Genomic DNA, 55,746 nt, shown 5'->3' with positions numbered 1-55,746 from the left:
GCGGCCGTGGAGGCGGCCGGCCCGATCGACGTGCTGGTCAACAACGCCGGTTTCGGCGCAGCCTCGCCGGCCGAACTGGTGCCGCTCGACACGGTGCGCAGCGTGTTCGAGACCAACGCCGTGGGCACCATCGCGCTGACGCAGGCGGTGTTGCCGCAGTTCCGCGCGCGCCGGGCCGGGGTGGTGGTGAACGTCACGTCGAGCGTGACGATCAAGCCGCTGCCGCTGATCAGTGCCTATCGCGCGAGCAAGGCGGCCGTGAACGCGTACACCGAATCGCTGGCGCTCGAAGTCGAACCGCTCGGCGTGCGCGTGCGGCTGGTGCTGCCGGGGCGCTCGCCCGAAACGCGCTTCGGTGATAACGCGCGCGCGAACATCACCGGCTTCGATCATCCGGCCTATGCCGAGCTGGTCAACACGGTGCTGGCCAGGATGGCCGACACCTCGGGGCCGCTGACGTATTCGATCGACGTGGCCGAGGCCGTGTGGCGCGCTGCCACCGATCCGGCCACGCCGCTGAAGATCCCGGCCGGCAAGGATGCCGAGGCATGGGCCGCCGAGTTGGCCGCGGCGCGCTGATTCCGGCCCGATTAAGGGCAGCGGGATTCGCACGCTGTTTAGTACCCCTGCCGATCCCGCCAAAACCGATATTCAGGAGAACTCATGCAGGACCAACGCATTGCACTCGTGACCGGCGCCAATCAAGGCATTGGCCTTCAGATCGCCAAGGACCTGGTTGCACGCGGTTGTTTCGTGCTGATCGGCTCGCGCCGGCTCGACCGCGGCGAGGCGGCTGCGCAGGAAGTGGGCGAAGGCTCGCGCGCGCTGCAGCTCGACGTGACCGACCAAGCCTCGATCGACGCGGCGGCGCGGCTGATCCGCGAATCGTATGGCCGGCTCGATCTGCTGATCAACAACGCGGCGATCTCCAACACCGGCTTGCGCGACGGCCAGACCATCGAGGAGTACTCGAAAACCACGCGCCCGAGCAACGTCTCGATCGACGAGATGCGCGCGGTGTGGGACACCAACGTGTTCGGCGTGCTGGCCGTGTATCAGGCGATGCTGCCGCTGCTGCGGCTGGCTCCGGCGGCGCGCATCGTCAACGTGTCGAGCGGCGTCGGCTCGCTGACCACCAACTCCGATCCGGCGTTCCCGTATCGCGCGATCTTCGGCCCCGTGTATCCGGCCTCGAAGACGGCGCTCAATGCCATCACGCTGGCGATGGCGCTCGAACTGGAGCCGGAAGGGATCAAGGTCAACGCGGTGTCGCCGGGCTATACGCGCACCAATCTCAACAATTATTCGGGCACCGAAACGTTGGAGGAAGGCGCGCGCGAGGCGGTGCGGGTGGCCCTGCAGGGGCCGGACGCGCCGACCGGCACGTTCACGCGCTGGGAAAACCAGACGATTCCCTGGTAAGCCGTACGTCGGGGCATCAGTCCGCCGATCGGCTGCGGCACACGGCGAGCACGCGCTGCCGCAGCCAGCGGTGGACGGGGTCGGCGTCCAGCCGCGGGTGCCACATCTGCGAGACGGTGATCACGCCGGTGTCCACCGGCAACGCGAACGCGTGGGCGCTGTCGCCGGCCTGCGCATCGAAGAACGAAGCCGGCACCAGCGCGATCAGGTCCGAATGGCGGGCCACGGCCAGCGCGGCCGGAAAGCCCGGCACGGCCGCGGCGATGATGCGCTCCAGCCCGAGCGCGGCCAACGCGGTGTCCACCGGGCCGCGCGGGTTGTCCTTGCGCGCGGCCACCACATGACCGAACGCCACGTAGCGCCGGGCGCTGACGCGTCGCTCGCGTTCGAGCGGATGGCCGCGCCGCACCACACCGACGAAGCGGTCGCGGAACAGCGCCTGGATGCGCACCTCCGGCCCCATCTCGCCGAGCACCCCGATTTCGAGATCCACCGTGCCTTCGCGCAACGGCGCCGCGCTCTTGGCGGGCTTGGCGGCAAAGCGCAGGAACACGTGCGGCGCGTCGGCCGTGACGGCCGCGATCAACTGCGCGCCGAACGCTTCCACGAAGCCCTCGTTGGCGCGGATCGTCAAGGTCTGGCGCAGCGTGGCCAGATCGAGATCGGCGCCGGCCGGCCGCAGCACCGCCAGCGTTTCGTGCAGCGCCGCGCGGGTGCGCTCGCGGATCGCCTGCGCATGCGGGGTCGGCACCATGCCGCGCCCGGCGCGCACCAGCAGCGGATCGCCGGTGGCCGCGCGCAGCCGCGCCAGCGTGCGGCTCATCGCCGATTCGCTGAGGCCGAGCCGCCGCGCGGCGCCGGCCACGCTGCCTTCGGCGAGCAGGGCGTCGAGCGCGACGAGCAGGTTGAGGTCGGAATCGGGCATGCGCGGATGCTAGCACGCACGCGTTCGAGACATGGCGTTCCGTGCAGGTTATTGCTGCAAGCCATGCGTCTTCCGCCATGTGCGGCGCGCCGCTACAGTGCGTTCATCGGCTGGCGATCGCGCCGGCCACTCGATGAGGGCACGCCACATGACAGCAAACCATCAGCACACCGTATTGATCGTCGGCGCATCGCGCGGCCTCGGCCTCGCGATGGTCGACGGCTACCTGAAACGCGGCTGGCGCGTGATCGCCACCGGCCGCCGCCATTCCACCGCGCCGCTCGAACAGCGCTCGCGCGACGCGGGCGGCGCGCTCGAAGTCGAAACGCTCGACATCACCGTGCCCGACGAACTGGCCGCGTTGCGCGAGCGCCTGGCGGGCCGCCGGCTCGACGTGCTGTTCGTCAACGCGGGCGTCAAGAACGACGATCGCGAAACGGTGGCCGACGTCTCGACCGACGAATTCGTGCGCGTGATGGTCACCAACGCACTGAGCCCGATGCGGGTGATCGAGGCGCTCGAAGCGCGGGTGCCGCCGGGCGGCACGATCGGCGTGATGTCGTCGGGGCAGGGCAGCGTGACCAACAACCTGAACGGCCGTTACGAGGTGTATCGCGCCAGCAAGGCCGCGCTGAACATGTTCATGCGCAGCTTCGCGGCGCGCCACGCCGACGACCCGCGCACGCTGCTGCTGATGGCGCCGGGCTGGGTGCGCACCGAGATGGGCGGCCCGCAGGCGCGGCTCGGCATCGACGACAGCATTCCGAAGCTGCTCGACACCATGGCGGCGCAGGCCGGCCGCGCGGGGCTGCAGTACCTCGACTACCAGGGGCTGACGGTGCCGTGGTGAGCCCGGGCGGCCGCACATTCACATTCGCAACATCTGGCTCGCGTTGATGATGGCGTTGGCGATCTGCTCGATCGGCGTGCGGTCGGTCATCGATTTCGTGCGCAACAGTTCGTAGGCCTTGTCTTCCGAAATGCCGTTGCTTTCGCTGAGGATCGCGGTGGCGCGCTGGATCTGGCGGCGCTCGGTGGCCTTCTCGTCGTTGCGCTTGACGCGCCGCTCCAATTGCTGGCGATTGCGGTGCTGGAACATCGTCACCGAAATCGCCGTCAGGACCCCGAACGAACGCACCGGCGACGGAATCACGCAATGCGCATCGAGCTGCATGACGGCCTCGATGATGATCGGGTTCTCGTAGGTCACCACCGGAATCACCGGCGGCGCGTCGCGCCGGTCGCGCCAGGTCAGTTCGACCGCGAGCGACTCGGGGCGCACCGCCAGGAACACCAGGTCGACGTTGTCGGGCAGCTCGGCGGCGTGCGGCCAGAACGTGCAGACGCGGCAGCCGATCCGGCTCAGTTGCGCGATCAGTTCGGCGCGATCGTCGTCGTCGGGGTGGATCACGGCGACATGCAGCGAACGGATCGCACGCAGGACTTCCGGCGTGCGGGCGGTATGAAACGGCTTCATTCGCGCCCCCCGTCGGCCATTTCGAGCGCGGCGGTGCCGGTGTCGTCGCCGAACGCGATCACGAACGGATCGGGGCGCACCCAGTCGGGCGCTTCGTGCAGGATGTCGAACTGGGCGTGCGCATTGAGCCGGCCGATGCGCGGGCGCAGGTAGGTGTGGTGATTCTGCTCGTCGATCTTGACGCGCCCCTGCGGCGCATCGAATTCGAGGCCGGGCAGCGTGCGCAGCAGCGCATCGGGCTCGTCGCCGCCGGTGCGCCGCATCGCGTCGGCCAGCAGATGCATCTGGAAATAGGCCGCCTCCCAGCACATGTCGGTCACCATGTCCTCGCCGAAGCGGCGGCGAAAGCGTGCGAGCACGTCGCGGTTGGCCGGCGTGTCGACCGACTGGAAATACGGCGACGACGTGATGTGGCCTTCGCCTATTTCGGCGCCCATCGCCGTGAATTCGGTTTCGGTGGTGGACAGCGTGGCGATCGGGCAGCGCGCCGGATCGAGGCCGGCTTCGGCATACGCGCGGTAGATATGCGCCATGCCGATGCCCACCACCGTCGAATAGATGAAATCGGGTGCGGCCGCAACGATCTTCTTCATCGCGTCGCGATACGCGTCGTAGCCCGCGTTGAGCGGCAGGTAGATCTCGCCCGCCTTCTCGCCGCCGTTCTCGAACACGAGATCGCTCATCACGCGATTCGCTTCGTACGGATAGATGTAATCGGAGCCGATCATGAACACGCGCTTGCCGTGATTGCGCAGCATGTAGTCGGCCAGCGGGAAGCTGTTCTGGTTCGGCGCCGCGCCGGTGTAGATCACGTTGCGGCTGCATTCGAAGCCTTCGTACAGCGTCGGATACAGCAGCAGCGCGTTGTGGCGTTCGAGCACCGGCAGCACGGCCTTGCGCGTGCTCGACATGTAGCAGCCCACCACCACGCGAATCCGCTCGTTGGCGATCATGCCGGTCAGCAGCTCGGCGTAGCGCGCGGGGCGCGAGGCGGGGTCGCACAGCACCAGTTCGACCTCGCGGCCGTCGATGCCGCCGGCATCGTTGATCTCCTCGGTCGCGAAGCGCGTGGCGCGCTGCTGGGACCGTTCGATCGGGGCGGTCACGCCGGTTTCGGAAAGCAGGACGCCGATCCGGATCGGGTCGCGGTGCGATGAAGTCATGAGAGGGACGAAGCAACGGTAAGAGGAATCGAGGCCGCACGGGCCGCGCTCGGGCGGGCGCGGAGCGTCGCGTTTCGCGGCGTGTCGACGAGACCATAACCGATTCGCGGGCAGGAAAACAAACCCGGATCGGCCCGCATGGCGGGCGCGGGGCGGCGCGCGCGGCCCCGAAAATTTCCGCTTGCCACGGATTTTTCACTGCGATATGTTTCGCCCATGCCAAGGAGAAATTGCACCTTGCCACGGAGTACTCACTGATTGCGCGGTGTCGGACAAAGGCGTCCGACATCGCAACGGCCACGGAAGCCCGACGTCCAGCACACGCTGGTCGTCGGGCTTTTTTTTTCTTCATTTTTTCGAAGGTAGCGATGACAGCCAATCGACGTACGTTCATCAAGAGTGCCCTCGCGTCCGTCGCGGCGGGTGCGTTTCCCGCGGTCGCGACGCTGGCGAGCCGTTCCGCCCTGGCCGCGGCGGACCCGATCAAGGTCGGCATCCTGCACTCGCTGACCGGCACGATGGCGATCGCCGAAGCGCACATCGTCGATGCCGAGAAGATGGCGATCGACGAGCTGAACGCCAACGGCGGCGTGCTCGGCCGGCCGGTGCAGACGGTGGTGGAGGATGGCGCGAGCGATTGGCCGACCTTCGCCGAGAAGGCCCAGAAGCTGCTCGAAAGCGACAAGGTGTCGGTGATCTTCGGCTGCCATACGTCGGCGTCGCGCAAGGCGGTGCTGCCCGTGATGGAGCGCTACAACGGGCTGCTGTACTACCCGTGCTACTACGAAGGCCTCGAGATGTCGAAGAACATCATGTACACGGGGCAGGAAGCCACGCAGTCGGTGATTCCGGCGATCGACTGGCTCGCGAAGAACAAGGGCAAGAAGTTCTTCCTGATCGGTTCGGACTACGTGTGGCCGCGCACCATCAACCGGATCGCGCATCCGGTGGTGGCGAAGGCGGGCGGCACGGTGGTCGGTGAGGACTACTTCCCGCTCGGTGCGGTGGAGTTCTCGTCGGTGATCGCCAAGATCAAGGCCGCCAAGCCCGACGTGATTCTGTCGACCATCGTGGGCGGCTCGAACGTCGCGCTGTTCAAGCAGCTCAATTCCGCCGGCATCAACGGCCGCAACCAGGCCATCATGGCGCTGGCCGTCAGCGAGGAAGAGGCCTACGGCATCGGCAACGACAACCTGGTCGGCGTGTTGAGCTGCATGGGCTACTTCCAGAGCATCAAGACGCCCGCGAACCAGGCGTTCGTCGGCGCGTTCAAGAAGCGCTACGGCCAGAACCGCGTGCTCGGCGACACCATGGAGGCGAGCTACACCTCGGTGCACCTGTGGAAGCTCGCGGCCGAGAAGGCGAAATCGCTGCAGGTCGAGAAGGTGGTGGCCGCCTCGTCGGGCCTGGAATGGGACGCGCCGGAAGGCAAGGTGCGCTTCCACGCGACCAACCATCACCTGTGGAAGCACGCGCGGATCGGCGCGTTCCGGGCCGACGGCCAGGTCGACATCCTGTACGAATCGCCGCTGATCGAGCCGAACCCGTTCCCGAAGCTGTAAGCGAGCGGGCGTCCGCTTCCGGCGTGGCCGTCCCCGGCCACGCGCTTTCCCGGTGATCGACCATGACTCTCGATATGTTGCTTACGCAGGTCTTCAACGGCCTGTCGATGTTCACCGTGCTCGCGCTGATGGCGCTCGGCCTCGCGATCGTGTTCGGCCTGATGGGCGTGATCAACATGGCGCACGGCGAGCTGATGGCGCTCGGCGCGTACATGACCTACCTGTGCGCGCAGATCTTCCAGCGCTGGCTGCCGTCGCTGATGGGCGCGTACTTTCTCGTGGGCATTCTGGTGGCGTTCGCCACCACGTTCGCGGTGGGCGTGCTGCTGGAGCGCGTGATGATCCGGCGCCTCTACAAGCGCCCGCTCGACACCATGCTCGCCACCTGGGGCCTGTCGCTGGTGCTGCAACAGGTGTTCCGCCAGTTGTTCGGGCCGGTGGATGTGAGCGTGCCGACCGTGAGCTGGCTGCAGGGCGCGTGGACGCTCGGCAACACCGCCATCCCGTTGAGCCGGCTGTTCATCATCGGCCTGACCGGCTGCGTCGCGCTCGCGGTGTTCCTGTTCCTGTTTCGCAGCCGCTGGGGCCTGCGGATTCGCTGCGTGATGCAGAACCGCGCGATGGCCAGCGCGGCCGGCATCGACGCGCAGCGGGTGGATGCGGTCACGTTCGGGCTCGGCTGCGGGCTGGCCGGCATCGCCGGCAGCGCGCTGACGCTGCTCGCCTCCACCGGCCCGGTCACCGGCCAGCAATACATCGTCGACACGTTCGTGGTGGTGGTGTTCGGCGGCGTCGACAGCCTGATCGGCACGTTCCTCTCGGCCTTCTCGATCGGGCAGATGCAGTCGCTGTTCGAGATGGTGCTGAGCGGCTCGATGGCGAAGGCCGTGATCCTGCTGCTCGTGATCGTCGCGCTGTATTTCCGGCCCAACGGCCTGTTCGCGCTCAAACTTCGGCGGTAAACCATGAAAGATCTTTCGTCCGCATCCGTCGCGCCCGGCGCGCGCTCCGTCGGCACGCCGGCCGGCGGCAGCCTCGCCGCGTTCGCGAACCGCTACAGCGTGGTGGGCCTCGCGATCGTGCTGCTCGTGGCCATTCCTTTGCTGTGCGACACGTTTCGCCTGGGCCTGTTCGCGAAGTACCTGACGTTCGCGTTCTGCGCGGCCGGCCTGGTGCTCGCGTGGGGCTACGGCGGCATCCTGAGCCTGGGCCAGGGCATCTTCTTCGGGCTGGGCAGCTATTTCATGGCGATGAACATGAAGCTGGAGGCCACCGCCGCCGACCCGGCCGCCGCCGTGTTCGGCGGCAGCGACGGCGGCCCGCCGGTGCCCGACTTCATGACCTGGAACGGCATCACCGAGCTGCCGTTCTGGTGGAAGCCGTTCGCGCACGTCGGCTTCGTGATCCCGGCGATCCTGCTGATTCCGGCCGCGCTCGCGTTCCTGCTGGCGTACGCGAACTTCCGCAAGCGCGTGGGCGGCGTGTACTTCTCGATCGTCACGCTCGCGCTGGCCTCGATCCTGTCGATCGTGATCATCGGCCAGCAGGGCTACACGGGCGGCGTGAACGGCATCACCAACCTGCCGACCTTCATGGGCTACAACGTGCAGAGCAACGGCGCGGTGCGCGTGCTGTATTACGTCGGCGCGGTGCTGCTGCTCGCCGTCGTGCTGCTCGGCCGCTTCATCGTGCGCAGCCGGCTCGGCAAGGTGCTGGTGGCGATCCGCGATCGGGAAGACCGGATTCGCTTCTCGGGCTACGACCCGGCCATGTTCAAGGCGTTCGTGTTCGCGGCCGCCGCGATGTGCTCAGCGATCGGCGGCGCGCTGTTCACGCTGCAGGTGGGGTTCGCGTCGCCGTCGATCTGCGGGATCGTGCCGTCGGTCGAGATGGTGATCTACGCGGCGGTGGGCGGGCGGCTGTCGCTGGTCGGCGCGGTGTACGGTGCGCTGGTGGTGGGCGCGGCAAAAAGTTACCTGTCCGAACATTTCGTCGGCTTCTGGATGTACCTGATCGGCGCGCTGTTCATCGTGGTGCCGATGTACCTGCCGAAGGGGCTGGCCGGGTTGCTGCAATCGTTCACGTCGGATCGGGAGGGCGCGCAATGAACGACGTCGTGTTGTCGGTCGAGAACCTGACCGTGTCGTTCGATGGCTTCAAGGCGATCGACGATCTGAACTTCTACGTGGACGCGAACGAGCTGCATGTCGTGATCGGCCCGAACGGCGCGGGCAAGACCACGCTGCTCGACATGATCTGCGGCAAGACCAGGCCTACCGCGGGCACCATCCGCTTCAACGGCCACCACCTCGAGCGGATGCTCGAATACCAGATCACGCGCGCCGGCGTCGGCCGCAAGTTCCAGAACCCGATGGTGTACGAGGAATTGACGGTCGAGGAGAACCTGGAAATTTCCTACCCGCGCAAGCGCGACGTGTTCGGCTCGCTGTTCTTCCGGCGCGACGCGGCGCTGCGCGAAGCGATCGACGAGATCGCTGCGAAGGTGTTCCTCGCCGATCAGCTCGGCCGCCGCGCGGGGCTGCTGTCGCACGGGCAGAAGCAGTGGCTGGAGATCGGCATGCTGCTGATGCAGGAGCCGGCGCTGCTGATGCTCGACGAGCCGGTGGCCGGCATGAGCGCGAAGGAGCGCGAGCTGACCGCCGACTTGCTGCGCGAGATCGCGCGCGGCCGCTCGGTGATCGTGATCGAGCACGACATGGAATTCGTCAAGTCGATCGCGCACAAGGTCACGGTGCTGCATCAGGGCAGGAAGCTCGTCGAAGGGCCGATGAGCGCGGTGCAGCAGGACCCGCGCGTGGTCGAGGTCTACCTGGGACACTGAACATGCTGAATGTCGAGAACCTGAACGTGTATTACGGCGAAAGTCATGTGCTGCACGACCTGAATTTCACGCTCGCGGCCGGCGAGACGCTCGCGGTGATGGGCCGCAACGGCATGGGCAAAACCACGCTGCTGAAGGCGATGATCGGCATGATCCCGTCGCGCGGCGGCCGGATCGCGCTGAACGGTTGCGATCTCGCGCAGGCGCGCAGCGATCGCCGCGTGGCCGCCGGCTTCGGTTTCGTGCCGCAGGGGCGGATGATTTTTCCGAACGTGTCGGTCGAGGAAAACATCCTGAGCGGCATGGACCGGGTGCGCCGCCCGAGCATTCCCGAGTACATCTACGAAGCATTCCCCGTGTTGTGGGAAATGCGGCGGCGGCGCGGCGGCAATCTTTCCGGCGGCCAGCAGCAACAGCTGGCGATTGCGCGGGCGCTGGTGTCGGACCCGAAGGTGCTGATCCTCGACGAGCCGACCGAAGGCATCCAGCCGTCGATCATCAAGGACATCGCGCGCACGCTGAACCGGCTGAAGGCGGAGCGCGGCTTTGCGCTGCTGGTGTCCGAGCAGGTGCTGTCGTTCACGCTGGAGATCGCCGACCGCTTCCTGATCATCGAACGCGGCCGCTTCGTGCACGACGCGGCGCGCGACGGCATCGACGCCGACAAGATCATGACGTTCCTGACGGTCTGAGCGGGCTCGGGCGCGATTCGCGCCCGGCCAGGCCCAGGCCACGAGACGCCCGCGCCGCGCGCGCGGGCGATGTTTGACCCCTGAATCCGGAAGACACCATGACGCAAACCCAAGACATCACGCCGATCGATCTCGATACGCTGAGCGTCGAGCGCGTGCAGGCAGGCTTCGCCGCCGGCACGTTCACCGCCGAATCGCTGGCGCGCGCGTGCTTCGCGCGCATCGATGCGCTCAATGCTCAGTACAACGCAATGATCTTCCTGAACCATGCCGCGCTCGACGACGCGCGCGAGATCGACCGCCGCCGCGCGGCCGGCGAGGCGCTCGGGCCGCTGGCCGGCGTGCCGGTGGTGATCAAGGACCCGATGGACATGGTCGGCTTTCCGACCACCGCCGGCTGGTCGCTGCTGTACGGCAAGACGGGCGGCGTCGACCTGATGCCCGCCACCGATTCGCCGGTGGTCGCGCGGATGCGCGCGGCCGGCGCGATCCTGCTCGGCAAGACCAACGTGCCGGTGTTGAGCCACTCGGGCACGCATGCCGACGATAGCTGGGCCGGCCCCACGCGCAACGTCGTGATGCCGGACCGCGTGCCCGGTGCGAGCAGCGCGGGCACGGCAGCGGCGGTGGCGTCGGCGATGGCTGTGCTCGGCCTCGCGGAAGAAACCGGCGGCTCGATCCAGAACCCGGCGTCGTCGCAGGATCTGGTCGGCATCAAGCCGACCATCGGCCTGGTGCCGAACGCGGGCGTGGTGCCGCTGTCGGGCAACCGCGACGTGGTCGGGCCGATCGCGCGCACCGTGCGCGACGCCGCGCTGTGCCTCGACGTGCTGGCCGGCTACACGGCCGAGGACCCGAAGACGCTGGCCTCGGTTGGCCACCAGCCCGAGGGCGGCTACGCGGCGGGCCTGAGCGCCGACGCGCTGAAGGGCAAGCGGATCGGCCTGTATGGCGCGGGCTGGCGCACCCAGCCGCTGTCGGACGAGGCCGCGCGCCTGTACGAGCGCGCCAAGCAGGAATTGCGCGATGCCGGGGCGACGCTGATCGACGATCCGTTCGCGGGCAGCGGCTTTGCCGCGCTGCGCGAGCCGACGGGGCCGCTCGCCAATTTCGACGCGCGCGGGATGGAGTCGATTCCGTACGATCTCGAACAGTATCTGAAGCGTCTCGGGCCGGACGCCGCGCTGAAGACGTTCGCCGAATTCGCCGCGGCCACCGCGAAGCAGGACGTGTTCGCGGCGGGCGGGATTCTCGGCTACCTGAACAGCCTCGCCGATTTCCGGGCCGCGCTCGCGAACCCGTCGCGGCCGCCCGAGATGCCCGAGTTCATCGCGCTGAAGGCCGCGTATCTGAAGATCTTCGATGCGGTGATGCGCGAGCACCGGCTCGATGCGCTGGCGTTCCCGCAAATGCGCAGCGAACTGCCGCCGTTCATGGGCGAGGAGACGATCCAGGAAACCACGGTGGGCGAGCTGAACATCGCCGGGCTGCCGGGCGTGACGGTGCCGGCCGGGTATTACGCGTCGGGTTCGCCGTTCGGGATCATCTTCGTCGGGCGGCAGTGGAGCGAGGCGGGCTTGATCGCGATCGCCCATGCGTTCGAGCAGGCCACGCAGCACCGCAAGGCGCCGAAGCTGGGGTAAGCGGCGGCGGGGCGGCACGGCGACGGATGTAGCCCGATTCCGGCGCCGGCCCGCCACAGCGGTAAGATGCCGGTTTCCTGTTTCCCGGATTCCCCCATGCAAGTGCTGGTCGACGCAGACGCCTGCCCGGTCGTCGTCAAGGACATGCTGTTTCGCGCGGCGCGACGCGTCGAAGTGTGCGTCACGCTGGTCGCGAACCAGTATCTGCGCGTGCCGCCGTCGCGCTTCGTGAAATCCGTGCAGGTGCCGGCCACGCCCGACGCCGCCGATCAGCGCATCGTCGAGCTGGCCGAGGCGGGCGACCTGGTGATCACGTCCGACATTCCGCTGGCCGCCGCCGCGCTCGACAAGGGCGCGTTCGTGCTCGATACGCGCGGCGGCTGGTTCAGCCGCGAGAACATCCGCGAGCGGCTGGCGATGCGCGAGATGCTCGACCAGTTGCGCGGCTCGGGTGTCGATACCGGCGGCCCCGCGCCGTATTCGCCGCAGGACGGCAAGGCGTTCGCCTCGCAACTCGATCGCTTTCTCGCGCGCCATGCCGCGCCGCGCGATCCGGCGGTTTGACCGAAGCGCGCGGTTCACGGCAAACGCTCGCACTCCGAAGCATTTCCATTCCGCCGCACGGCAGGCGCGCCGCGTTCAACCCGTGTGCGCCAGCCCCGCCAGCGCCACCATCATCACGGGCATGGCCACCATCGCCACCAGCGTCTGCACGGCCGTGATGCCGGCCATCAGCGGCGCATCGCCGCCCAACTGCCGCGCCATGATGTACGACGAGGACGAGGTCGGCAGCGCCTGGAACAGCAGCGCCACCGTCATCACTGCATCGCCGAGGCCGAGCGCGCGCCCGGCCGCCACGGTGGCGAGCGGCATCGCCAGGAACTTGAACGACGACGCGACCAGCATCGGATGCAGCCACACGCGCGTGCCGCCGAAGCGCAGCGCCGCGCCCACGCACAGCAGCCCGAGCGGCATCGACGCCGCGCCGAGCGCCCGCACGGCCGGTTCGATCGGCGCGGGCACGGCGATCCCGCTCGCCTGCATGACGCCGCCGATCGCGCAGCCCACCACCAGCGGGTTGGTCACGATCTGGCGCAGCGCCGCGGCCGGCCCGAGCTTCACCGCGCCGTAGCGCGCGAACACCAGCACGCAGAACAGGTTGACGGTCGGCACGATGGCCGCCACGCATACGGCCGACAGCGCGATGCCCTGCTGGCCGAGCAGGCCGGCCGCCACCGAGGTGCCCACGTAGTTGTTGAAGCGCACCGCGCCCTGGAACACCGAGGTGAAGCCGGCGCCGTCCACGCGCACCCAGCGCCGCACCAGCAGCACCGCCAGCGCGACGATCAGCGTCGAGCCGACCAGCGCCCCCGCGAGCGGCCCGACCGGCAGCGTGTCGAGCCGCGCGGTGGCCAGGCCGTGCGCGAACAGCGCCGGCAGCAGCACGTAGTAGCAGAGCCGTTCGGCGGGCGGCCAGAACGCGTCGGCGATGAAGCCGGTGCGCTTGAGTAGATAGCCCAGCGCCACCAGCAGCGCCACGGGCACCAGCGCCAGGACGATCGCGCCGCTCATGGGCGGGCCGCCCGGCGCGCGCGTCGGCGCGAATCATTCAGGGAAACGAAGCAAGACATGAGGGCCTGCGCAAGATTGACGATTCAGTCAAAGTAGCACGCAGACCCACGAGAAATGATGGTGATTTATCGGGTGATCAATGAGAAAACCTCATTGATGACGCGATCAGTTCGGCGGCCAGCGCCTCGGCGAAACGTTGCGCGGGCCGCGAGCGATGCTCGATCAGCACCACCGCGCTGCGCAATTGCGGCTGCCCGAACGGCAGCCGCACCACCGGCGGCAGGCGCGCCAGCACCGAATCGTGCAGCGCCACCACGCCCGCGCCGAGGCCGCGCGAGGCCATGTGCACGATGGTTTCGGTGCTGTCGAGCACCATCTCCTCGCGCACGCGAATGCTCATGCGCCGCAGTTCGGCGGCAATCTCGCGGCCGGCCCAGGCCTGCGCGTCGAAGCGGATGAACGGCAGTTCCTCCAGCAGCGCACGCACGCTCCAGCCCTCGTAGCGCGGCGGCGCGACCAGCCAGTAGCGATGCTCGTAGAGCGTGCGCCAGACCAGCCCGGCCGGGTGCGGGCGCACCGGGTGGGTGGTGACGGCCGCGTCGAGTTCGCCGCCCGCCACGCGCTGCGCGAGCGCCGACGACAGGCCCGCCGCCACATGCACGCGCAGGGCCGGGTGCGCGAGACGCAGCGCCAGCAAGGCGTCCGGCATCGGCCCGGCCAGCGCCGTCTGGATCGCGCCCACGCGCAGCCGGCCGACCAGTTGTTTCTCGTCGCTCAGTGCATCGGGAATCGCATCGACCATCGCGAGGATCTGCTCGGCCTGCGCGAGCACGATGCGGCCGGCTTCGGTGAATGCGGGCTGGCGGCGCGAGCGGTCGAACAGCAGCACGTTGAATTCGGCTTCGAGCGATTTGACGTGCAGGCTGACGGCCGATTGCGTGAGGCCGATCGCGTCGCCGGCGCGCGCGAACGTGCCGTGACGGGCGATCGCGACGAGGGTGCGGAAGGCGCGTATCGACATGGGCGGGAAGGGGCGCGAGGCGGGTTCGAGGGGCGCGGCCCGCAAGGCGGGGCCGCGCCGGTTTCGACCGATGATGCCTGCGCGTGACGGCGGCGGCAAGCTGGCCGCCACCGCGAGGCGGTTCGAGCCTTACTTCTCGGCTTCGAGCGAGCGCATGGTGCGCAGCGCCGGGAACAGCCGCATCCACAGCAGCGCGATGGCGATCGTGCCGAGCCCGCCGACCAGCACGGCCGGGCGCGCGCCCCACCAGCCGGCCGTGATCCCCGATTCGAATTCGCCGAGCTGGTTCGAGGTGCCGATGAACAGCGCGTTGACGGCGCTCACGCGGCCGAGCATTTCGTCAGGCGTGCGAAGCTGCACGAGCGAGGAGCGCACCACCACGCTGATCACGTCGGCCGCGCCGAGCGTGGCGAGCGACAGCAGCGACAGCGGCAGCCAGGTCGAGACGCCGAACACCAGCGTGGCGATGCCGAACACGATCACGCCGCCGAACATCGCCATGCCGGGCCGCTTGCGCATCGGAAATCGCGCGAACCACAGCGTACCGGCCAGCGCGCCGATGGCGGGCGCCGAGCGCAGCAGGCCGAGGCCCCACGGGCCGGTTTGCAGGTAGTCATGCGCGTAGATCGGCAGCAGCGAAACCGCGCCGCCGAACAGCACCGCGAACAGGTCGAGCGACAGCGCGCCGAGGATCGCCGGCTCGCGGCGGATGAAGGCGATGCCCGAGAACACCGATTCGAGCGTGACGGGTGCGCGCGCAACCGGTTTGCTGGTCAGTTGCAGCGAGCCCATCAGGCAGGCCGCGCAGCCGAACATCGCCACGCCGAGCACGTACACCACGCTGGGTCCCAGGCCGTACAGCACGCCGCCCGCGGCCGGGCCGATGATCATTGCCGTCTGCGTGGCCGAGGTGGACAAGGCGGTCGCGCGCGGCAGCTCGGCGCGCGGCACCACGGCCGGCAGCAGCGAGGCCACGGTGGGGTTCTCGAAGGCGCGCGCCGCGCCGAGGCAGGCCGCGAGCGCGTAGATGGCCGGCGCGTTGAGCCAGCCGCCGAGCGTGCCGGCCAGGAACACCACCGAGGCCATCGCCAGCAGGCTCTGGCACACGGCGACGATGCGGCGCCGGTCGTAGCGGTCCGCCACGTGCCCCACCACCAGCGTCAGCACGAACATCGGCAGGAACTGCGCGAGGCCGACCAGGCCGAGCGCGTAGGCGCTCTTGGTCAGCGCATAGATGTGCCAGCCGATCGCGACCGACAGCATCTGAAACGAGATCGAGGACAGCACACGCGCGCTCCAGAAGCGCTGGAACGTGGTGAGGCCAAGCAGGTTGGCCGGGCGGCCGGGCAAGTCGGAAGGCGCGGGCATGAGCGGTAGGCGATGGGTGTGGGACGCCGCGGCCGGTGCGGCCGCACGTCGCAGAATCGAGAAAACGGCAAGTGTAGATGAGTTCGCGCGCGCTTGCGGAATGTCCCGCGCGGGCCGGCGGGATCGCGCCGGGTGCGATGCGGCGGCAGAAATGACAATGGACGGCGAAGCGAAAGCGCGTTCGAGAGAAGCGCGGCGCTTGCCGTCCATGTCGGATGCGTTGGTAGGCTCGATTGGATTCGAACCAACGACCCCCACCATGTCAAGGTGGTGCTCTAACCAACTGAGCTACGAGCCTAGGGTGCCTGGCGCGATGCGCGGGCGGTACTGCGAATGCGTTGGTAGGCTCGATTGGATTCGAACCAACGACCCCCACCATGTCAAGGTGGTGCTCTAACCAACTGAGCTACGAGCCTGAGGTGCCTTGCGCGATGCGCGGGCGGTGCTGCCTGAAACCGTGCTGCAAATGCCGCAAAAACCAGCCGCCGAAAAAGACAATGGACGGGAAGCGTGTTCCGCGTTCGAGAGGAGCGCGGCGCCTGCCGTCCATTCCGAATTCGTTGGTAGGCTCGATTGGATTCGAACCAACGACCCCCACCATGTCAAGGTGGTGCTCTAACCAACTGAGCTACGAGCCTGCGAGGCGCGAATTATAGAGAGGCTCGCTCGATGTTGCAAGCACCCCCGCGCGTTTCATGACGATTTCGTATGCGTGGCGGTATGCGCATCGATGTGCGTGCAAGCAGGTGCGTTCGATGCCTTGCCGCAGCGGTCGCTACGCAGCGGGCAATGGCGCGGCATCGAGCGCCGTGACGAGCCGCTCCTCCAGAAACGCGAGCAGCGCACGGATCGCCGTCGACCCTTGCCGATGCTGCGGATACACGGCGCTCAGGCGCAACGACGGCGTGGCATGCGTGGCGAGGATCGGCACCAGCGTGCCGCTCGCGATCGCCGGCCCGACGATGAACTGCGGCAGCAGCGCGACGCCCAGCCCAGCGATGGCCGCGTCGCGCACCACGTCGCCGTTGTTCGCGATCAGCGGCCCCTGCACGTCGTAGGCGCGTCGCCCGTGCTCGGTTTCGAATTCCCAGCCGTCTCGGCTTTCCTGCCCGTAGAGCAGGCAGGCATGCTGATGCAATTCGGCCGGCGTGGCCGGCTCGCCGTGTTGCGCGCGATAGCGCGGGCTGCAGCACGCGATCATGCGCAGCGTGCCGAGCGTGCGCGCGACCAGCGTCGAATCGGCCAGCGCGCCGATCCGCAGCGCAAGGTCGAAGCCCTCGCCGATCAGGTCCACGCGCCGGTCGCTCAATTCCACGTCGAGCCGCACGGCCGGATGCGCGGCCAGGAATTCGGCGAGCAGCGGCGACAGGTGGCTCATGCCGAACGACATCGGTGCGCTGATCTTCAGCGAGCCGTGCAGCTCGGTGCGGCGCGTCGACATCGCTTCCTCGGCCTGCGCGACCTCGGCCAGAATCCGCTGCGCATGGCGATAGAACGCCTGCCCCGATTCGGTCACGGCCAGCTTGCGCGTGTTGCGGTTCAGCAGCCGCACGTGCAGCGCCGCTTCCAGCGCCGCCATGCGCCGGCTGACGAATTGCTTGGACAGCGAGAGCTTGTCGGCGGCGGCCGTGAAGCTGCCGGCCTCCACGGTCGAGATGAAGATGCGCAGGTCGTCGAGTTGCATGGGCGGCTGATTGTCCACCAAAATGGGACGATGATTATCTCACATGCGATTTATCTGTCACTTCGGTTGACTTAAGATTCATCTCATCCGATCGACGCCGCACCACAGGGGCGCAGCGCGATCCACCGGAGAATCAACATGATCGAAGTCCGTAACGCCAACGCCCGCGGCCGTGCCGAACATGGCTGGCTCAACTCCCGCCACACCTTTTCGTTCGCGAACTACTACGATCCGCAACAAGTCGGCTTCTCGGATCTGCTGGTGATCAACGACGATCGCGTCGCCCCGGCCCGCGGCTTCGGCACCCACCCGCACCGCGACATGGAAATCCTGTCGTACGTGCTCGAAGGCGCGCTCGAACACAAGGATTCGATGGGCACCGGCTCGGTGATCGTGCCCGGCGACGTGCAACTGATGAGCGCCGGCACCGGCGTGGCGCACAGCGAGTTCAACCACTCGAAGGACCAGCCGGTGCACTTCCTGCAGATCTGGGTGGGGCCGTCGGAAAAGGGCGCGCAACCGCGCTATCAGCAGGCCAACGTGCCGGCCGCCGACAAGCGCGGCCAACTGCGCCTGGTGGTGTCGCCGGACGGCGCGAACGGCGCGCTGGCGATTCGCCAGGACACGCGGATCTACGCCGGCCTGTTCGACGGCGACGAAGCCGCGAGCCTGGCGGTACCGGCCGGCCGCTTCGTGTATGTGCATGTGGCGCGCGGCAGCCTGGCGGTCAACGGCGTCGCGCTCGGAGAAGGCGATGGCGCGCGGATTCGCGGCGAGGACGTACTGAACTTCAGCAATGGTCAGGATGCCGAAGTGCTGGTGTTCGACCTGCGTCCGGTCGAAGTGACGGCCGACTGGGCCTGAGCGGCGTCAGCGGCAACCGCGCGCTTGCGGCGCGCGGCTGCTTTCGATGGGGCAGCGTTCACCGCTATTGCTTTGCAAGACTAATCATTCGATGATGGCTCCGAGCGCCGGAAACACGGGGCCGGCGTGGCCTTCATCGATACCGGAACATCAGGTTTGAAAAAGGATTCGACCATGCGTTATCTCTCTCTCGAAGGTCAAAAGGACGGCGTGCTGCTGGTGGCGCGCGTGTTGATGATGGTGCTGTTCGTGATGTTCGGCTGGCAGAAGCTGACCGGCTTTTCGGGCACCGTCGCCTACATGGGTTCGACCGGCGTGCCCGCGCCGATGCTGGCGGCGGCCGTGGCGGTGGTGATGGAATTCGTGGCCGGGGTGCTGATCGTGCTCGGCTTCTGGACCCGCCCGGTGGCGCTGCTGCTGGCGCTCTACACGCTCGGCACCGCGTTCATCGGCCACCACTACTGGACCATGAGCGGCATGGAGCAGTACGCCAATATGATCAACTTCTACAAGAACGTCAGCATCGTCGGCGGCCTGCTGGTGCTGGCCGTCGCCGGCCCGGGGCGGTTCTCGATCGACCGCCGCTGAGGAGGCATCGCCGCGCCCCATGCAAAACGCCCGCTCGAATCGAGCGGGCGTTTTGCGTTGGCAAGCCTGCGCGGCGTAACTAGCGCGTCGCGGCCGGCCCTGTCACCGGCGCCTTGCGGACCTCGGACAGATAGATGAGGATCAGCGACACCCAGACGATCCCGTACAGCAGCATGAAGCAGGTGGTGCGCACGCGCAGCAGGTCCAGCAGCACGCCGAACAGGATCGGCAGCAGGAAGCCGCCGAGCCCGCCCGCGAGGCCGACGATGCCGGTCACGACGCCCATGTTGTCGGGGAAATCGTCGGCGACATACTTGAACGTCGAGGCCATGCCGAGCGCGAACACGGCGCCCAGCGCGAACGTCAGCACGACGAAGCCGGCCAGCGGCATGGCGATCTTCAGCGCGGCGGTGCCGTCGATCGTGTGGATCACGAAATCGGTGGCCGGATACGACAGCACGAACAGGCAGACCCACGCGACCCACAGCCCCCACCAGGTCACGGAATGCGCGCCGAAGCGGTCCGACAGCGCGCCGCCCAATGCGCGCAGCAGCGAGCCGGGCAGCGAGAAGCCGGCCGCGAACGCCGCGGCCACCACCAGCGTCATGCCGTATTCGTGGGTCAGGTATTGCGGAATCCAGAGCGACAGCGCGGTAAAGCCGCCGAACGTGATCGAGTAGTACTGGCACAGCCGCCAGACGCGCCGGTCGCGCAGCACGCGGAACGAATCGAGCAGCGAGCCGCCGCGTTTTCCCGCACCCGGATCGGGCGCCGAGGCGAGCCAGAAGATCAGCGCCGTGACGAGCAGGGCGACCGCGTAAATGCGCGGCACCGCGCGCCAGCCGTAGGCCACTTGCAGCGACGGCGTGACGAACAGGTTGACGGCCGCGCCGCAGGTGCCGGCCCCGAACACGCCCATCGCGAAGCCGCGCCGCTTCGGCGGAAAGAAGCGCGCGACATAGGGCGTGCCCACCGCGAACGACGCCCCCACGCAACCGAGGAACAGGCCGATCAGCAGGAACTGCCAGAGCTGCGTCGCATAACTGACGATATAAACCGGCACCGCGCACAGCACCAGCAACACCGTCATGACGATGCGGCCGCCGAAGCGGTCGGTCCAGATGCCGAGCGGCAGCCGCATGACCGCGCCGGTCAGCACCGGCGTGGCGGTCAGCAGGCCGAACTCGGTGCTGTTCAGGCCGAGGTCGGCGCGCAACTGCACGCCGAGCACGCCGAACATCATCCAGACCACGAAGCAGACCAGAAAGGCGAGCGTGCTTGCGGCCAGCACCGACCAGGCGCGCAGGCCGACTTCGGGCGGGGAGGGGGACGCCGTGGCGTCATGCAGGGGAGTCATGGAAAATCCTTTGCTGGGTTCATTGAACGAGCGAGCCGTTCGCGCCGTCGAGCGTCACGCCCGCGATGCGCGCGCCACCGGCGAGGATCGCCACGTACTGGCGCATCGCGTCGCGGCGCACGCGTTCGGTCAGATAGCTGGCGATCTGCTCGCGCGCCAGCGCGAACGGGAGGGTGTCGCCCACCACTCGCCGATCGATCCGTACGATGTGGAAGCCATAGCGCGTGTTGACGATGCGCGGCAGCACGCCGAACGTGTCGCCGTCGAACAGGGCCGCCTCGAACTCGGGCACGGTGTCGCCGCGCAGCAGTTGCCCGAGGTTGCCGCCGACCTCGGCCGACGGGCAGTTCGACGATTCGCGCGCGGCGGCTTCGAAGCCGGCCGGCGCGGCCAGCACGGACGCGAGCGTGTCCTCGGCGCGGGCACGCAGCGGCGCGATCGGCACGCGCGACGTGACGGCGAACAGGATGTGGCTGGCGTGGACGATGTCGCCATGCCGGAACTGCGCCGGATGCTGCGCGTGGAAGCGCTCGCAATCGGCGTCGGTCGGCACCGGCAGGTGGGTCAGTTCGCGCGCGAGCAGGGCATCGAGCGCGGCGTCGTCGAGTGCGGCATCGGTGTCGATCAGCGCGAGCGCCACGGCGCGCTGACGCAGCAATTCGCCGATCGCGAGCGTGCGCCGGGCGGCATCGAGCGCGGCGGCCGCATTATCGTGCAGCGCCGCTTCGGCTTCGAATTCGGCGGCGATCGTCGCGCTGTCGATCTCGATGCCGTTGACCGTCAACGGGGCGGCCGACAGGAGGGCCTCGTGTTGTGACATGGCGGCTCCTCAGCGCTTGCGAACCAGTTGATACGGGCGGATCAGATAGGCCAGCGAGGCGATGCCGCTCCAGATATGCACCATCCGCGTGAACGGCGACACCAGGAAGATCGTGAAGCCGAGCAGGATGTGCAGGCGGTAGGTCAGCGGCACGCCCGCGAGCAGCGCCGCCACGCCGGGCTGGAACGTGACGATGCCCTTCACGTAATCGGTCAGTTGCTCGAACATCGCGCCGTCCATGTGCCGCGTCGACAGCACCACGGTGCCCAGCCCGAGCGCGAGCTGCACCCACAGCATCAGCACGATCAGGATGTCGGACCGCCGGCTGTGGCGGCGAATGCGCGTGCTGCCGAGGCGGCGCGCGATCAGGATCGTCAGGCCGAGGATCGATGCAGCACCGGCCGCGCCGCCCGCCACCATCGCCATGAGCTGGTGCGCCGAGGCCGACATGAACGACGAGACGAGCCAGTGCGGCACGAGAAAGCCGCCGAAGTGACCGAGCACCACGACCAGCACGCCCCAATGGAACAGGTTGCTGCCGAGCCGCAGCGCGCCGCGATGCAGCAGTTGCGACGAATCGCTTTTCCACGAGTACTGCTCGCGGTCGAAGCGGATCAGGCTGCCGACCAGCAGCACCGCGAGACAGATATACGGATAGACGCCGAACAGAAAGGGATGCAGGTAAGCGTTCATGACTTTTTCCCGTCGAATCGATTGGGCATGAGGGATGAGGCCTCAGCCGTGGCGCGCGGGGCGCCGCGCATGGAACTGAACCGGTTGCTCGCTCGGCAGGCTGGCGCCGACGAAGCGCACGGCCGGTTCGCCATAGCTCATGTCGAGTGCGCGGTAGTCGGCGGCGGCGGGGCGGCGGTGCGCATCGTCGTCGTCGGGCTGACCGGTGGCATCGGGCGTGTGGCGCGGCTCGGCGTGGCCCACGCCCGCGAGCGGCAGCAGCGCGCCGAACACGAAGCCGTAATGGCTGTTGCGCGCGGCCAGCCGTTCGGCCAGCGCGCCGAGGATCTCGCCGGTTTCGGCCAGCAGTGAGCGCGCCTCGTCGGCCGGCAGGCGCGACAGGTATTCGAGGAACACCGGCAGGTAGTCGGGCAGCTCGCCGGGCTTCAGTTGCAGGCCCTTCTGCGCATACATCTGCATCAGGTCGACCATCGCCTGGCCGCGGTCGCGCGATTCGCCGTGCACGTGCTCGAACAGATGCAGCGAGGTTTCGCGGCCGCGGTCGAACAGCGCGACGTAGTTTTCCTGCAGCGTCAGCAGGTCGCGTTCGCGCAGATAGGCATAGAAGCGCGCCAGCCCCGCACGCGCGGCTTTCGGCATGCGCGGGTGCGCATCGAGGGTCGCCTCGATCGAGGCGAGCGAATCGAGCAGCGCGGCCTCGGGATAGTCGAGCAGGATCGACAGCGCGGCGTACACGGCGTCGCCGGGGTGCGCTGCATCGTGAGCGGTGGTCATGAGGTCTCCCGGATCGGAATGGTTTTCGCGCCGCGCTTCATGCCGAACAGGCTGCCGTCGGTGCGGCCGTCCGAGCAGCCGTTGCCGAACGAGAAGCCGCAGGCGGCGCGCAGGCCGAAGGTGTCCTCGGCGTATTCGCGGTGCGTGGTGGGGATCACGAAGCGGTCTTCGTAGTTGGCGATCGCCAGATAGCGATACATCTCCTCGACCTGCGCGAGCGACAGCCCGACCTGATCGAGCACGCCGAGCGCCTCGACACCGTCCACGTGGCGCGCGCGCATGAAGCCGCGCATCGCCAGCAGCCGTTCGAGCGCGAGCTTCACGGGGGCTTCGTCGCCGGCCGTCAGCAGGTTCGCGAGGTAGCGCAGCGGAATGCGCAGCGAATCGACGTCGGGCAGGTAGCCGTTCATGCCGAGCGCGCCGCTGTTCGCGGCGGCGTTGATCGGCGAGAGCGGCGGCACGTACCAGACCATCGGCAGCGTGCGGTATTCGGGATGCAGCGGGAACGCGATCTTCCAGTCGATCGCCATCTTGTAGGCCGGCGAGCGCCGTGCCGCGTCGAGCCAGGCGGCCGGCACGCCGTCGCGCGCGGCCTGCGCCAGCACCTCGGGATCGTGCGGATCGAGGAATACCGACAACTGCGCCTCGTACAGATCGGTTTCGTTTTCAACGGCCGCGGCCTCGGCGATGCGGTCGGCGTCGTACAGCAGCACGCCGAGATAGCGGATGCGGCCCACGCAGGTTTCCGAGCAGACGGTCGGCTCGCCCGACTCGATGCGCGGGTAGCAGAAGATGCACTTCTCGGCCTTGCCGCTCTGCCAGTTGTAGTAGATCTTCTTGTACGGGCAACCCGACACGCACATGCGCCAGCCGCGGCACTTGTCCTGATCGATCAGCACGATGCCGTCCTCCTCGCGCTTGTAGATCGAGCCGGACGGGCACGAGGCCACGCAGGCCGGGTTCAGGCAGTGCTCGCACAGGCGCGGCAGATACATCATGAAGGTGTTCTCGAACTGCCCGTAGATATCCTTCTGCACGGCCTCGAAGTTGGCGTCCTGCGAGCGCTTCTCGAATTCGCCGCCGAGGATTTCCTCCCAGTTCGGCCCCCATTCGATCTTCTCCATGCGCTGCCCGCTGATCAGCGAGCGCGGCCGTGCCACCGGCATCGCCTGCGTGTCGCCGGCCTGATGCAGGTGCGCATAGTCGAACGTGAACGGCTCGTAGTAATCATCGATCTCGGGCAGGTGCGGGTTCGCGAAAAGCTGCGCGAGCAGCCGCCACTTGCCGCCCTGGCGCGGTTCGAGCTTGCCGTCGGCGCGCCGTTTCCAGCCGCCGCGCCAGCGCTGCTGGTTCTCCCAATCCTTCGGGTAGCCGATGCCCGGCTTGCTCTCGACGTTGTTGAACCAGGCGTATTCCATGCCCTCGCGGCTGGTCCAGACGTTCTTGCAGGTCACCGAACAGGTGTGGCAACCGATGCATTTGTCGAGGTTCAGGATCATCGCGATCTGTGCGCGTACTTTCATTCGGGTTCTCCCACGTTGGCGCCCGTGGCTTCGCCATCGAGCCAGTCGATCCGGTTCATCTTGCGCACGATCAGGAATTCGTCGCGATTCGAACCGACCGTGCCGTAGTAGTTGAAGCCATACGACAGTTGCGCATAGCCGCCGATCATGTGGGTGGGCTTCAGCGCGATGCGCGTGACCGAGTTGTGGATGCCGCCGCGCGTGCCGGTGATTTCCGAGCCGGGCACGTTCGTGAGCTTTTCCTGCGCGTGGTACATCATCACCATCCCGAGCGGCACACGCTGGCTGACCACGGCGCGGGCGCACAGCGCGCCGTTGGCGTTGTAGCACTCGATCCAGTCGTTGTCGGCCACGCCGATCGCGCGCGCGTCGTCTTCCGACATCCAGACGATCGGGCCGCCGCGCGACAGCGTCAGCATCAGCAGGTTGTCGGTGTAGGTGCTGTGGATGCCCCATTTCTGGTGCGGCGTCAGGAAATTCAGCACGCGTTCGGGGTTGCCGTTCGAGCGCGTGCCGAGCATGTGCGCGTAGCTGCCGGTATCGATCGGGGGCTTGTAGGCGCACAGCGCCTCGCCGAACGCGCGCATCCACGGATGATCCTGATAGAGCTGCTGGCGGCCGGTGAGCGTGCGCCAGGGGATCAGCTCATGCACGTTCGTATAGCCGGCGTTGTACGACACGTGTTCCGATTCGATGCCGCTCCAGGTGGGCGACGAGATGATCTTGCGCGGCTGCGATTGCAGATCGCGGAAGCGGATTTTTTCGTCCTCGCGTGAGGCGGCCAGATGCGCGTGTTCGAGGCCGGTGATCGACGACAGCGCATGCCAGGCCTTCACCGCCACCGCGCCGTTGGTTTCGGGTGCGAGCGTGAGGATGGTTTCGGCCGCGTCGAGCGCGGTGTCGAGGCGCGGGCGGCCGTCGGGCTCGGTCAGGCGGTTCAGCGCGCCGAGCAGTTCGACTTCCTCGCGGGTGTCCCACGCGATGCCCTTGCCGCCGTTGCCGAGCGTGTCGAGCAACGGCCCGAGCGAGGTGAAGCGGCGGTAGGTATCGGGGTAATGCCGCTCGACCACGCTGACGGCCGGCATCGTGCGGCCCGGCACCGGCTCGCATTCGCCGCGCTTCCAGTCCTGCACGTCGAATGGCTGGGCCAGTTCGCCGGGCGTGTCGTGGGCGATCGGCGCGAGCACCACGTCGTGCTCGATGCCGAGATGGCCGTCGCACAGCTCGGAGAAGCGCCGCGCGATGCCCTTGAAGATTTCCCAGTCGCTGCGCGATTCCCAGGCGGGATCGACGGCGGCCGACAGCGGATGGATGAACGGATGCATGTCCGACGTGTTCATGTCGTCCTTCTCGTACCACGTGGCCGTGGGCAGCACGACGTCGGAATACATGCAGGTGGTCGACATCCGGAAATCGAGCGTGACGAGCAGGTCGAGCTTGCCGCGCGGTGCTTCCTCATGCCAGCGCACTTCCTCGGGGCGGGCCGCGCCGCTCGCGCCGATATCCTCGCCCTGCACGCCGTGGGTGGTGCCGAGCAGGTGCTTGAGGAAATATTCGTGGCCCTTGCCCGACGAGCCGAGCAGGTTCGAACGCCAGACGAACAGGTTGCGCGGAAAGTTGGCGGGCGCGTCGGGGTCCTCGCTGGCCATCGCGAGCGAGCCGGCGGCGAGGCGCTGCGCGACCTGCCGGGCCGCTTCCGCGCCGGTTTCACCGGCCAGGCTCGCGCCGACGCGCAGCGGGTTCTCGCCGAGTTGCGGTGCCGACGGCAGCCAGCCCATGCGCTCGGCGCGCACGTTGTAGTCGATCGCCGTGCCGGCGAAGCCGGCCGGATCGGCCAGCGGCGAGAGCAGCGTGCGCGGGTCCATCGCGTCGTAGCGCCATTGATCGGTGTGCGCGTAGAAGAACGACGTGGCGTTCATCTGGCGCGGCGGACGCTGCCAGTCCAGCCCGAAGGCCAGCGGTTGCCAGCCGGTTTGCGGCCGCAGTTTTTCCTGGCCCACGTAATGCGACCAGCCGCCGCCCGATTGGCCCACGCAGCCGCACATGACCAGCATGTTGATGATCGCGCGGTACGACATGTCCATATGGAACCAGTGGTTGATCCCCGCGCCGATGATCACCATCGATTTGCCGCGCGTTTTCAGCGCGTTGTCGGCGAACTGCCGGGCCACGGCGATCGCGTCGGCGCGCTTGACGCCCGTGATCGCTTCCTGCCACGCCGGCGTGTAGGGCAGGTCGTCGTCGTAGGATGCGGCCACGTCCTGGCCGCCGAGGCCTTGATCGAGGCCGTAGTTGGCGATGAACAGATCGTAGACGGTCGCCACCAGCATCTCGCCGTCGCGCGTGGCGATGCGGCGTGCGCCGATCTTGCGCGTCAGCGTCGAGCCGTGCTTCGTGGACGCGAAATGCGCGTGCGGCTGGTTGCCGAAATACGGGAACAGCACGTCGACGGCCGTGTCGTGATCGGCCACCAGCGAAAGGCGCGGCGTGAACTGCGTGCCGTCGGCAGCCTGGTCGCGCAGGTTCCATTTGCCGCGGTCGGCTGCGCCCGATTCGGCCCAGCGGAAGCCGATCGAACCGACCGGCACGACGCAGGCGCCGCTCGCGTCGTCGATCATCACGCTCTTCCATTCGGTGCGATCGGTTTCGCCGAGCGCGTCGTCGAAATCGGAGGCGCGCACCACGCGCTCGGGCACGTAGCCGCCGTCGCGATGCGGCACGAGCCGCACGAGGCAGGGCATGTCGGTGTAGCGCCGGCAGTAGTCGATGAAGTAATCGGCGCGGCCGGCCAGATGGAATTCTTTGAGGATCACGTGGCCCATCGCCAGCGCGAGCGCGGCATCGGTGCCCTGCTTCGGGTGCAGCCAGAGGTCGCCGAACTTCGCGCCCTCGGCGTAATCGGGAAACACCGAGACGACCTTGGTGCCGCGATAGCGCGCTTCCACCAGGAAGTGCGCGTCGGGCGTGCGCGTTTGCGGGACGTTGGAGCCCCACATCATGATGAACGTGGAGTTGTACCAGTCGGCCGATTCCGGCACGTCGGTCTGCTCGCCCCAGGTTTGCGGCGAGGCGGGCGGCAGGTCGCAGTACCAGTCGTAGAAGCTCAGGCTGACGCCGCCGATCAGCGCCAGGTAACGCGAGCCCGCCGCATAGGACACCATCGACATCGCCGGGATCGGCGAGAAGCCCGCCACGCGATCCGGCCCATGCCGGCTGATGGTGTGGACATTCGCGGCGGCGATGATTTCGTTGACTTCGTCCCAGCTCGACCGCACGAAGCCGCCGAGGCCGCGGCGGCTCTGGTAGCTGCGGCGCGCCTTGTCGTCGTCGACGATCGCGCGCCAGGCCTCGACCGGTGCCAGCGTGCGGCGCTTGTCGCGCCACAGGCGCACGAGTGCGCTGCGCACCATGGGATGCTTGAGGCGGTTCGCGCTGTACAGATACCAGGAGTACGACGCGCCGCGTGCACAGCCGCGCGGTTCGTGGTTCGGCATGTCGGGGCGGGTGCGCGGGTAGTCGGTCTGCTGGGTTTCCCAGGTGACGATGCCGCCCTTCACATAGACCTTCCAGGAGCAGGAACCGGTGCAGTTCACGCCGTGTGTGGAGCGGACGATCTTGTCGTGCTGCCAGCGTTGCCGGTAGCCGTCCTCCCATTTGCGGTCTTCGTCGGTGACGGTGCCGTGACCGTCGGAAAAGGGTTGCCGGGCCGCGGTGAAATACCGTAGCCGGTCGAGGAAGTGACTCATCGAAACCTCGCGTTGGGGGCGTTTGGCCGAACTGTCGTGCTTGTCGTTCTGACATGTCGGGATTGCGGCGGAACGCTTGGCGCGCCCGCGGCTCGATCGCGCCGGAGGCCGGGCGATCGAGCGAGGCCATCTTAGCGACGGCCTTCGTGGTGCGATGCGACCTGCATCAAGTGTTCAACGGCTTGTATCCATCGAGCGGGAACGCGGCTTCCGGGGTTTCCGAGAATTTTCAAATGCGTCCGAGGCGCGCCGGAGTGCGTTTCGCGAAGCCGGGCGTGTTTGCCGTATTTCGATGGATATTTCGATTGGGGCCGAACGGCAGAGGGGCAGGTGGCACACCGGTTGGTGCTGGTGCCGCGCGCAGAGGCTTGGTGCGGAAGGCTGACGAGGTGGACGTTCGCGATGCCGCGTTGCCGCATGCATGGCAACGCGGCAATGGGCTTCGGCCGATCGAGGGGGATGCGGCGTCCGAATGAAAAACTCCGGACTGTGAATGTTTTAGGCGCCGGCGGCGTGATTGCGCGACGAACTGTCGCGATCGATTCCGGGCGATACGTGCGGCCTCGGTCTCACCCGAACCACTTGCGCACCCGCGCGAGCATTCCGTGCTGCGCGATCCATTCCGCATAGGCCCGATAGTCCGGATCGCGCATCAGATGCCGCTCCTCGGTCTTCGCGCGCAGGAAGTAGATGCCGTTCACGGCGAGCAGCCCCGCGCAATGCGCGATCGCGACCTGCCAGCCGAGCGCCGGCACGAACGGCACGGACACGAGCCAGTACGACAGGTTCTTGGTCAGGTAGGCCGGGTGCTTGGTGAAGCGGTACGGGCCGGACGTGATGATGCCGCGGTTCGTGAGGTTCGAGAAACGCAGCCCGAACGAGATCGTCGACAGCGCGTAGCCGATCACCAGCGCGATGATCGCCAGGCCCCACACGAACTGGATCGCGGGCACGTGCGTGAGCCAGTTGTCCCAGAACAGCGTGCCTTCGTAGCGGATGTAGCGCTCCGAGATCAGCGACCAGAACGGCTGGTAGCAGATCAGCGCGGCGATCCAGCCGAGCGCGGTCGGCTCGACCGTGCGCACATGGCTGTCGAGCACGCGGAACGTGCACAGGTAGCCGACCGAACCGAACAGCAGGTCCATCGTGAACGCCAGCTCGTAGAAGAAGCGGAACGTGGCGAGCGAGTAAGGGGCGCCGGACATCGCACCCAGCGACGCGGTCAGATGGTCGGCGTTGGTCGACACGTAGACGAACATCAGCGGCAGGAAGAACGCCTTCACGGCCCAGCCGCCGAGCATCTCGCGCAGCGGCGCCCATTGCGCCGGCCGCTGGCCGCGCAGCAGCAGGTGCGCGAGGATCAGGTAGGCGTCGTTCTCGTCGCGCTGACGGGTATCCATCCACGCGAAATAGAGCGGCGCGCCCACCGCGAAATACGGCGCGAGCAGCGCGCACAGGCTCCAGAACGGCTTGTAGAAATCGCCGTGATATTCGGGCAGCAGCCAGTAGATCAGCGCGATGCCGGCGTAGATCGCACCGAGCGCCGCGAGCCGCATCGCCACGCGCGCGAAGCGGAGGGGGCGCACCGCGTTGGCCATCAGGCCGGCGCTCGGGCGCAGGTAGGCGCGCGCGACGAACAGTTCGTAGGCGCCGACCACCACGATGATCGCGAGGCAGGCGGCGAAGCCGCGCTCGGCGCCGCTCAGCAGCGTGCCGTCGCGCGAGAACCAGAGCGTGGCGAGCGCGGCGGCGATGCCGGCGAGACCGACGCTGAAGGGCGTGGCGGAGCGGGGCGGCCGGGCCCGGGCCGTGGAGACGGTGTCGAAAGTCGAATTCATGTCATGCCTCGTAAAAGACATCTGGCGATTCGGCGCCGGGCTGTCGAATGATCGGTGCCCGGCTGCCGTTCATGCCGCACCGGTTGCCGCGCGAACGGCGGCCGGTGCGGCATGTTTGCTTCGTCTTGCTGGTTGCTTACTTCTTGCCGCCGAGCAGTCCGCCCACCAGGTTGGTGACCGGCGCCAGCAGGCCCGCCGTGCTGCCCGAGGCGGTGCTCGAACCGGTCAGCGCGCCGGTGGCGCCGTTGACCGCGCCGTTGGCGGTGGTGCCGACCGAGCCGACCGAGCTGACCACCGAGCCGGTCGTGCCGGCCGCGGCGCCCGTCGTGCCGCCCGACAGCGCGCCGGTCACGGCGCCGGTGACGTTGCCGAGCGAGCCGGCCGCGCCGGACACGGTGCCGTTCAGGCCGGCCGCCGCGCCGCCGCTGCCGACCGAGCCTTGCAGCCCGCCCGTCAGCGAGCCGACCAGGTTCGTGACCGGCGAGAGCAGGCCGCCGGCCGACGCGGCGCCGCCCGCCGTGCCGGTCGCGCTGCCCGACAGGCCGCCGAGCAGGTTGGTGACCGGCGTGAGCAGCGCGGAGAGGCCGGCCGCCGGCGTCGCGCCCGAGGTGCCGGAGGTGCCCGACGACGTCGAGCCGGACGAGCTGCTGCCCGAGCTGCCGCCGACCGAGGCGCCGAGGCCGAGGTTCAGGCCGAGCGAGCCGGTCAGGTTCAGCAGCGGGCCGAGCGGGTTGGTGCCGCTTGATCCGCTCGAGCCGTTGAGCGCGCCGCCGGTGGCCGTCACCGTGTTGCCGAGCGTGGTGACGACGTTGCCGAGGTCCTTGCCGATCTGGTTGCCCGTCGCACTGGAGATCGCCGAGCCGGCGCTGCCGAGGCCGGAGCCGAGCGTGCCGAGCAGCGTGTTGACGGGGGCGCCGAGGCCGGTGGCCGCACCGATCGTCTGCGTGGCGTTGGTCAGGCCGTTGGTGATCGGGTTGATCAGCGTGGCGACCTGCGTTTCGATCTGCTGGACCGGTGCGCTGCCAAGCACGGTGCCGAGGCCCGTGCCGACGTTGCCCACCACGCCGCCGAGCGTGCCGACCGTCGAGCCGAGCGCCTGCGTGACCGGAGCCAGCGGCGCGAGCGGGCCGCCGCCGAGGGCGCTCACCGCGCTGCCGAGCGACTGGACGGCGTTCGACGCGTTCGAGACGAGCGTGGCGGTCGAGGCGAGCGTTGGTCCGAGCGGGTTGGCCGAGGTGCCGATCTGGCCGAGGCCGTTGGCGAGGCCCTGACCGACCGAGACGATGCCGTTGCCGAGGCTGTTGACCGCGACGCCCACGCCGGCCGTGGTGCCGCCGGCCAGTGCGGGGTTGACCACGGCGACCTGGGTGCCGGTGTCGGCGACGGTCGTGCCGGTGGCGGTGACGACGTTGCCGAGCTGCTGGATGATCGTGCCGAGGGGGCTGGAGCTGGTGCCTGAGGTGCCTGACGTACCGGAGGTGCCCGATGTGCCGGAAGTACCCGAGGTGCCTGACGTACCCGAGGTGCCGGAAGTACCGGAAGTGCCGGAGGTACCGGAAGTGCCGGACGTACCGGAAGTGCCCGACGTACCCGAAGTGCCTGACGTACCGGAAGTACCCGAGGTGCCGGAAGTACCCGAGGTGCCGGAAGTACCCGAGGTGCCGGAAGTACCCGAGGTGCCGGAAGTGCCCGAGGTGCCGGAAGTACCCGACGTGCCGGAAGTGCCCGACGTGCCGGAGGTACCCGAGGTGCCGGAAGTGCCCGAGGTGCCGGAAGTACCCGAGGTGCCGGATGTGCCCGAGGTACCGGAAGTACCCGACGTGCCGGAGGTACCCGAGGTACCGGAAGTACCCGACGTGCCGGAAGTACCCGACGTGCCGGAGGTACCCGAGGTACCGGAAGTACCCGACGTGCCGGAAGTGCCCGAGGTACCAGAAGTGCCTGAGGTACCGGAAGTACCCGAGGTACCAGAACTTCCCGACGTACCAGAAGTACCCGAACTCCCCGACGACCCACCAGACGACCCGCCCGACGTCCCCGACGTGCTCTGAATCCCGAGGCCGCCACCCGCAGGCGTATACAACCCGTCCGAACCGCCGCAGCCCTGCAACGCGAGCAGCGACGAAGCGCCGATGGCGATCGCGGTCTTCTTGAATAGCGTGCGCATGATGTCCTCACAGAAAAAGTAATGTTCTGTAAGGGCAGGTTGCAAATTCCGGGCCACGCAGGCTGATTCACAAAAATCGTGAATTTGGAGATAGATCGATCGAGAAAAAGTGATTCATTCGCTTTAAACGCGACGATTCCGGAAAATCGTCAACGCCAAAATCCGAATGTTCCGGCGTGCTACGTTACGCCCCCCGCACGACCGCGTAACGGTACGCGGGGCGCAGGGGGCACAAGGAAGGGGGCACCGACGCCCGCCCGCGCAACCGTCAGACCAGCCCGGCCGGCCGTCGCGTCGGCGGAATCGGCGCATCGTCGAGCGCACCGAGGAAACCGGCCGTCCACCAGTGCACGTCGTACTTGCGGATCTCGGCGAGCAGCGCCGTGTGCCGCTCCACGCGTTCTTCCAGCGGCATCGTCAGCGCAGTGTGGATCGCGCGCGCCGTGCCCTGGATGTCGTACGGGTTCACCAGCAGCGCGTCGGTCAACTGCTCGGCCGCGCCCGCGAAACGCGACAGCACGAGCACGCCCGGATCCCTGGCGTCCTGCGCCGCGATGAACTCCTTGGCGACCAGGTTCATGCCGTCGCGCAGCGGCGTGACGAGCGCCACGCGGCTCGCGCGGTAGAGGCCGGGCAGCGAGGTGCGATCGAGGCTGCGGTGGATGTAGCGCACCGGCATCCAGTCGAGCTCGCCGTAGTCGCCGTTGACCGAGCCGCACAGCGAATCCATTTCCTGGCGCAGATGATCGTAGGCGTCCACGTCCTCGCGGCTCGGCGCGGCGATCTGGATCAGCGTCGCGCTCTTGCGCATCTCGGGGTAGCGGTCGAGCATCTCGCGGAACGCCTGCACGCGTTGCGGCAACCCCTTCGAATAGTCGAGCCGGTCCACGCCGAGCAACAGCTTGCGGCGCGAGTATTCGTCGCGCATCTGTTCGTATACGTTCAGGCCGTCGTCGTCGGTGGCCATCTGCGAGAAGCCGTCCACGTCGATGCCGATCGGGAATGCGCCCACTCGGACGTTGCGGCCGAACGCGCGCAGGTATTCGCCGTCCACGAACTCGGCGTTGGCCTCGGCTTCGGCGTAGCGCACGAAATGCGTGACGTCGGTATGCGCCTGGAAGCCCACCAGGTCGTACGCGCACAGCGAGCGCATCAGCCATTCGTGTTCGGGGATCGCGGCCATCACGAGCGGCGGCGGCACCGGAATATGCAGGAAGAAACCGATCCGGTTGCGGCAGCCTTGCGCGCGCAGCTCGGTGGCGAGCGGGATCAGGTGATAGTCGTGCACCCAGATCACGTCGTCGGGCTTCAGCAGCGGCATCAGCTTCTGCGCGAACAGGCGGTTCACGCGGCGGTAGGCGTCGCCGAACTGCACGTCGAAGTTGGCCAGATCGAGCCGGTAGTGGAACACCGGCCACAGCACGTTGTTCGCGTAGCCGAGGTAGTAGTTGTCGTAGTCGCGCTGCGACAGATCGATGGTCGCGAGCTTCATGTTGCCGGCGTCGCGGATCTGCACGTCCTGGGTGGACGGGTCGGCTTCGGTGAGCTTGCCGCTCCAGCCGAACCAGATGCCGCCGCGCTGCTGCAGGCTTTCGTTGAGCGCGACGGCCAGGCCGCCGGGTGCTTCGTTGTCCGGATCGGCTGTCCGGTTCGATACCACGATGAGACGGCTCACGAAACTCTCCTGATGAACGGTGATGGAAGGCGCGATCCGCCTCGCGACGCCGCTGCGCCGGCGGGCCGGGCAGCGGTCGGGCAGGCATCGGTCAGCGCGCCTGGCGGAGCGAGGGGGGCGCTGGCCGATATGAACCCGGCGCAGGAGGATCGGACAGGACGGTGACGCGGTTCGGCGTGGGCCGCATCTCGCGCGGGCACGCGGCGAGACGGGATACCGGGCACGGCGTGAAGCACGCCGAGGCAAGGCCGCACGGCGGCGCTGCCGGGCGTCGTGCGTGGCGCTGGGCCGGACGACGAACGAGCCCAGCGTACACCATCAATAAGGCGTGTGTTCAGGATGCTCGTTGGCGCAAGCTGCCTAATGTCGCATTCGGCACGGTCGACAGCAGCGTATGAATCGCGAAGCCGACATCCGCGCGCGCGAGGTCGAACCACACCGCCATCCGCTCGCGATGCGCGTCGATATGCGAGACATAGACGCCGAGCGGCGAGCGCAGCAGCGCGCGGCGTTGCGCGCACAGATAATCGGCGGCGCCTTCGAGCGTGATCGGCAGCAGCACGCGGGGGCTGTCCTCGCGATCGGCCGGCGCGGTGCGGCGGGCGGGTTGGCGTGCCGCGCGCACCGGGCCGATCGAGGCGACCGGGCGAAGCTGGCGGGAGATCGGCGTGACGGACGTTGCACTGCGGGAGACGGGCATGATGTCGGCGGCGGGCCGCGGTAACGAACATGGCCTCACGTTACGCCGGGGCGTGTAAACGTCTCGCAAAAATATTGGCGTGCGCGGCAAAGAAGCGGCAAGCGACCGGCGGGGCGGTGCGCGCGGGCCGATATGGCCGGTGCGCCCGGTTGCGATGACGGAGCAAATGGCGGAGGGGGCGAAGCGTGGCGGGCGGCGCAATCGGCGAGAACCACCGCGCTGTCGGCCTGCGAATTCGATGCAGTGCAGCAATCGGCGTGCCTGAAATAAACCCAAAAAGGGCCGGTTCGGCCGTGGATCAGGGCCGAGCGCGCCGCATCACGCGTCGTAGCCCGGTTCGGCCGCCGTGGCGCCGGCCGCGTCGCCGCGCTGGCGGTTCGCCACGAAATCGTTGACCAGCACGATCGCCGCGCGGCAGGCGTCGAGATCGAGGGCGTGGATCGTGTTGGCCGGATCGAGGCCGAGCCGGGTGGCGAGCCAACGGATGCCCTTGGCGCGCGCCTCGAACGCGTTGCAGCCGTCGCGGCGCATCTTGGCGGCCACCAGCGGTTCGAGCGCCGCGTGCAGATCCGATTTCGCCTGCCGCAACTCGGCGTTGGCGAGCCGGCCGAGCGGCACGTGGCGGCGGCTGCGCGGAAACACGCCGATCCAGGCATCGCACGGCGGGCAGACCCACAGCTCGCCGTGCTCGTCGCGATACGGGTAGGCGGCATCGCCGAAACGCGCAAGCTGCGCCTTCTCGCCGCAATAGTCGCAGACGGGTTGAGGCAGGGCGGGAACGGGGCGGCCAACGCGCATGACGGGAGGATCGGCGACGGGATCGAAGTGGAATCAGCGCACAGTATAAGGATCTCGCCGCGCCGCCTGCCATCCCGGCGTGCCGGCGCGGCAGCGCGCCGCGCCCGCCGCGTCAGGCCAGCACCACGCCCTGCGGATCGCAGATCCGGTTGCGGCCGGCCGTTTTCGCGTGATAGAGCGCGGTGTCGGCCAGGTTGACGAACGCGGCATCGCTGGCGGCGGATGCCTCGCGCGTGGTGACGATGCCGATGCTGACCGTCACGCGCCCATAGGCGCTGGTCGCGTGCGGCAGCGCCAGGTCGTAGATCGAGCGCCGCACCTGTTCGCCGAACCGGGCCGCGCCCTGCGCATCGGTATCGGGCAGCGTCACGACGAACTCCTCGCCGCCGTAGCGCGCCATGCTGTCGGTCGCGCGGCGCGCACACAGGGCCAGCACGCGGCCGACCTCGCGCAGCACCTCGTCGCCGGCCGGGTGCCCGTAGTGATCGTTGTAAGCCTTGAACTGGTCGATATCGACGAACAGCAGCGCCAGCGGCCGGCCGGTTCGTTGTGCGCGCAACCACTCGCCATGCAGCGTGGCGTCGAACGCGCGCCGGTTGCCGAGGCCCGTCAGCGCATCGGTGCGGGTCAGCCGGTAAAGCTGCTGCTCGACCTGCTGGCGCAGCCGCAGCTCGTGCGCGAGCAGCATCGAGCCGGCCGCCACCACCAGCGAGAACACCGCCACGATCGCGCCGAGCCGTTCCGCGCGATGCCGCCATTCGAGGTAGATGTCGCTCTCCGCCGGCGCCACGTCGACGATGATCGGCAGCGCCGGCAGCCGCTTGTACACATACAGCCGCCGCGTGCCGTCGAGCGAGGCCAGGCCGGACACGGCGCCTTCGGGCTGGCGCATCGCATCGAGATACACGGTGGAGCGGCTCACGTCGCGGCCCACCATGCTGGTGTCGAACGGCAGCCGGGTGATCAGCGCGCCGTTGGTGCCGAGCACGGCGGCCGAGCCGTGCGGGCCGACCGACAGGCCGTCGAGCAGCGAGCGGAAATAGTCGACGCTGAGCGCGCCCACCACCACGCCGCCGAATGAACCGTCGGCGTTGTCGATGCGGCGCGACAGCGTCAGCATCGCCTGCCCGCCGTGCAGCGGCGACGCGTAAGGCTTGCTGATGTAAAGGCCGATCTCGGGATGGCTGCGGTGGATCGCGATGTCTTCGCGATCCAGCAGGTTGGCCACCGGCGGTGCGTCGGAGCGCGAATCGAGCACGATGTTGCCGCCGGGGTCGACCACGTAGATCGTGCCGAGGTAGCGCCCGGTGGTGGCGCGGTCGAACAGCACGAGGTTGCGCAGCTTCGGCGGCAGCGCCATCACCTGCGGCTGGCGCATGCCATCCACCACGGCCTGCAACGACAGATCGTATTGTTCGACGCTGCGGGCGATGTCGCGTTCGAGCACGAGCACCAGGTTGCGGGCATTGCCGGCTGCGCGCTGGTAGGCATCCGAGCGCGACTGGAACAGCACCAGCGCGCTGAGCGCCCAGAAGAACACCAGCAGCACGCCGCCCGCCAGCAGAACGCCGGCCGGGGTCAGCAGGCGTGAGGCGGCCAGCTTCCACGAGCGGGGCGTCGGATCGGGCAGGCGGTCGGCGGGCATCAGGATGTCGGGCGGAACGATATCTGGGCAGGGCGGACGGGGTGACGCTTCGCAGCAGCCGGCGACGGGCGCGCGGCGGCATGTAACGCGATTATCGGAGGAAATCGATGCTTCGTGCGTGACAGTGTCGACCTCGTCCCGAACAGTGGCGCGCGCGAAACAGCGCGGGCCGTAATGCGACGCAGCATGGTTGCACGGGCACGGATCGCCGCCGCGCCCGTCTGCCGATTCCGTTCAGATACTGAGATCGGACAGCAACTGGTCGGCCAGGAAATCGCACGGCGGCCGGTTCGAGCGCGCGCTGCGCGCCAGCACGATGTCGAGATCGGGCAGCGCCGGCAGCCCGTGCGCCGGCCCCTGCTGCGAGAAATGCGCCGGCACCGCGCAGCGCGCCAGCGGCGCGATCGCCAGCCCGGCCTCCACCATGCTGAACAGGCCCATCAGGCTCGGGCTTTCGTACGAAGTGCGAAATGCGATGCCGGCCGCTTCGAGCGAACGGATCGCGTTGGCGCGTGCGACGCTGCCCGCGCCGAACAGCGCGACCGGCAGCGGCCGCTCGTCCCACACCGCGCCGCCCGACGGCGGCCCGGCCCAGACCATCGGCTCGGCGCGCACGAACGCGCCGTTCAGGCCGCGCATGCGCGTCACGCAGGCCAGGTCGATCTTGTTGTCCTTGAGCAGCGGCGCGAGCGCGCGGCTCGGCAGCCCGACCACCTGGATCTCGACCTTCGGGTAGCGCGCCGAGAATTTGCGCAGCACCGGCGGCAGCAGCGACGAGGCGTAATCGTCGGGCACGCCGATCGTCACGCGGCCCTTGACCTCGGGGTGGACGATCGCCGCCCAGGCCTCCTCGCGCAGCGCGAGCAGGCGGCGCGCGTAGGCAATCAGGGTTTCCCCGTCGGGCGTGACGGTCACGTTGCGCGCGCCGCGCACGAACAACTGCTTGCCGAGCGATTGCTCCAGCGCGCGAATCTGCATGCTCAACGCCGACTGCGAACGGTGCACGCGCGCCGCGCCGCGCACGAAGCTGCCCGCATCGGCCACGGCCACCGCCATCGCCAGCACATCGAGATCGAAGGATTTCATTGCCATCAGAAAAGCTGATCAAAGTGATCAATATAACGCGTTTGTCTGATTGGAAGGCGCTGCGCATACTGGCTTCGCCTTCACAGCGGAGATGCAAGGATGTTTGCGGATTACGACGAATTCCGGCGCCAGGGAATGCGCCTCGACATGTCGCGCGGCAAGCCCGCGCCCGAGCAGCTGGACCTCGCGACGCGGCTGTTCGCCGAGGCCGGCGACCCCGGCTGGCTGGCGCGCGACGGCGCGGATTGCCGCAATTACGGCCTCGGCGCGGGCCTGCCCGAAGCGCGCGAATTCGGCGCGGCGCTGCTCGACGCGGCCCCGGAGCAGGTGGTCGCGGCCGGCAATTCGAGCCTCGAACTGATGCACGACGTGCTCGCGTTCGCCGTGCTGCACGGCCTGCCGGGCGGCAGCCCGTGGCGCGGCGGCGAGGTGGCGATGCTGTGCCCGGTGCCGGGCTACGACCGGCATTTCGCGATCTGCGAGGCGCTCGGCATCCGCATGATCGCCGTGCCGATGCGCGACGACGGCCCCGACATGGATGTGGTCGAGGCGCTGGTGCGCAGCGACGCGTCGATCCGCGGCATCTGGTGCGTGCCGCGCTACAGCAACCCGACCGGCGCGGTCTACTCGGCCGACACGGTGAGGCGGCTCGCAGCGCTGCCGGCCGCGGCCGCCGATTTCCGGCTGATGTGGGACGACGCCTACCGTTTCCACCACCTGACCGACGCGCCGCGCGCCGTGCCGGACATCCTGCCGGCCTGCGAGGCGGCGGGCCATCCCGATCGCGCGTTCGTGTTCGCGTCGCTGTCGAAGGTCACGTTCGGCGGCGCGGGCGTGGCGTTCCTGGCCGGCTCGGCGCGCAACGTCGGCTGGTGGTTGCGCCACGCGGGCGTGCGCTCGATCGGGCCGGACAAGCTGAACCAGTTGCGGCACGTGCACGCGCTGCGCGACCGTGCCGGGCTGGAAGCGTTGATGGCAGGCCATCGGGCGCTGCTGCGGCCGAAGTTCGAGACGGTGGAGGCGGTGTTCGCCGAGCGGCTCGGCGGGATTGCGGAGCTGAACTGGACGCGGCCCGAGGGCGGCTATTTCGTCAGCCTCGACTTGCCGCCGGGGCATGCGAAGCGTGCGGTGGCGCTGGCAGGCGAGGCCGGGCTGGTGCTGACGCCGGCCGGCGCGGCGTTTCCGCTCGGCGACGATCCGCTCGACCGGCATTTGCGGATCGCGCCGTCGTTCCCGTCGCCGGACGTGGTGCGCGCCGCGGCGCACGGGATTGCCGTGTCGGTGCGGCGGGCGCTGGAGATCGGTTGAGCGGGCGGGGCAGCGCCCGTCCGCCGATCAGTGCCTCAGTGTGTTTCGCACTTCAGGTTGGCCTTCGGCACGTCGATCATGATCGGATAGGTGCCCTGATCGAGATCGACGCGCGCCACCACGGTGGTGACGGCGCTGTCGCTGTCGTCGTAGACGCTGACGCGGTCGTGCCGCAGGCTGGTCAGGCCGGCGCAGCCCGAGGCGCGGCCTTCGTCGGAAATCTTGCAGGTGATCTGGTTCGTCATCAGGTAGCGGAACTGGTCGCTCTGGGGCAGCTTCAGGTATTCGCGCAGGCTGGCCGGCGTGCCGGCCACGCCGTTGGCGGTGCCGATCGCGCAGGGTTCGGCCGCGGCGCCGCTCGCGGCGGTGTCGGCCAGCGCGGCCGTGCCGAACAAGGCGCAGGCCGATACAAGGGCTGATGCAAGGGCCGATGCGATCAGATGCTTCATGGTGCGGGTCCCGGTTCTGGATCGAAGTGCGCGATTGTAATCGGATCGCGCGCGCGGCGTGGCCGGGCCGGGGCCGGCCACGCCGCGCGGGAGCGGCTAGCGCCCGGTGGCGGTGCGCACCGCGGGCTGCGACAGGTCCGGCGCATCAGTCGCGGCTTGCGCGGCCTCGCCGAGGATCCAGTCGGTGGTGGCCGCCGCTTGCGTGACGGGCAGCATGTGGCCGCCGTCCACCAGCGTCAGCGCGACGCTGTCGAGCTTCTGCTTGAGGCCTTCGCCGTGCTTGCGGTAGTCGAGGATGGCGTCGTTGCGGCCGTACAGCACGCCGACCGGCACGCCGAGCGTCGGATAGCGGCGCTCCATGTCGGGCAGATCCTCGGGCGCGGCCACCAGGTCGGACGACGCGGCGTAGAACGCGTCCGGCCGCAGCCCCATCAGCCCGCCGCCCTTGATCGGGAAGTCGCGCGGCACCGGCTCCGGCGTGAAGATCGCGTCGATCGCCTTGCGGCTTTGCAGGATCATCACCGGGATGCCCATCGTCAGCGACACGAAGCGGCGCAGCGGGGCCGGGCGCAGCGCCAGGCCCTTGAACGCGGGCGGCGGCGTGGTTTCCGTGTGCGTGAGCGGGGCGATCAGCGCGATGCGGCTGATCGCATCGGGGTGGTCGAGCGCCACCGCCAGCGAGATCGCGCCGCCGAGCGAATGGCCGACCAGCAGCGGCTTGTCGAGGCCGAGCGTCTCGATGAAGCGCGCGACGGTGCGCGCCTGCGCATACACGTTGGCCTGCGAGGCCGGCCCGCGCGTCGAGCGGCCCGAGCCGGCGCGATCGACGAGGATCACGCGGTTCGACTGGGCCATGCGCGGCAGGTCGAGGTAGGCGAAGTTGCGCAACTGGCCGCACAGGCCGTGCACCAGCACGATCGGCGGGCCGCTGCCGTAATCGACGTAATGCAGGCGGTCGCCGTCGATATCGATGAATTGGCCTTCGGGCGGGAAGCGGCGCCGCACCTGGCTCGCGGTGAACAGCGTGAACACGCAGAGCACCACGAACACGGCGACGACGATGGCAATCAGTTCGGCAATCACGGCAATCCCCTTTTCTTATCGGACGGATTCGGAAGCGGTGCGGCCGGTGGCCGGCTCGGCCGGCCGGCGCGCGAAATGCATCGCGCTGTCGGTCAGCGAACCGAAGCGCAGCAGCGCGAGGTCGCGGGCGTAATTCTGATGCGATTTCCACGGGTTGCGCGCGCCCTGACGCGGCAGCAGCGCGGCGGCCCGCTGAATATAGCCGGAACTGAGGTCGACCGCCGGGCCGAGCGACATCGTGGCGGCGTCGAGCGTCGGCGTGCAACTGTCGTAGCCTTTCTCGCGCATGTGGTTGAGCAGCCGGCACACGTACTGCGCGATCAGCTCGGCCTTCAGCGTCCATGACGCATTGGTGTAGCCGAACGAGGTCGCGAGGTTCGGCACGCCGCTGGCCATCATGCCCTTGTACGAGACGGCCTCGCCGAACTCCACCGGACGGCCGTCCACGCTCACGGTCGCGCCGCCGAGCATGCGCACCTTGAGGCCGGTGGCCGTGACGATCACGTCGGCGTCGAGCGTCTCGCCGCTTTTCAGTTGCAGGCCGCCCGGCGTGAAGCGGTCGATCTCGTCGGTGACGATCGACGCGCTGCCGCCGCGCAGCGCCTTGAACAGGTCGCCGTTGGGCACCAGGCAGAGGCGCTGGTCCCACGGGTTGTAGCGCGGCGTCAGGTGCTTGCCGATATCGAAGCCGGGGTTCAGCTGGCGCTGGGCCGCGCGCAGGATGAAGCGCTTGGCGGCGTCGGGGCGCTTGCGCGCGACGCGATACACGTACATCGCGAGCATCACGTTCTTGGCGCGCACCAGCCGGTGCGCGAGGCCGGCCGGCAGCCAGCGGCGCAGGCGCATCGCGAGCTTGTCGCGCGCCGGCATCGACACGATGTAGGTGGGCGAGCGCTGCAGCATCGTCACGTGCGCGGCCTGCTGCGCCATCGACGGCACCAGCGTCACGGCGGTCGCGCCGCTGCCGATCACCACCACGCGCTTGCCGGCGTAATCGAGATCCTGCGGCCAGTGCTGCGGATGGACGATGCGGCCGCGATAGCTGTCCATCTCCGGCCAGCTCGGCGCGTGGCCGTTCTCGTAGTCGTAATAGCCGCTGCACATGTAGAGGAAGCGGCAGGTGAAGCGCAGCGTTTCGGTGTGATCGCCGCTGGTGCGTGTCACGTCCACCAGCCAGCGCGCCGCCGCCGAGTCCCAGTTTGCGCTCGTCACGCGGTGGCGGTAGCGGATCGAGCGGTCGATGCCCGATTCGCGCGCCGTGTCGCGGATGTAGTCGAGGATGGTCGCGCCGTCCGAGATCGCGTTGTCGCTGTGCCACGGACGGAAGCTGTAGCCGAGCGTGAACATGTCGGAATCCGAGCGCACGCCGGGGTAGCGGAACAGGTCCCAGGTGCCGCCGATCGCGTCGCGGCTTTCGAGGATCGCGTAGCTGGCCCACGGGCAGCGCTCGCGCAGGTGCCACGCCGCGCCCACGCCGGACAGCCCGGCGCCGATGATCAGTACGTCGAAATCGGTGCGCTGCGACGCCGGCGCCTCGCCGCCGCTCGCGGTGCGCGACGCGGGGGGCGCGTTCTCATGGGCCGTCGCGGACGGCTGCCAGCCGGTGGTGGTGTTCATGCGGCATCCCTGGTGGTGTTGGACGAGGCGGCGCCGGTGCGGCCCGCGCCGTGGCGCTGCAGATTGCGATCCCGCGATTTACGCACGAATCGCAGCACGAAGCCCTGATAGGCCGAGCCGAACAGCCGTGACAGGCGGTCGAGGCGGCGCGCGTCGGCGCCCACCAGTACGCGCCGCGCGTTGCGCTCCACGCCGGCCAGGATCTGCCGCGCGGCCGCGTCGGCCGTGGTGGCGGTGATCAGCTTGTTGGAGGCGCGGCGGTGCGTGTCGGGGTCCTGCCCGGTCAGCGCGTGGATGCGTTCATCGACGCGCGACGCGTTGACGATGTTGGTGGCCACGCCGCCCGGATGCACGCAGGTCGCGCTGACTGGCGCGCGCTCCAGCTCCAGTTCCATGCGCAGCGCCTCGGTGAAGCCGCGCACCGCGAACTTGCTGGCGTTGTAGGTGCTTTGCGTCGGCATCGCGATCAGCCCGAACAAGCTGGAGGTATTGATCACGTGGCCGTCGCCCGATTCGTGCAGGTAGGGCAGGAAGGCCTGGGTGCCGTGCACCACGCCCCAGAAGTTGATGCCCATGATCCATTCGAAATCCTGGATCGAGACGCTTTCGGCCGGCGCGGCCAGCGACACGCCCGCGTTGTTGAACACCAGGTTGACGCGGCCATGCGCGTCGCGCGCCGCCTTGGCCCAGGCGAACACGGCTTCGCGCGAGGCCACGTCGAGCCGTTGCGAGGTCACGTGCACGCCGTGCGCATGACACAGCGCCACCGTCTGCGCGAGGCCGATTTCATTGATATCGCTCAGGGCGAGATGGCAGCCGCGTCGGGCAAGCTCCACGGCGAGGCTGCGCCCCATGCCCGAGCCGGCCCCGGTGATCGCGGCAACCTTGTTCGAAAAATCCTTCATCGCTTGCCTCCCGGGGCTTGCCGCCCTGCCGAATCGCGGCTTAAATGTGGTGTTGAGCGTCACCAATTTAATGATGACAGTGAATGATGTCAAATAACGGAATGGAGAAACCCCTCGAAACCGGCCGGAAGGGCCGCCCGTATGGCGGGGTGGCGCCCGAGGCGCGAGCCGCCGAGCGGCGCGACGCGCTGATCGGGGCCGGCACGCGCCTGTTCGGCACGCTCGGCTTTCGCAAGACCACGGTGCGCGCGCTCTGCCAGGAGGCGAAGCTCAACGACCGCTACTTCTACGCGGCCTTCGATGGCACCGACGCCTTGTTGCAGGCCACTTACCAGCATCACGCCGTGCGCTTGCGCGCGGCGGTGGCGGCGGCGCTCGACGCGGCCGGAGACGGGCTGGAGGCGCGCGTCGACGCCGGCTTGCGCGCGTTCTTCGCGTTCCTGCGCGACACCTGCGCGGCGCGCGTGCTGCTGCTCGAAGTGATGGGCGTCAGCGCCGAAACCGATATCACGTACCAGCGCAACCTGCTCGAATTCGGCCGGCAGATCGTCGCGGTCGCGCGCGTGACCGATCCCGACGACCCCGAGCAGCGCGCCGATGCACGGCTCACCGGCCTCGCGCTGGTGGGCGCGATGACCAACGCCGGCGCGTCGTGGCTGCTGACCGGCTATCGCGATCCCGAGGAGCGGATGGTGCGCAATTGCCGCCGCGTGCTGCTCGGCACGCTGGCGATGTTCGATGCGGATCGCGGAGCGGAGGGCAGCGCGGATGACGGTGCGGGCAAGGAGACGGAGCCGGCCGGCCACTGACGCGCGCCGCTTCAACCGCCGAGCCGTGTCTTCAGCACCTCGACCACCGCGCGCACCTTCGCCGACGGATGATGCGTGGACGGGTAGATCGCATGAATATCGGCCTTCGGCAGCGACCAGTCGGGCAGCAGCCGCACCAGCGCGCCGGTCGCCACGTCGTGTTCCACCGCGAAGCTGGTGGCGGTGCCGAAGCCGCAGCCGGCCAGCAGCGCGGCGCGCACGGCCGGCGTCGAGTTCGAGGCGAAGCGCCGCCGGCAGCGCAGCCGCATGCGCGTGCCGTCGTCGTGCTGCAGCGGCAGTTCGAGCCGCTGCATCGAGGATAGCGTCGCATACGGCCAGTCGAGCAGCGCGGCCGGTTCCCGGGGCAGCCCGAAGCGGGCGATCGCGGCGGGGCTCGCCACCATCCAGCGCTCGAAGCCACCGATCCGCACCGCGCGATGATTCGAATCGGACAGCTTGCCTAGCCGCACGGCCAGGTCGATGCGCTCCGCCACCAGATCGACGAGCCGGTCTTCACAAATCAATTCGATATCGAGCTCGGGATGCGTGTGGTTCAGCGCGACCAGCGCCGGCGCTACCACCAGCGCGCCGTAATCGATCGGCGCGCTGACGCGCAGGCCGCCGCGCAGCGGCCCGGCGTCGCCCGCGATCGCGCTGAACGCCGCCTCGGCGGTGCCGAGGATCTCGCGCGTCGCCTCGTAGAGCGTGCGCCCGGCCTCGGTCACGCTGAGCCGCCGCGTGGTGCGCACCAGCAGGTTCGCGCCGGTTTCGGCCTCCAGCCGCTGCATGTGCGTGCTGACCATCGTCTTGGCGATGCCGAGCCGCGTGGCGGCGGCCGTCAGCGAGCCGGTTTCGACCACGGCCGCGAACACCGCCAGCCGGTTCAGATTCACGTTGCGGATGTCGATCACGTGATTGTCCAGTTTTGATGGATTGTATTTCGCTGATTATCCATCTTTCATGAACGACACAGCGGGCTTAGTCTGTCGGTACACGTCGCGGGGGAGGTTCAGCCCACCGCGATTCATGAACCGAATCGTCTATCCCATGGAGTTGTCATGTCGTCCGCCGCTCGCCCCGCCGCCCCGATCCGCCTGTACCGCGCACCGCTTTCGGGCCACGCCCATCGCGCCCAGTTGATGCTGTCGCTGCTCGACCTGCCGCACGAGCTGATCGACGTCAATCTGGCCGAGGGCGAACAGCATTCGGCCGCGTTTCTCGCGCTGAACCCGTTCGCGCAGGTGCCGGTAATCGTCGATGGCGATGTCGTGCTGGCCGATTCCACCGCGATCCTCGTCTATCTGGCCAAGCGCTACGGCGACGCGTCGTGGCTGCCGGACGACCCGGCCGGCGCGGCCGCCGTGCAGCACTGGCTCGCGCTCGCGTCGGGACCGATCATGTACGGCCCGTGCGCCGCGCGGCTGGCGACGCTGTTCAACGCGCCGTTCGATCACGCCAAAGCCGTCGGGACCGCCGAGAAGCTGCTGGTCACGCTCGACAAGGAACTGGCCGGCCGGCGCTTCGCGCTCGGCGAGACGCGCACTATCGCGGACGTGGCCGGCTATTCGTATATCGCCCACGCACCGGAAGGCGGCGTGTCGCTCGCGCCGTATCCGAACGTGCGTGCCTGGCTCGAACGCGTCGAGGCGCTGCCGGGCTTCGTCGGCATGCGCAAGTCGCCGGCGCTGGCCTGAGCCGCGCCGCGCGTCGAGTTAGTTGACCGGGAGCCAGTGCGATGAGCGATGCCGCCAGCACGATCGAACGTACGCCGGCTGAAACCGCCGACGCGCGGCGCGCGGCCGCCGGTTCACCGGACGGCTCGCCGTTTCACGCCGGCGAGCTGGCCGTGCAGCAGCAGGCCGGGGTGGACGAGTTCGCCGATGCGGCGGGACGGGTCGGCATTCGTGCGTTCATGCCCGATCAACACCGGACCTTCTACGCGCAATTGCCGTGGTTCGTGGTGGGTGGCGTCGATCGCGACGGTCAGCCTTGGGCCACGTTGCGCGCGGGCGAACCGGGTTTCGTCGATTCGCCCGATGCGCGGACGCTGCGCCTGCAGGGCGGCGCGTTGCGCGACGACCCGCTGGCCGACGCGTGGCAGCCGGGCGCGCCGTTCGGCGGGCTCGGCATCGAGCTGCCGACGCGGCGGCGCAATCGCGTCAACGGCACGGTCGCCTCGCTCGACGGCACGGCCATGTCGATTGCCGTCACGCAAAGTTTCGGCAACTGCCCGAAGTACATCCAGCGCCGCACGCCCGAACCGGTCGAACTGCCGCATCGCGCGCCGCCGCTGCACCGTGCCGAGGTGCTCGGCGAGGCCGAGCGCGAGCTGATCGCGCGGGCCGATACGTTCTTCGTGGCCAGCGCCAATCTCGACGCCGATGCGCGGGTGGCGCGCGGCGTCGATGTCTCGCATCGCGGCGGGCCGCCGGGCTTCGTGCGGGTGGACGACGAACGCACGTTGACCGTGCCCGATTACGCGGGCAATCGGTTCTTCAACACGCTCGGCAATTTCGTGTCGAATCCGCGTGCGGGCTTGCTGTTCGTCGATTTCGCGCGTGGCGATTTGCTCTATGTGGCGGCGGAGGCCGAGATCGTCTGGGACGGGCCGGATCTGGCCGCGTTCGAGGGCGCGCAGCGGCTCGTGCGCTACCGGTTGCGCGAGGTGCGGCGCAGCGAGGCGGCTTTGCCGTTCCGGTGGTCGGAGGCGGAGTTGGCGCCGCAGTTCGCGAGCGCCGCGGTGGCGCGGGTTGCCGCGCCGGCCAAGGCGGAAGCGGGTGCGGTCGATGTGTCGACGCGGGTGACCGCCGCGACCCAGGCAACCCAGGCGACCCAGGCGACCCAGGCGACCCAGGCGACCCAGGCGACCCAGGCGACCCAGGCGACCCAGGCGACCCAGGCGACCCAGGCGACCGCCGCGACCCAGGCAACCCAGGCAACCCAGGCAACCCAGGCAACCCAGGCAACCCAGGCAACCCAGGCAACCCAGGCAACCCAGGCAACCCAGGCAACCCAGGCAACCCAGGCAACCCAGGCAACCCAGGCAACCCAGGCAACCCAGGCAACCGCCTGGTTCACCCTGCGCGTCGTCGCGACGCGCGACGAGGCCCCCGGCATCCGCTCGTTCCACTTCGAACGCGCCGACGGCACGCCGTTGCCGCGCCACGACGGCGGCCAGCACCTGACGCTGCGCATTCCGATGCCGGGCGAGGCTGCGCCGCTGGTGCGCAGCTACACGCTGTCCGACGCGGCAGGCGGCCCGACCTGGCGCATCAGCGTGAAGCGCGATGGCGCCGGCTCGTCGCGGCTTCACGAGATGTTGCAGGTGGGCAGCCGGATCGAGGCGCGCGGGCCGGGCGGCACTTTCCGGCTCGATCGCGCCGGCGTGCGGCCGGTTGTGATGCTGTCGGCCGGGATCGGCATCACGCCGATGCTCGCGATGCTGCGCGAACGCGCGGCGGCGTCGCACGGACCCGTTGCGCCGCGCGTGGTGTTCTTTCACGGCGCGCGCCATGCGGCGGACCGGCCGTTCGTCGACGAACTGGCCGATTGCGTGCGCCGCGATCCGACCTTGACCGTGCATCTGTTCGACAGCCAGCCCGCGCCGGCCGGTGGCGATGGCCATCATGCGGGCCGCCTCGGCATCGATGCGCTGCGTCGCTTGCTGCCGTTCGATACCTACGATTTCCATATTTGCGGCCCGTCGGCGTTCATGACCGAGATGGTCGAAGGCCTGCGCGCGCTCGAGGTGCCCGAGGCGCGGATTCATTACGAGGCGTTCGGGCCGTCGAGCGTGCCGCGGCGCGCCCGCACGCCGGAGATTGCGGTCGCGGCTGACGTGCCGGCAGCGGAAGCGGCATCGGCCTCGTCAGCTGTCGTCGAATTTCGCCGCAGCGGTGTGACGGCGGACTGGTCGCCGTTGGACGGTTCCCTGCTCGAACTGGCCGAGGCGCGCGGCATCGACGCGTTGTCGAGTTGCCGGGTCGGCGCATGCGGCACCTGCACGGTGCGCGTGCTCGAAGGCGGCGTGTGCTACCCGCAGCCGCCCGACGCCGACGTCGGGCAGGGCGAAGCGCTCGCCTGCGTGGCCCGTCCGGCCTGCGCGGCCGGCGATGCGCCGGTGCGCGTGGTGCTCGATCTCTAGCGCTTGCGATTGCCGGACGACGTGCGTTCGCGTATCGCAGCCGTTACGATGCGGGCACGGCAAGCTCCGCCGTGCCCGACACGAGAGGCAATCAGGATGGACCCCCAAACCTTGATCGACGCGGCTACGCAGGCGCGCGAGCACGCCTACGCGCCTTACTCGCGGTTCCGCGTCGGCGCGGCGCTGGCCACGCACGACGGCCGAATCTTTCATGGCTGCAATGTGGAGAACGCCGCGTACGGGCTGTGCAATTGTGCCGAACGCACGGCGTTGTTCGCGGCGATCGCGGCCGGTTGCCGGCCCGGCGATTTCACGGCGCTGGCGGTAGTGGGGGAAACGGAAGGGCCGATCGCGCCGTGCGGCGCCTGTCGGCAGGTGATGATGGAGCTGGGCGGGCCGGCTTTGCCGGTGGTGCTGGCGAACCTGCGCGGCGATGTGCGGCAGACGACGGCGCAGGCGCTGTTGCCCGGAGCGTTCTCGCTCTGAGAAACGCCGCGCAGTGCGCCGAGGCGGACCTCAGACCTGCACCAGCCCTTGCGCGTCGTGAATCGTGATTTGCCGGCCGCGCGAATCGATCAGGCCGTTGCGCTGAAATTTCGACAACATGCGGCTGACTGTTTCGAGCGTCATGCCGAGATAGCAGCCGATTTCCTCGCGTGTCATGCGCAGATTGAATTCGGCCGCCGAATAGCCGCGTGCCTTGAAGCGCGCCGACAGATTGAGCAGGAACGACGCCACACGCTGTTCGGCCGTCATCGTGCCGAGCAGCATCATGACGCGCGATTCGCGGACGATCTCGCTGCTCATCATCTGATACACATGCTGCTGAAGCAGCCGCATTTCGCGGCAGGCGGCTTCGAGCTGGGCGAACGGAATCACGCAGACGGTGCTGTCTTCGAGCGCGATCGCGTTGCAGTGATGCTCGCTTTCACTGACGCCGTCGAGGCCGAGCGTATCGCCGGTGATCTGGAAGCCGGTGACCTGCTCGCGGCCGTCGCGATGCACGACGAGGGTTTTGAACGAACCGGTGCGCACCGCATAGAGGCTCGCGAACGGATCGTGTGCGCGGAACAGCGCATCGCCGCGCTTGACGTGGCGCGTGGTGCAGATCATGGCATCGAGCCGACGGTATTCGGTATTCGTGAACGTCGCAGGCATGCACACATTGCGGGTTGCGCAACTTGAGCACCGTGCGCCGGGCAGCTTGGGCGCATCGAATCGGACGGACGCCGTGGGCGGCTCATGAGCGATCGTAGCGGGCGTCGTGGCAATCGGCATAGTTGGCTCGGCGAAGAGGTTGGCGGCGGCGCGCGTGGGCGAGCGTGTCGATGGTGCGACAGGCCAGCTCGAACTCGGTGGTTTTGTCGAAGAAGTAATGGGCGCCGGCTTTCTGGCTCGCGGCCCGAAAGGCGGGGCCGGACAGATTGGTGAGGATGACCGTGACGACGTGCGGCGCGAAACGCGCGAGCGTGCCGAGCAGTTCGAGCCCGCTGCCGGACGGCAGGCGCAGCTCGATGACGGCGACGTGAGCGTGGCTCGAGACGATCCCGGCAAACGCCACTGCGTGATCTTCCGATTCGCCGACGACGGCGACGCCGGCCAACGGTTCGAGCAGGGCCGCGATCCGCTTGCGAATCGCAACGGCCGGCTCGACGACATATACGCGGAGGAGATTGGAATCCATCTGACCAATATAGCGAGCCGGGCGAGCCGGTGAAATCGGCGTCAGACGAAAGTGGGGTAGGTGATTCGCTTAAAGATGTAGGCAGATTCCTACAGTTTTACAAAAGCATGACGATGCGGCGACGGGCCCCGCCGAGGCTCATTTTGCGTCGTTATAGACAGTCGCCCGCGACACGCCCAGATGCTGCGCGATGATCTCCATCGCGCGCCGCACTTCCAGGTAGCCGTCTTCCTTCAGCACCTGCATCAGCGCGCGACGCTGCTCGGTCTTCAGCGAGCGCGGCGTGGTGGCGAGCGTCATCGCGAAACGGTCGATCCGCTCGCGGATCGCGTCGGCATTGGCCGGGTCGAGCGTTTCGCCGACCGGATCGGCGCCGGTCTGGCAGAACTGGTTCAGCACGCCCTGGATGCCGCGGAACAGCGTGACGTCGACGTTCAGGCACAGCGCGGCGACGTAATGGCCTTGGGTGTCCTTGATGCCGATCGAGGTGCTCTTGGCCGTGCGGCCGTCGGCGAACCGGTTCGCGTAGTTCGCCAGCACCGACGGGTAATCGTCGTTGGCGATGCGCGCAAGGCCCAGCTCGGTGGTCGGATCGCCGACCGCGCGCCCCGACAGATTGTTGTGGATCGCGACGATCGAATTCTCGGGCGTGCGCAGGTCATGGACGACCACTTCGGTGAACGGCGCGAACATCTCGCCAAGCCCCTGCGCGATCGTGTTGATCTGCTCGATCAGCGACGCCTGTTCGGACGGGGAGGACTTCTGGGTCATATTGGACGTTTTATCCGGGATTTGACGAGTATTGTAACCACGCGGGGCGCGACGGCAAGGCAGGGCGGCGCGCATCCCGATTCGGGTAGAATCCGAGCCGCGCGCGAGCCGCGCCGGCGCCTGCCGGCGGCCCGGCAGCCCCATCCGGGCGGCTGCGGCCGGCCAAGCGGGCGCCGCCCGCCTGCCCCTTGCCAGTTCGATATGTCATTACCCGCACCGCACTCCACGTCTGCCTCCGCTTCCACCCCCCAGCTCAAGCGCAGCCTCAAGGCGCGCCACCTCACGATGATTGCGATCGGCGGCTCGATCGGCACCGGCCTGTTCGTCGCGTCCGGTGCATCGATCTCGCAGGCCGGCCCTGGCGGCGCGATGCTCGCCTATCTGCTGATCGGCGTGATGGTTTACTGCCTGATGATGAGCCTCGGCGAGATGGCCGCCTTCATGCCGGTGTCGGGTTCGTTCGCCACCTACGGCGCGAAATACGTGGACGAGGGTTTCGGTTTCGCGCTCGGCTGGAACTATTGGTACAACTGGGCGGTGACCATCGCGGTGGAACTGGTGGCCGCGCAGCTCGTCATGCATTACTGGTTTCCGCAGGTGCCCGGCATCTGGTGGAGCGCGCTGTTCCTCGGCCTGATGTTCCTGCTCAACGTGATGACCGTGCGCGGCTTCGGCGAGGCCGAATACTGGTTCGCGCTGATCAAGGTGGTCACGGTGCTGGCGTTCATCGCCACCGGCCTGCTGATGATCTTCGGCATCCTGACGGGCGGCCCGTCGCCGGCCTGGGCCAACTTCGCGATCGGCGACGCGCCGTTCGCGGGCGGCTTGCCGGCGATGATGGGGGTGGCGATGATCGCCGGCTTCTCGTTTCAGGGCACCGAGCTGATCGGCATCGCGGCCGGCGAATCGGAGAACCCGCGCACCACCATTCCGCGCGCGGTGCGTCAGGTGTTCTGGCGCATCCTGCTGTTCTACGTGTTCGCGATCTTCGTGATCGGCATGCTGGTGCCGTATACCGACCCGAGCCTGCTCAAGAGCGACGTGACCGACGTGGGCGTGAGCCCGTTTACGCTGGTGTTCCGTCACGCGGGCCTGGCGTTCGCGGCCGGTGTGATGAACGCGGTGATCCTGACCGCCGTGCTGTCGGCCGGCAACTCGGGCATGTATGCGTCGACGCGGATGCTCTACAACCTCGCCACCGAGGGCCGCGCGCCGCGCGTGTTCGCTAAGCTGTCGAAGGGCGGCGTGCCGCGCAACGCGCTGTATGCCACCACGGCGGTGGGCGCGCTGTGTTTTCTCTCCTCGCTGTTCGGCGACAAGACCGTGTACCTGTGGCTGCTCAACACCTCGGGCATGACGGGTTTCATCGCGTGGCTCGGCATCGCGGTCAGTCACTATCGCTTCCGCAAGGGCTTCGAGAAGCAGGGCTTCGCGCCCGGACAGTTGCCGTATCGTTCGAAGCTGTTCCCCTACGGGCCGATCTTCGCGTTCGTGCTGTGCATCGTGATCGCGCTCGGCCAGGACTATCAGGCCTTCCTGTCGAGCCGGATCGACTGGGTCGGCGTGATCGCCACCTATGTCGGCATTCCGCTGTTCCTGGCGATCTGGCTCGGCTACCGGCTGCTGCGCAAGAGCCGCCTGGTGCGCTACGAGGACATGGAGATCGCGCCCTGGCTCGACGGCGGCGCGCGGCGCGAAGCGCTGCGCAACGATCCGGCTGAAAATATCTGAATCCGATGCGGAAGCAATGCCCGTTCCCGGCTGGGTCGCAGCCTTGCAGCATGCGGCCGAGCCGTAGTTTTGGCGATTTTTCCGCGTATTGCCGCTTCGCAGCGCAAAATTTTTTTCCCGTCGTTTGCCGCTGTTTTCGCGCGTGACGCGCTGCGGCGTGCCTGCCGCGAGGCGCGCCCCTGCCTAGCACTCGGGACAATCCCGAATGCCTTGCCACTGAAGGCATTTCAGGCAATTTGGTTTGCTATCCTCATTATCCGTTTTGGCATGATCGAGCACCGCCAGCCCGTTGCGCACGCCGCTTAGCGACGATGCCGATCCTTCGGGATCGGACCCCGAAGGGTAGACGCTTTCTCGAAATTGCCCTTATACTGCGTTCCAGGTTTTCGACTTTCACAGCGCGTTGCACACCGATAAGTGCACGATCGCAGCAAGTGTAAAAGTCGGTTCATCCTTCCCATCGATCGGAGCGTCCTGCTCCTGCGGTGCCGGCACGTTCGTGCGGCCGCATCCCTGCCATCGCAAGATGGTGCCTTTGGTCTGGGCAGCGCACGCGCGCTATCCGTGCTGAACATGACAATCTAACGAACGCGTTGCGTTCACGCAGGATGCCGAACGGTTTGCGCCGTCCGGCACCGATGCCGTTTTTGTCGGTTCGATCCCGGCATGACCGGGATCCGTACCTTCCATTCGCGACGCCTTTTGGCGTGCTCGCGGCGCGCGGCCATTCGCGTGCGCCGTTTCGAAAAGGAGGCGTATCTCATGACTCGACGCACTGTCCGTTTGGCGGGCAGCCTGTTAATCGCCGTCGCCTTGATCGGCTGGATCGCCAACGCGATCGGCATCGATACCTGGCGGCAGCACTCGGGCGATCTCGTGTATTACACGGGCCGGCATTTGATGCTCGTGGGCTACTCGATGGCGCTCGCGATTCTTGTCGGCATTCCCGCCGGCGTGACGTTGAGCCGCCCGTCGCTGGCGCGCCAGGCCGAACGCTTCATGCAGGTGTTCAACATCGGCAATACCGTGCCGTCGCTGGCGGTGCTGGCGATCGCGCTCGGCATCTTCGGCATCGGCGACGTGCCCGCGATCATCGCGCTGTTCTTCGCGTCGCTGCTGCCGATCACGCGCAACGCCTACGAAGGCATGCGCAACGTGCCGGCCTCGTTGCGCGAGGCGGCGCGCGGCCTCGGCATGACGCCGTGGCAATCGCTGATGCGCGTCGAGCTGCCGAATGCGCTGCCGATCATCGTCGGCGGCGTGCGCACGGCGCTCGCGATCAACGTCGGCACCGCGCCGCTCGCCTACCTGATCGGCGCCGACAGCCTCGGCACGCTGATCTTCCCGGGCATCTATCTCGACAACCAGCAGATGCTGCTGCTCGGGGCGGCCTCCACCGCCGTGCTCGCGCTGCTGCTCGATGGCATCGTCGCGGCCGGCAGCCGGCACGTGATCGCGCGTAACGGAGGTGCGGCATGAGCTTTCTGACACGCATTCGCACGCTGTTGCGCAGGCTCGCGCTTGCTACGCAGTCCGCATCGATTCTCCCGGCGCGACGCGCGGGCACCGCCGCGCGTTTCGCCTCGGCTCGCAAGTTCGTGGCGATCGCCATGCTGGCGCCGCTCGGCGCGCTGGTCGGCACGCCGGCCCATGCGCAGACGCTGAACGTCGGCGGCAAGAACTTCACCGAGCAATACGTGCTGGCCGAGATCACCACGCAGTATCTGCGCTCGCGTGGCTACACGATCGAGACGCGCACCGGCCTCGGCTCGGTGCTGCTGCGCAGCGCGCTCGAGAACGGCCAGATCGACGTGATGTGGGATTACACGGGCACGGCCGCCGCGGTCTACGACAAGATCAAGGAGAAGCTCTCGCCCGATGAAACCTATCGACGCGTCAAGGCGCTGGATGCGCCGCGCGGTCTGGTGTGGCTCAACGCGTCGCCGTTGAACAATACCTACGCGCTGGCGCTGTCGGCCGAGACGGCGAAACAGACCGGCATCCGAACCATCTCGCAACTCGCCGCGAAGCTGGCCGGCGACCCGAAGGGCACGCGCCACACGTTCGGCATGGATGCCGAGTTCGCCAACCGCCCCGACGGCCTGGTGCCGCTGGAAGCCGCCTACCACCTGCATTTCAGCCGTTCCGAAACCAAGCAGATGGATTCGGGCCTCGTGTACACGGCGCTCCACAACAACCAGTTGACCATCGGCCTCGTCTACACCACCGACGGCCGCGTGAAGGGCTTCGGCATCGTGCCGCTGGAAGACGATCTGCATTTCTTCCCGCCATACAACGCGACGCCGGTGGTGCGCGAGTCCGTGCTCCAGCGCAATCCGAAGCTGGCCGCGCAGTTGAACGCGCTGTCGGCGGCGCTCGACAGCGACGTGATGCTGGAAATGAACAAGCGTGTCGATATCGATGGGGTGTCGGTGCAACAGGTCGCGACCGACTTCCTGCACACGCATCCCTTACCGTGATCCGGAGGCGACCATGACGGTTCAAGCTTATCTGGCTGCCAATTGGCCGGAGCTGATTCAACTGACCTTGCAGCACATCTACCTGGTGGGCATCGCGGTGGGCTGCGCGATCCTGGCCGGCGTGCCGCTCGGCATCGTGATCAACCGCCACGAATGGCTGGCCGCGCCGCTGCTGGGCGTGGCCACCGTGATCCTGACGCTGCCGTCGATCGCGCTGTTCGGGCTGATGATTCCGGTGTTCTCGCGCTTCGGCCAGGGCATCGGCGCGGTGCCGGCGATCACCGCCGTGTTTCTTTATTCGCTGCTGCCGATCATGCGCAATACCTACCTTGCGCTGAAGAACGTCGACGCGGGCATCAAGGAGGCCGGCATCGGCATCGGGATGACCTCGTGGCAGCGGCTGCGGCTGGTGGATTTGCCGCTGGCCGTGCCGGTGATTCTCGGCGGTGTGCGAACCGCCGTGGTGATGAACATCGGCGTGATGACGATTGCCGCCGTGATCGGCGCGGGCGGCCTGGGAACCTTGATCGTCCGGGCGATCGGACAGAGCAGCATGATGAAGCTGCTGGTGGGCGCGGTGCTGGTCAGCGTGCTCGCGATCGTCGCGGACTTGCTGCTGCAATGGCTGCAGCGCGCATTGACACCGAAGGGAGTGCAGAAGACATGATCGAACTCGACCAACTGACGAAGACCTTCTCGCAGAAGGGCGGCCAGCCGGTGCGTGCCGTCGATTCCGTGAGCCTGACCGTGCCGGAAGGCGAAATCTGCGTGTTCCTCGGGCCGTCCGGTTGCGGCAAGACCACCACGCTGAAGATGATCAACCGCCTGATCGCGCCCACCTCGGGCCGCGTGCTGATCAACGGCGAGGACACCACCGGGCTCAACGAAGTGGATCTGCGCCGTCAGATCGGCTACGTGATCCAGCAGATCGGGCTGTTCCCGAACATGACGATCGAGGAGAACATCACGGTCGTGCCGCGCCTGCTCGGCTGGGACAAGAAGCGCTGCCGCGAGCGCGCGACCGAATTGATGTCGATGGTCGCGCTCGATCCGAAGCTGTACCTGAAGCGCTATCCGCGCGAGCTGTCGGGCGGCCAGCAACAACGGATCGGCGTGGTGC

52 protein-coding genes and 3 tRNA genes (2 of these 55 running past the window's edge) are annotated in these 55,746 nt (G+C 68.2%); 24 read left to right on the top strand and 31 right to left on the bottom strand.

Annotation, left to right across the window (positions count from 1 at the left end; translation table 11 throughout):
* Both AB4850_RS11800 and AB4850_RS11795 read left to right on the top strand, forming a co-directional pair.
* On the top strand, positions 1-579 hold the 3' portion of the coding sequence (locus AB4850_RS11800; RefSeq protein WP_414439985.1) for an SDR family oxidoreductase. 180 nt of this gene lie to the left of the window's left edge; the window shows 579 of its 759 coding nt (coding positions 181-759); its start codon lies off the left edge, out of view; the stop codon is at positions 577-579.
* An 84-nt stretch (positions 580-663) separates the two neighbouring features.
* Positions 664-1,422, top strand: coding sequence for an SDR family NAD(P)-dependent oxidoreductase (locus tag AB4850_RS11795; RefSeq protein WP_414439984.1), 759 nt, complete (start codon positions 664-666; stop codon positions 1,420-1,422).
* A gap of 16 nt (positions 1,423-1,438) precedes the next feature.
* Here AB4850_RS11795 and AB4850_RS11790 read toward each other — a convergent pair whose 3' ends face one another.
* Positions 1,439-2,347 (bottom strand): LysR family transcriptional regulator, encoded by a 909-nt coding sequence (locus AB4850_RS11790; RefSeq protein WP_414439983.1) that lies wholly within the window; start codon positions 2,345-2,347, stop codon positions 1,439-1,441.
* A 148-nt stretch (positions 2,348-2,495) separates the two neighbouring features.
* Between AB4850_RS11790 and AB4850_RS11785 the strand changes: the two genes are divergently transcribed.
* Positions 2,496-3,197 carry an SDR family NAD(P)-dependent oxidoreductase gene (locus AB4850_RS11785; protein ID WP_414439982.1) on the top strand — a complete coding sequence of 234 codons (702 nt, stop codon included), beginning with the start codon at positions 2,496-2,498 and terminating at the stop codon, positions 3,195-3,197.
* A gap of 18 nt (positions 3,198-3,215) precedes the next feature.
* Here the strand turns inward: AB4850_RS11785 and AB4850_RS11780 are convergent, their stop codons facing one another.
* Both AB4850_RS11780 and AB4850_RS11775 read right to left on the bottom strand, forming a co-directional pair.
* Complete coding sequence (locus AB4850_RS11780; RefSeq protein WP_206127918.1) at positions 3,216-3,824, bottom strand: ANTAR domain-containing response regulator; 609 nt, start codon at positions 3,822-3,824, stop codon at positions 3,216-3,218.
* Entirely contained in the window at positions 3,821-4,987 is a 1,167-nt protein-coding gene (locus tag AB4850_RS11775; RefSeq protein ID WP_414439981.1) for a transporter substrate-binding domain-containing protein, read from the bottom strand. Before AB4850_RS11775 ends, AB4850_RS11780 begins: the two co-directional genes overlap by 4 nt.
* 368 nt (positions 4,988-5,355) lie before the next feature.
* Between AB4850_RS11775 and urtA the strand changes: the two genes are divergently transcribed.
* The 7 genes from urtA (at position 5,356) to AB4850_RS11740 (ending at position 12,290) form a co-directional block, all read left to right on the top strand.
* Entirely contained in the window at positions 5,356-6,549 is a 1,194-nt protein-coding gene (urtA, locus tag AB4850_RS11770) for an urea ABC transporter substrate-binding protein (RefSeq protein ID WP_414439980.1), read from the top strand.
* Between the two features lie 62 nt (positions 6,550-6,611).
* Positions 6,612-7,511 carry an urea ABC transporter permease subunit UrtB gene (gene urtB, locus AB4850_RS11765; protein WP_414439979.1) on the top strand — a complete coding sequence of 300 codons (900 nt, stop codon included), beginning with the start codon at positions 6,612-6,614 and terminating at the stop codon, positions 7,509-7,511.
* 3 nt (positions 7,512-7,514) lie between these two features.
* Positions 7,515-8,657: an urea ABC transporter permease subunit UrtC gene (gene urtC / locus AB4850_RS11760; protein ID WP_414439978.1), complete on the top strand. Its 1,143-nt coding sequence runs from the start codon at positions 7,515-7,517 to the stop codon at positions 8,655-8,657.
* On the top strand, positions 8,654-9,391 hold the full coding sequence (urtD, locus tag AB4850_RS11755; protein ID WP_414439977.1) for an urea ABC transporter ATP-binding protein UrtD: 738 nt from the start codon (positions 8,654-8,656) through the stop codon (positions 9,389-9,391). The genes urtC and urtD overlap by 4 nt, the downstream gene beginning before the upstream one ends.
* A gap of 2 nt (positions 9,392-9,393) precedes the next feature.
* A complete protein-coding gene (gene urtE / locus AB4850_RS11750) occupies positions 9,394-10,083 on the top strand; it encodes an urea ABC transporter ATP-binding subunit UrtE (protein ID WP_414439976.1) in 690 nt (229 codons plus the stop codon).
* Positions 10,084-10,181: 98 nt separating this feature from the next.
* Entirely contained in the window at positions 10,182-11,726 is a 1,545-nt protein-coding gene (locus AB4850_RS11745) for an amidase (RefSeq protein ID WP_414439975.1), read from the top strand.
* Positions 11,727-11,822: 96 nt separating this feature from the next.
* Complete coding sequence (locus AB4850_RS11740) at positions 11,823-12,290, top strand: YaiI/YqxD family protein (protein ID WP_414439974.1); 468 nt, start codon at positions 11,823-11,825, stop codon at positions 12,288-12,290.
* Positions 12,291-12,365: 75 nt separating this feature from the next.
* Here the strand turns inward: AB4850_RS11740 and AB4850_RS11735 are convergent, their stop codons facing one another.
* The 7 genes from AB4850_RS11735 to AB4850_RS11705 all read right to left on the bottom strand — a co-directional run bounded on the left by AB4850_RS11735 (position 12,366) and on the right by AB4850_RS11705 (position 17,371).
* Positions 12,366-13,298 carry an AEC family transporter gene (locus AB4850_RS11735; protein WP_414439973.1) on the bottom strand — a complete coding sequence of 311 codons (933 nt, stop codon included), beginning with the start codon at positions 13,296-13,298 and terminating at the stop codon, positions 12,366-12,368.
* A gap of 136 nt (positions 13,299-13,434) precedes the next feature.
* Complete coding sequence (locus AB4850_RS11730) at positions 13,435-14,319, bottom strand: LysR substrate-binding domain-containing protein (RefSeq protein WP_414439972.1); 885 nt, start codon at positions 14,317-14,319, stop codon at positions 13,435-13,437.
* Between the two features lie 129 nt (positions 14,320-14,448).
* Positions 14,449-15,687: an MFS transporter gene (locus tag AB4850_RS11725; protein ID WP_414439971.1), complete on the bottom strand. Its 1,239-nt coding sequence runs from the start codon at positions 15,685-15,687 to the stop codon at positions 14,449-14,451.
* Positions 15,688-15,908: 221 nt separating this feature from the next.
* Positions 15,909-15,985: transfer RNA gene (locus AB4850_RS11720), tRNA-Val, on the bottom strand.
* A gap of 41 nt (positions 15,986-16,026) precedes the next feature.
* Positions 16,027-16,103, bottom strand: a tRNA-Val gene (locus tag AB4850_RS11715).
* A 145-nt stretch (positions 16,104-16,248) separates the two neighbouring features.
* Positions 16,249-16,325: transfer RNA gene (locus AB4850_RS11710), tRNA-Val, on the bottom strand.
* A 137-nt stretch (positions 16,326-16,462) separates the two neighbouring features.
* Entirely contained in the window at positions 16,463-17,371 is a 909-nt protein-coding gene (locus AB4850_RS11705) for a LysR substrate-binding domain-containing protein (protein ID WP_414439970.1), read from the bottom strand.
* Between the two features lie 138 nt (positions 17,372-17,509).
* Here AB4850_RS11705 and AB4850_RS11700 point away from each other — a divergent pair, with 138 nt between their 5' ends.
* Positions 17,510-18,235, top strand: a complete 726-nt coding sequence (locus tag AB4850_RS11700; protein ID WP_414439969.1) for a pirin family protein — start codon at positions 17,510-17,512, stop codon at positions 18,233-18,235.
* Positions 18,236-18,409: 174 nt separating this feature from the next.
* Positions 18,410-18,823 carry a DoxX family protein gene (locus tag AB4850_RS11695; protein ID WP_414439968.1) on the top strand — a complete coding sequence of 138 codons (414 nt, stop codon included), beginning with the start codon at positions 18,410-18,412 and terminating at the stop codon, positions 18,821-18,823.
* Positions 18,824-18,902: 79 nt separating this feature from the next.
* On the opposite strand, the gene AB4850_RS11690 is transcribed toward AB4850_RS11695, so the two are convergent.
* The 8 genes from AB4850_RS11690 to AB4850_RS11655 form a co-directional block, all read right to left on the bottom strand.
* On the bottom strand, positions 18,903-20,180 hold the full coding sequence (locus AB4850_RS11690) for an MFS transporter (protein ID WP_414439967.1): 1,278 nt from the start codon (positions 20,178-20,180) through the stop codon (positions 18,903-18,905).
* 19 nt (positions 20,181-20,199) lie between these two features.
* Positions 20,200-21,000: a peptidylprolyl isomerase gene (locus AB4850_RS11685; protein ID WP_414439966.1), complete on the bottom strand. Its 801-nt coding sequence runs from the start codon at positions 20,998-21,000 to the stop codon at positions 20,200-20,202.
* 9 nt (positions 21,001-21,009) lie between these two features.
* Entirely contained in the window at positions 21,010-21,693 is a 684-nt protein-coding gene (gene narI, locus AB4850_RS11680) for a respiratory nitrate reductase subunit gamma (protein ID WP_414439965.1), read from the bottom strand.
* Between the two features lie 42 nt (positions 21,694-21,735).
* Complete coding sequence (gene narJ / locus AB4850_RS11675; protein WP_414439964.1) at positions 21,736-22,467, bottom strand: nitrate reductase molybdenum cofactor assembly chaperone; 732 nt, start codon at positions 22,465-22,467, stop codon at positions 21,736-21,738.
* The gene (narH, locus tag AB4850_RS11670) at positions 22,464-23,990 is read right to left on the bottom strand and encodes a nitrate reductase subunit beta (protein WP_414439963.1); all 1,527 of its coding nucleotides are present in this window, start codon (positions 23,988-23,990) and stop codon (positions 22,464-22,466) included. Before narH ends, narJ begins: the two co-directional genes overlap by 4 nt.
* On the bottom strand, positions 23,987-27,736 hold the full coding sequence (locus tag AB4850_RS11665) for a nitrate reductase subunit alpha (RefSeq protein ID WP_414439962.1): 3,750 nt from the start codon (positions 27,734-27,736) through the stop codon (positions 23,987-23,989). Before AB4850_RS11665 ends, narH begins: the two co-directional genes overlap by 4 nt.
* Positions 27,737-28,305: 569 nt before the next feature.
* On the bottom strand, positions 28,306-29,574 hold the full coding sequence (locus AB4850_RS11660) for a methyltransferase family protein (protein ID WP_414439961.1): 1,269 nt from the start codon (positions 29,572-29,574) through the stop codon (positions 28,306-28,308).
* Positions 29,575-29,710: 136 nt separating this feature from the next.
* A complete protein-coding gene (locus tag AB4850_RS11655) occupies positions 29,711-30,931 on the bottom strand; it encodes a collagen-like triple helix repeat-containing protein (RefSeq protein WP_414439960.1) in 1,221 nt (406 codons plus the stop codon).
* Here AB4850_RS11655 and AB4850_RS11650 point away from each other — a divergent pair.
* On the top strand, positions 30,858-31,625 hold the full coding sequence (locus AB4850_RS11650; protein WP_414439959.1) for a hypothetical protein: 768 nt from the start codon (positions 30,858-30,860) through the stop codon (positions 31,623-31,625). The genes AB4850_RS11655 and AB4850_RS11650 overlap by 74 nt on opposite strands.
* Before the next feature lie 384 nt (positions 31,626-32,009).
* Here the strand turns inward: AB4850_RS11650 and otsA are convergent, their stop codons facing one another.
* The 5 genes from otsA to AB4850_RS11625 all read right to left on the bottom strand — a co-directional run bounded on the left by otsA (position 32,010) and on the right by AB4850_RS11625 (position 37,645).
* On the bottom strand, positions 32,010-33,416 hold the full coding sequence (gene otsA, locus AB4850_RS11645) for an alpha,alpha-trehalose-phosphate synthase (UDP-forming) (protein ID WP_414439958.1): 1,407 nt from the start codon (positions 33,414-33,416) through the stop codon (positions 32,010-32,012).
* A gap of 334 nt (positions 33,417-33,750) precedes the next feature.
* Positions 33,751-34,116 (bottom strand): hypothetical protein, encoded by a 366-nt coding sequence (locus AB4850_RS11640; protein WP_414439957.1) that lies wholly within the window; start codon positions 34,114-34,116, stop codon positions 33,751-33,753.
* 318 nt (positions 34,117-34,434) lie between these two features.
* Complete coding sequence (locus AB4850_RS11635; RefSeq protein ID WP_414439956.1) at positions 34,435-34,914, bottom strand: zinc-finger-containing protein; 480 nt, start codon at positions 34,912-34,914, stop codon at positions 34,435-34,437.
* 112 nt (positions 34,915-35,026) lie between these two features.
* Positions 35,027-36,559, bottom strand: a complete 1,533-nt coding sequence (locus AB4850_RS11630; RefSeq protein WP_414439955.1) for a diguanylate cyclase — start codon at positions 36,557-36,559, stop codon at positions 35,027-35,029.
* 234 nt (positions 36,560-36,793) lie between these two features.
* Complete coding sequence (locus tag AB4850_RS11625; RefSeq protein ID WP_414442016.1) at positions 36,794-37,645, bottom strand: LysR substrate-binding domain-containing protein; 852 nt, start codon at positions 37,643-37,645, stop codon at positions 36,794-36,796.
* 99 nt (positions 37,646-37,744) lie between these two features.
* On the opposite strand from AB4850_RS11625, the gene AB4850_RS11620 reads away from it, so the two are divergent.
* On the top strand, positions 37,745-38,953 hold the full coding sequence (locus tag AB4850_RS11620; protein WP_414439954.1) for an aminotransferase class I/II-fold pyridoxal phosphate-dependent enzyme: 1,209 nt from the start codon (positions 37,745-37,747) through the stop codon (positions 38,951-38,953).
* Between the two features lie 35 nt (positions 38,954-38,988).
* On the opposite strand, the gene AB4850_RS11615 is transcribed toward AB4850_RS11620, so the two are convergent.
* The 4 genes from AB4850_RS11615 to AB4850_RS11600 all read right to left on the bottom strand — a co-directional run bounded on the left by AB4850_RS11615 (position 38,989) and on the right by AB4850_RS11600 (position 43,007).
* Positions 38,989-39,402, bottom strand: a complete 414-nt coding sequence (locus AB4850_RS11615; RefSeq protein ID WP_414439953.1) for a hypothetical protein — start codon at positions 39,400-39,402, stop codon at positions 38,989-38,991.
* A gap of 96 nt (positions 39,403-39,498) precedes the next feature.
* Entirely contained in the window at positions 39,499-40,485 is a 987-nt protein-coding gene (locus tag AB4850_RS11610) for an alpha/beta fold hydrolase (protein WP_414439952.1), read from the bottom strand.
* A gap of 15 nt (positions 40,486-40,500) precedes the next feature.
* Complete coding sequence (locus AB4850_RS11605; RefSeq protein WP_414439951.1) at positions 40,501-42,102, bottom strand: flavin-containing monooxygenase; 1,602 nt, start codon at positions 42,100-42,102, stop codon at positions 40,501-40,503.
* On the bottom strand, positions 42,099-43,007 hold the full coding sequence (locus AB4850_RS11600; RefSeq protein WP_414439950.1) for an SDR family NAD(P)-dependent oxidoreductase: 909 nt from the start codon (positions 43,005-43,007) through the stop codon (positions 42,099-42,101). The genes AB4850_RS11605 and AB4850_RS11600 overlap by 4 nt, the downstream gene beginning before the upstream one ends.
* A gap of 101 nt (positions 43,008-43,108) precedes the next feature.
* On the opposite strand from AB4850_RS11600, the gene AB4850_RS11595 reads away from it, so the two are divergent.
* Positions 43,109-43,816 carry a TetR/AcrR family transcriptional regulator gene (locus AB4850_RS11595; protein WP_414439949.1) on the top strand — a complete coding sequence of 236 codons (708 nt, stop codon included), beginning with the start codon at positions 43,109-43,111 and terminating at the stop codon, positions 43,814-43,816.
* 11 nt (positions 43,817-43,827) lie between these two features.
* Here AB4850_RS11595 and AB4850_RS11590 read toward each other — a convergent pair whose 3' ends face one another.
* A complete protein-coding gene (locus AB4850_RS11590; RefSeq protein ID WP_414439948.1) occupies positions 43,828-44,727 on the bottom strand; it encodes a LysR family transcriptional regulator in 900 nt (299 codons plus the stop codon).
* A 147-nt stretch (positions 44,728-44,874) separates the two neighbouring features.
* Between AB4850_RS11590 and AB4850_RS11585 the strand changes: the two genes are divergently transcribed.
* The 3 genes from AB4850_RS11585 to AB4850_RS11575 all read left to right on the top strand — a co-directional run bounded on the left by AB4850_RS11585 (position 44,875) and on the right by AB4850_RS11575 (position 48,446).
* A complete protein-coding gene (locus AB4850_RS11585; RefSeq protein ID WP_414439947.1) occupies positions 44,875-45,510 on the top strand; it encodes a glutathione S-transferase family protein in 636 nt (211 codons plus the stop codon).
* A gap of 41 nt (positions 45,511-45,551) precedes the next feature.
* Positions 45,552-47,960, top strand: a complete 2,409-nt coding sequence (locus tag AB4850_RS11580) for a pyridoxamine 5'-phosphate oxidase family protein (protein WP_414439946.1) — start codon at positions 45,552-45,554, stop codon at positions 47,958-47,960.
* A 96-nt stretch (positions 47,961-48,056) separates the two neighbouring features.
* Entirely contained in the window at positions 48,057-48,446 is a 390-nt protein-coding gene (locus AB4850_RS11575; protein WP_414439945.1) for a cytidine deaminase, read from the top strand.
* 30 nt (positions 48,447-48,476) lie between these two features.
* Here the strand turns inward: AB4850_RS11575 and fnr are convergent, their stop codons facing one another.
* The 3 genes from fnr to AB4850_RS11560 all read right to left on the bottom strand — a co-directional run bounded on the left by fnr (position 48,477) and on the right by AB4850_RS11560 (position 50,415).
* Positions 48,477-49,238 (bottom strand): fumarate/nitrate reduction transcriptional regulator Fnr, encoded by a 762-nt coding sequence (gene fnr / locus AB4850_RS11570; protein ID WP_414439944.1) that lies wholly within the window; start codon positions 49,236-49,238, stop codon positions 48,477-48,479.
* Positions 49,201-49,644 carry a response regulator transcription factor gene (locus AB4850_RS11565; RefSeq protein WP_414439943.1) on the bottom strand — a complete coding sequence of 148 codons (444 nt, stop codon included), beginning with the start codon at positions 49,642-49,644 and terminating at the stop codon, positions 49,201-49,203. The genes fnr and AB4850_RS11565 overlap by 38 nt, the downstream gene beginning before the upstream one ends.
* Positions 49,645-49,782: 138 nt before the next feature.
* Positions 49,783-50,415: a transcriptional regulator gene (locus AB4850_RS11560; protein WP_414439942.1), complete on the bottom strand. Its 633-nt coding sequence runs from the start codon at positions 50,413-50,415 to the stop codon at positions 49,783-49,785.
* A 201-nt stretch (positions 50,416-50,616) separates the two neighbouring features.
* Here AB4850_RS11560 and AB4850_RS11555 point away from each other — a divergent pair, with 201 nt between their 5' ends.
* The 6 genes from AB4850_RS11555 to AB4850_RS11530 all read left to right on the top strand — a co-directional run.
* Positions 50,617-52,146, top strand: a complete 1,530-nt coding sequence (locus AB4850_RS11555; protein ID WP_414439941.1) for an amino acid permease — start codon at positions 50,617-50,619, stop codon at positions 52,144-52,146.
* A 69-nt stretch (positions 52,147-52,215) separates the two neighbouring features.
* A complete protein-coding gene (locus AB4850_RS11550; protein ID WP_414439940.1) occupies positions 52,216-52,452 on the top strand; it encodes a hypothetical protein in 237 nt (78 codons plus the stop codon).
* Positions 52,453-52,908: 456 nt separating this feature from the next.
* Entirely contained in the window at positions 52,909-53,625 is a 717-nt protein-coding gene (locus AB4850_RS11545) for an ABC transporter permease (protein WP_414439939.1), read from the top strand.
* A 131-nt stretch (positions 53,626-53,756) separates the two neighbouring features.
* Positions 53,757-54,626: a glycine betaine ABC transporter substrate-binding protein gene (locus tag AB4850_RS11540; protein WP_414442015.1), complete on the top strand. Its 870-nt coding sequence runs from the start codon at positions 53,757-53,759 to the stop codon at positions 54,624-54,626.
* 13 nt (positions 54,627-54,639) lie between these two features.
* Positions 54,640-55,293 (top strand): ABC transporter permease, encoded by a 654-nt coding sequence (locus AB4850_RS11535; protein WP_414439938.1) that lies wholly within the window; start codon positions 54,640-54,642, stop codon positions 55,291-55,293.
* Positions 55,290-55,746 carry the start of a betaine/proline/choline family ABC transporter ATP-binding protein gene (locus AB4850_RS11530; RefSeq protein ID WP_414439937.1) on the top strand. The gene runs 692 nt beyond the window's last position, so only the first 457 of its 1,149 coding nucleotides appear in the window; the start codon lies at positions 55,290-55,292; its stop codon lies beyond the right edge, outside the window. The genes AB4850_RS11535 and AB4850_RS11530 overlap by 4 nt, the downstream gene beginning before the upstream one ends.

It is taken from the genome of Burkholderia sp. 22PA0106, from assembly GCF_047497155.1.
GTDB lineage: Bacteria > Pseudomonadota > Gammaproteobacteria > Burkholderiales > Burkholderiaceae > Burkholderia.
The sequence above is the reverse complement of the archived record's forward strand: the minus strand, read 5'-3'. Positions and strand labels throughout refer to the sequence as shown.

What these genes read in the sequence shown, in the direction of transcription:
- AB4850_RS11795 (WP_414439984.1), top strand. Translation starts at nt 664, where the DNA reads ATGCAGGACCAACGCATTGCACTCGTGACCGGCGCCAATCAAGGCATT.
- AB4850_RS11790 (WP_414439983.1), bottom strand. Translation starts at nt 2,347, where the DNA reads ATGCCCGATTCCGACCTCAACCTGCTCGTCGCGCTCGACGCCCTGCTC.
- AB4850_RS11785 (WP_414439982.1), top strand. Translation starts at nt 2,496, where the DNA reads ATGACAGCAAACCATCAGCACACCGTATTGATCGTCGGCGCATCGCGC.
- AB4850_RS11780 (WP_206127918.1), bottom strand. Translation starts at nt 3,824, where the DNA reads ATGAAGCCGTTTCATACCGCCCGCACGCCGGAAGTCCTGCGTGCGATC.
- AB4850_RS11775 (WP_414439981.1), bottom strand. Translation starts at nt 4,987, where the DNA reads ATGACTTCATCGCACCGCGACCCGATCCGGATCGGCGTCCTGCTTTCC.
- urtA (WP_414439980.1), top strand. Translation starts at nt 5,356, where the DNA reads ATGACAGCCAATCGACGTACGTTCATCAAGAGTGCCCTCGCGTCCGTC.
- urtB (WP_414439979.1), top strand. Translation starts at nt 6,612, where the DNA reads ATGACTCTCGATATGTTGCTTACGCAGGTCTTCAACGGCCTGTCGATG.
- urtC (WP_414439978.1), top strand. Translation starts at nt 7,515, where the DNA reads ATGAAAGATCTTTCGTCCGCATCCGTCGCGCCCGGCGCGCGCTCCGTC.
- urtD (WP_414439977.1), top strand. Translation starts at nt 8,654, where the DNA reads ATGAACGACGTCGTGTTGTCGGTCGAGAACCTGACCGTGTCGTTCGAT.
- urtE (WP_414439976.1), top strand. Translation starts at nt 9,394, where the DNA reads ATGCTGAATGTCGAGAACCTGAACGTGTATTACGGCGAAAGTCATGTG.
- AB4850_RS11745 (WP_414439975.1), top strand. Translation starts at nt 10,182, where the DNA reads ATGACGCAAACCCAAGACATCACGCCGATCGATCTCGATACGCTGAGC.
- AB4850_RS11740 (WP_414439974.1), top strand. Translation starts at nt 11,823, where the DNA reads ATGCAAGTGCTGGTCGACGCAGACGCCTGCCCGGTCGTCGTCAAGGAC.
- AB4850_RS11735 (WP_414439973.1), bottom strand. Translation starts at nt 13,298, where the DNA reads ATGAGCGGCGCGATCGTCCTGGCGCTGGTGCCCGTGGCGCTGCTGGTG.
- AB4850_RS11730 (WP_414439972.1), bottom strand. Translation starts at nt 14,319, where the DNA reads ATGTCGATACGCGCCTTCCGCACCCTCGTCGCGATCGCCCGTCACGGC.
- AB4850_RS11725 (WP_414439971.1), bottom strand. Translation starts at nt 15,687, where the DNA reads ATGCCCGCGCCTTCCGACTTGCCCGGCCGCCCGGCCAACCTGCTTGGC.
- AB4850_RS11705 (WP_414439970.1), bottom strand. Translation starts at nt 17,371, where the DNA reads ATGCAACTCGACGACCTGCGCATCTTCATCTCGACCGTGGAGGCCGGC.
- AB4850_RS11700 (WP_414439969.1), top strand. Translation starts at nt 17,510, where the DNA reads ATGATCGAAGTCCGTAACGCCAACGCCCGCGGCCGTGCCGAACATGGC.
- AB4850_RS11695 (WP_414439968.1), top strand. Translation starts at nt 18,410, where the DNA reads ATGCGTTATCTCTCTCTCGAAGGTCAAAAGGACGGCGTGCTGCTGGTG.
- AB4850_RS11690 (WP_414439967.1), bottom strand. Translation starts at nt 20,180, where the DNA reads ATGACTCCCCTGCATGACGCCACGGCGTCCCCCTCCCCGCCCGAAGTC.
- AB4850_RS11685 (WP_414439966.1), bottom strand. Translation starts at nt 21,000, where the DNA reads ATGTCACAACACGAGGCCCTCCTGTCGGCCGCCCCGTTGACGGTCAAC.
- narI (WP_414439965.1), bottom strand. Translation starts at nt 21,693, where the DNA reads ATGAACGCTTACCTGCATCCCTTTCTGTTCGGCGTCTATCCGTATATC.
- narJ (WP_414439964.1), bottom strand. Translation starts at nt 22,467, where the DNA reads ATGACCACCGCTCACGATGCAGCGCACCCCGGCGACGCCGTGTACGCC.
- narH (WP_414439963.1), bottom strand. Translation starts at nt 23,990, where the DNA reads ATGAAAGTACGCGCACAGATCGCGATGATCCTGAACCTCGACAAATGC.
- AB4850_RS11665 (WP_414439962.1), bottom strand. Translation starts at nt 27,736, where the DNA reads ATGAGTCACTTCCTCGACCGGCTACGGTATTTCACCGCGGCCCGGCAA.
- AB4850_RS11660 (WP_414439961.1), bottom strand. Translation starts at nt 29,574, where the DNA reads ATGAATTCGACTTTCGACACCGTCTCCACGGCCCGGGCCCGGCCGCCC.
- AB4850_RS11650 (WP_414439959.1), top strand. Translation starts at nt 30,858, where the DNA reads ATGCCGTTGCCGAGGCTGTTGACCGCGACGCCCACGCCGGCCGTGGTG.
- AB4850_RS11640 (WP_414439957.1), bottom strand. Translation starts at nt 34,116, where the DNA reads ATGCCCGTCTCCCGCAGTGCAACGTCCGTCACGCCGATCTCCCGCCAG.
- AB4850_RS11635 (WP_414439956.1), bottom strand. Translation starts at nt 34,914, where the DNA reads ATGCGCGTTGGCCGCCCCGTTCCCGCCCTGCCTCAACCCGTCTGCGAC.
- AB4850_RS11630 (WP_414439955.1), bottom strand. Translation starts at nt 36,559, where the DNA reads ATGCCCGCCGACCGCCTGCCCGATCCGACGCCCCGCTCGTGGAAGCTG.
- AB4850_RS11625 (WP_414442016.1), bottom strand. Translation starts at nt 37,645, where the DNA reads ATGAAATCCTTCGATCTCGATGTGCTGGCGATGGCGGTGGCCGTGGCC.
- AB4850_RS11620 (WP_414439954.1), top strand. Translation starts at nt 37,745, where the DNA reads ATGTTTGCGGATTACGACGAATTCCGGCGCCAGGGAATGCGCCTCGAC.
- AB4850_RS11615 (WP_414439953.1), bottom strand. Translation starts at nt 39,402, where the DNA reads ATGAAGCATCTGATCGCATCGGCCCTTGCATCAGCCCTTGTATCGGCC.
- AB4850_RS11605 (WP_414439951.1), bottom strand. Translation starts at nt 42,102, where the DNA reads ATGAACACCACCACCGGCTGGCAGCCGTCCGCGACGGCCCATGAGAAC.
- AB4850_RS11600 (WP_414439950.1), bottom strand. Translation starts at nt 43,007, where the DNA reads ATGAAGGATTTTTCGAACAAGGTTGCCGCGATCACCGGGGCCGGCTCG.
- AB4850_RS11595 (WP_414439949.1), top strand. Translation starts at nt 43,109, where the DNA reads ATGGAGAAACCCCTCGAAACCGGCCGGAAGGGCCGCCCGTATGGCGGG.
- AB4850_RS11585 (WP_414439947.1), top strand. Translation starts at nt 44,875, where the DNA reads ATGTCGTCCGCCGCTCGCCCCGCCGCCCCGATCCGCCTGTACCGCGCA.
- AB4850_RS11580 (WP_414439946.1), top strand. Translation starts at nt 45,552, where the DNA reads ATGAGCGATGCCGCCAGCACGATCGAACGTACGCCGGCTGAAACCGCC.
- AB4850_RS11575 (WP_414439945.1), top strand. Translation starts at nt 48,057, where the DNA reads ATGGACCCCCAAACCTTGATCGACGCGGCTACGCAGGCGCGCGAGCAC.
- fnr (WP_414439944.1), bottom strand. Translation starts at nt 49,238, where the DNA reads ATGCCGATTGCCACGACGCCCGCTACGATCGCTCATGAGCCGCCCACG.
- AB4850_RS11565 (WP_414439943.1), bottom strand. Translation starts at nt 49,644, where the DNA reads ATGGATTCCAATCTCCTCCGCGTATATGTCGTCGAGCCGGCCGTTGCG.
- AB4850_RS11560 (WP_414439942.1), bottom strand. Translation starts at nt 50,415, where the DNA reads ATGACCCAGAAGTCCTCCCCGTCCGAACAGGCGTCGCTGATCGAGCAG.
- AB4850_RS11555 (WP_414439941.1), top strand. Translation starts at nt 50,617, where the DNA reads ATGTCATTACCCGCACCGCACTCCACGTCTGCCTCCGCTTCCACCCCC.
- AB4850_RS11545 (WP_414439939.1), top strand. Translation starts at nt 52,909, where the DNA reads ATGACTCGACGCACTGTCCGTTTGGCGGGCAGCCTGTTAATCGCCGTC.
- AB4850_RS11540 (WP_414442015.1), top strand. Translation starts at nt 53,757, where the DNA reads ATGCTGGCGCCGCTCGGCGCGCTGGTCGGCACGCCGGCCCATGCGCAG.
- AB4850_RS11535 (WP_414439938.1), top strand. Translation starts at nt 54,640, where the DNA reads ATGACGGTTCAAGCTTATCTGGCTGCCAATTGGCCGGAGCTGATTCAA.